Here is a 56,082-nt window from a genome sequence, read left to right as displayed (position 1 = left end):
GAGCTGGTCGCTGCGCTGGCGTTCGGACAGGCGGTTCACGAGATCCTCGGCCTGGGTGAGGAGGGCTTCGGCGATCGCCTTGGAATCCTCCGGGCGGAAGCTGCGCACGCGCAACGTGAGCACGCCGGTCGAGCCGTCGAGCGAGGCCGAGACCATGGAGTTGAAGTACTTGGTCAAGCGCTCCGGCTCGGTGTCGTGCAGGCGCGCGACGTAGTCGGCCTCGGGTCGCTGCCACATGGAGATGACGTCGAGCCGGTCCTGCAGCGCCATCACGGCATCGTGCGAGATCAGGTATTCACGGAGCGTGCTGGCGTCCCCTGCGCTGCTGCCGGCGCCCACCGCGCCGAACAGGGAGGCGACGGCGCTGCTGCCCAGCGCGTGCTGCGTCTCGCCCCGCACGCGCACGACGATGCGCGTCTCGGAGACGTATTGCGGCGTCGCGAGGAGGTAGAAATACGCGGCGACGAGCGCCGTGGGCACCAGCACCCACAGCGTGAAGGGGTGGACGATCCATCGCCACAGCTTGCTCCGTGGCCGCGTCGGCGGGCTCGGCGCCGCCTCGGTCCAGGTCTCGACCGTCCCGAGGGGGGACGGCTCAAAGGCTGTTGTATGTGGCGAGAGCTTCATCGATGTCTTCGTAGAATGTGAGGGTGCCCTGGTCCATCACCGCAGCACGGGTGCAGAGCTGGCGGACCTGGGAGGGCGAATGGGTCACGAGGATCAGCCCGGCATTGGCCAGGCGCGCGGCGAAGGCGCGGCCGAACTTGTTGTCGCCGACCGACAGCGCCTCGTCGATGAGGAAGCACTCGAACTCGATCGCGAGCGAGATGGCGAGGCCGAGGCGCGAGCGCATGCCGCTGGAATAGGTGCCGACCGGCATGCGCAGGTATTCGCCGAGCTCGGCGAAGGATTCGACGTAGTCGACGACGTCCTGCGACGGCTTGCCGTAGATGCGCGCGATGAAGCGGCAATTGTCCTGGCCGGACAGGGCATTCAGGAACCCGGCCGCCAACCCGATCGGCCAGGACACCGACATGGTCCGCCGGATGCGGCCGCGGGTCGGCATCTCGACGCCCGACAGGATGCGCACCAGCGTCGACTTGCCCGACCCGTTGCGCCCCAGGATGCCGACGCGCTCGCCGCGCCCGAAGCTCGCATTGACGCCCCGCAGGACATGCTTGCGCCCGATATTCATCGGGTAGGATTTGTGGACGTCGATCAGTTCGAGCGCCATGGCCGGTCCTACTCCAGACCAACGCGCTGGCGCACGATCCTCAGCCCGGCGAGGCCGATGAGGTGCGTCACGAGGATCCACTTGATCACGTAGAGGATGTCGTACTGGGTCCAGTACTTCTCGCCGAACTGGCCGTCGCGCAGCAATTCGAAGATGTGCACGGTCGGCACCCACACGGCGAGGTCCTGCAGCCACGGCGGCAGCCAGTACAGCATGAAGAACAGGCCGCTGATCGGCAGGAAGAGGTAGGTCAGCAGGTGGATGAAGCGCTCGATGCCGTGCCATTCGGCCGTGGCGGCGCCGACCATCAGCGCCAGACCCTGGGCCAGCAGGAACATCAACGCCGCCGCGGCCAGCATCTTGATGGGCGAGTCCGGAATCTCGCCCCCCATGGCGATGCCCGCGAAGGTCATGATGAACAGGACGCCCGTGCAGGCGGCGGTCTCGATCAGGTGGCGCGCGAAGAACAGGTCCGGCAGCGCGACCTGGCGATGGAACAGCAGCGCGGCGTTGGAGGGGATGGTGCCGTGCGCCCGCATGATCATCTGGCGCAGCTTCATGAACAGGACGTAGCCGATGGCATACATCTCGAAGCTGCCGCGGACGCCGCGCTCGCCCTTGTGGAGCTGGTGGATGATGCCGACGCCGATGGCCAGCAGCAGCGGCTCGAAGAACAGCGTCAGGTAGCCGAAGCGATGGCGCCCGAAGCGCGTGTGCATCTCGCGGATCACCAGCGCGCCGATGACCCGCAGCTGCGTCCTTGCGCAGTCGGCCAGCGTCGGGCGGGCCGCGGTGTCGCTCACGGCCGGGCCGACGCGTCCTGGATCAGCGGGCGCGCCTCGCGCCAGCCATTGCCGGCGCGGCAGATCAGGCGGGTCTGCGTCGACCCGTCGGTGCGGACCAGGATCTCGCGGCAGTCGCGGCCGCTCGCCGCGGCATAGGCGCGCACCATCCGCACCCGCGCGGTCTGCCCGGTCGACGGCAGCACCACCGTCTCCTCGGAGCCCGGCGCGCCGGAAGCGGCGAAGGCGACGACGGGGTCGGAGATCGGCGCGATCGCCGCGTCGCCCGTCGGTGCCTGGACCACCGAACCATCCTGAGCGCAGCCCACGACCATCAGCGCCATGCCGGCCATGAACGCAACGCTACCGGACCGCTTCAGCGGAAGACGCATTCGTGCACAATCCTTGGCACCGAGACCCTGGGAACCTAGCCTTTCCGAGCGAATTACGCAAAAATTAAGACGCCCGGATCGGCTGAGAGGACGTTTTGTGGGCCTGCCTCTCGCGTCACAGGATAGATCGGCCCTGGATAACGCAAGATTACAACCTGGGCGTGTAGACGTGCCGGCGGGCTCGGCCGCTCCGGCGGGGCGACTCCATGCCCCGAAGGCGCTGCTGCGCCGCTGGCCCCACCTGCCGGCCTTCTTCGGGGAGGCCCCGATACTGCCGCCGCCCGCCATCCCGGCGGCCGACGACGTGCTGATGATCCCCGTCGGTGCCGCGCCGCCGGCCGGCTGGGGCGGTCGCGTCCTGCGCCTCGATCCGGGTCCCTTCGCGCCGCCCGCGCTCGGCGGGCGGGAGATGCCGGCCATCCTGTTCGCGGCCGAGGCGGCCGACCCGGTCGCGAGCATCCTCGCCCAGCCCGCACCGCCCCTCGCGCCGGATGTGCTTCGGCGCTGGCAGGCCGCGCTGCGTGCCGCGCGGCTCGGCGGCCCGCCCGGCCTGCCGGATCCGGGCGCGGCAGCGCTCGGCTGCGCGCCGGGTGAGGCGGTGCTGGTCGTCGATCCCTGCGATCCCGCGCTCGCCGGCGCCGTGGCGGCGCTCGTGACCGAGGCCGGCGAGCGGGCCGTCACCGTCCGCGACCCTTTCGCCCCAACCCGGGCGCGGCCGATCCTGCCAGAAACGCGGCCTGGACGCCTCTCGCCCTGGACGCTGATCGACGCGGCGGCCCGCATCCATGCCCTGCCGGGCGCGATGGCGCGGCTCGCCGCGCTCGCGGGCATCCCCGTCGCTGGACCAGTGATGGATGGCGACGCGATGCTGGGTGCGCTCGTCGCCGCCGCGCGCTGCGTCGACCCCATCCGCCGCGTGCCGGTCCCGTTCGAGGAGGCGCTCGCGTTGCTCGGCGCCTGGCGACGGCAGGAGGCGGAAAACCGCCGCATCGCCGTCTGCGTCGGCATGTCCTTCTGGAAGCGGCGCCGGATCGCCTCGGCGCTCGCGTCCTCGCTGGGGCCGCCCGCCTTCGCGCGCGGCGCGGCGGAAGCCGTCGCCACCGCCGCCCGGCGCGACGGCGCCATTGCCGTATGGGCCAGCCGCGCGCCGCGCGGGCTCGTCGACCAGGCCGCGCGGGCCGGGGTGCCGCTGCTCTGGGTCGAGGACGGCTTCATCCGCTCTGCTGGGCTCGGGGCGGGCTTCCTGCCGGGGGCCTCGCTCACTTGTGATCGGCGGCGGCCCTATTACGACCCGAGGGCGCCGAGCGACCTCGAGGTTCTGCTCGCCACGGCGGAGGTGCCCCCCGAGCTGCGCGCCCGCGCCGAAGCGCTGCGCGCCGCGCTGATCGCCGGTGGCATCACCAAGTACAATCTCTCGGGTGCTGCGCCCGTGCTGCCCGCGACGCCGGGCCGCCGGCGCATCCTGGTGCCGGGGCAGGTGGAGGACGACCTGTCGATCCGTCTCGGCGCCTCGGCGGAGGTGCGCGGCAACCTCGACCTGCTGCGCGCCGTGCGGGCCGCCGCGCCGGACGCCTTCATCGCCTTCAAGCCGCACCCCGACGTCGAGGCCGGCTACCGCCGCGGCGCGGTGCCCGAGGCCGAGGCCCGCGCACTCGCGGACGTCGTGCTCGCCCGCGCGCCGATCGCGCCGCTGCTCGACCAGGTGGAGGAGGTGCACACCATCACCTCGCTCACCGGCTTCGAGGCGCTGCTGCGCGGCCGCGCCGTGACCTGCTGGGGGCAACCCTTCTACGCCGGCTGGGGCCTGACCGAGGACCGAGCGCCGATCCCCCGCCGGCGGCGACGCCTGTCGGTCGACGAACTCCTGGCCATCGCGCTGATCCTCTACCCGCGCTACCTGGACCCGGTGACCGAACTGCCCTGCACCCCCGAACAGCTGATCGAGCGCCTGCGCGAGCCGCGCGCCTGGTCGGGCGGGCTCGCGGCCTGGCTGCGCCGCTGGCAGGGGCGGGCGATGGCGCGGCTGCTGCCGGGGCGGGGCTGATGGCGCGGTCCTTCCTGGTGCTGCAGGGGCTGGCGACGCACTTTTTCGCCAGGCTCGGCGATGCGCTGCGCGCGCGCGGCCATGCGGTGCAACGGGTGAATCTCAACCCGGGCGACCGGCTGTTCTGGAAGCGGCCCAACGCGACCGACTACACCGGCACCGAGGCCGATTGGCCCGCGGCGCTCGAGGCGCTGATCGCCGTGCATGGCGTGACCGACCTCGTGATGTTCGGCGACGGGCGGCCCTTCCATGTCGCCGCCATAGCGGCCGCGCGGCGGCTTGGCCTGCGGGCCTGGATCTACGAGGAAGCCTATCTGCGGCCGGGCTACCTGACGCTCGAGGAAGGCGGGGTGAATGCGCGGTCCCGCCTGCCGCGCGACCCGGCGCGCATCCGCGCGCTGGCCGAGGGCCTGCCGCCCGCGCTGCCGGAGACGCTGTCGGGCGGGTCCTTCCTGCGCCGCGCGACGGACGATGTCCGCTACAACCTCGCGAACCTCCTCCATCGCCGGGACTTCCCGCATTGGCGGACGCACCGGCAATGGAACCCCTTCGACGAATATGCCGGCTGGCTGAAGCGGGGCGCGCTGCGGCCGCTGCGGCGAAACGCCGCGTGGAAGCGGCTGAAGCAGGTCGAGGCCTCGCCCGGCCCGGTCTTTGTGCTGCCCCTGCAACTCGAGGGCGACTACCAGCTGCGCCACCATTCGCCCTTCGCGAGCCTCGCCGACGCCATCGCGCTCGTCGTCGATTCCTTCGCGGCCCATGCGCCGCCCGATGCGCTGCTCGCGGTGAAGGGCCATCCGCTCGACAACGGGCTGACGCATTGGGGGCGCTTCGCGGAACTGCGGGCGGCGGAACGCGGCGTGGCGCAGCGCATCGCATGGCTGCCGGAACTGCATTTCACGCCGGTGCTCGCGCCGGCGGCCGGGGTCGTGACGGTCAACAGCACGGCGGGCATGCAGGCGCTGCGCGAGGGCAAGCCGGTCGTCGTGCTGGGCCGCGCGCTCTATGACCTGCCCGGGCTGACCTTCCAGGACGGGCTCGACCGTTTCTGGACCGAGCGCACGCCGCCCGACATGGCGCTGGTCGATGCGCTGCGGCGCGTGCTCGCCGCGCATTGCCTGGTGCGCGGCGGCTTCTTCAGCGATGCGGGCATGAACGAGGCGGTGGCGAATTCCGTCCCGCGCCTCGAGGGCGATCCGCCCTTCGCGGCGGAAAAGGCATGAGCGCGCCGCGCTGCGTGCTGATCTCAGGCGCCTCGCGCGGGCTGGGCGCTGCGCTGGCCGAACGCTTCGCCGCGCCCGGCGTGACGCTGCGCCTCGTCGCGCGCGGCGCCGAAGGGCTGGCGGCGACGGCCGCGCGCTGCGTCGCGCGCGGCGCCATCGTCGAGACCGCGGCGATCGACGTGCGCGACGGCGCCGCACTCGGCGCGCAAGTGCTGGCTTGGGATGCGGCGTCGCCCATCGACTGCGTGGTCGCGAATGCCGGCATCTCGCGCGGCGTAGCACCTGACGGCGCCTGGGAAGGGGCGGAAGGCGCGACCGCCCAGGTTGCAGTGAACCTGATCGGCGCGCTGCACCTGATCGAACCGCTGCTGCCTGCCCTCCGCGCGCGGGGCGCGGGGCGCATCGTGCTCGTCGCCTCCGTCGCGGCCTATCGCGGGCTGCCGGATGCGCCGGGGTACGCGGCGTCCAAGGCCGGGCTGCGCGCCTACGGGGAGGGGCTGCGCGCCGCACTCGCCCCGCGCGCTATCGGCGTGACGGTGGTGCTGCCGGGCTTCTTCGACAGCGCGATGGGCGCGCGGTGGAAGGGGCCGCGGCCGCTGGCCATGAGCCTCGACCGCGCGGCGGACATCGTGCATCGGGCCATCCTGCGCGGCGCGCGGCGCTGCGCCTTTCCGCTGCCGCTCGCCGCGCTGCTGCGCCTGGTCGATGCGCTGCCGGCGGGGCTGTCGGACTGGGCGGTGCGGCGGATGCGCTTCCGCATCGCGCCCGAGGCGTGAGCACCGCCGCGCATATCCTGATCGGCGCGGCGCTGCCGCTGCCCTTTTGGATCTGGCTGCGCCGTGGCCTGCGCCCCTCGCCCTGGATGATGCTGGATGCGGCGCCGCTGATCGCGCTGTTCTGCGCGCTGCTGTCGGTGACGTCGCGGCCGGTGCTGGCGGGCGGGCTCACCGCGGGCGTGTGCATCTTCCTCGCCATCGCGGACCAGGCGAAGCGGGCGACGCTGCGCGAGCCGCTTGCCTTCACCGATGGCGGGCTGCTCTGGCAGGTCGTGGCACATCCGCGCTTCTACCTGCCCTTCGTGCCGCCGGCGCTGCTGCTGGGCGGGATCGGGCTGGGGGTCGCAGCCTTCGTCGCGGTGGTGGCGATGGAACCGCCGGTCGCGCTCGGTGCTGCGGCGCGGGCGGGGCTGCTCGCGCTGACGGCGGCGCTGGTGGTGCTGGTGCTGCGGCCACTCGGGCTGCTGCGCGGCGCTACGCCGTCGCGCCGGCCGGCGGAGGATGCGACGCGCTTCGGACCGCTCGCCACCTTCGCGATCCATGCGCGGATCGCGGCGGTGGAACGGCCGGTGCGGCGGGCGGCGCATCCGGCGGCAGCAGCGAGCGCGCCGGCGGTCGCGCCGCATCTCGTGCTGCTGCAACTGGAATCCTTCTGCGATCCGCGCCGCTTTGGCGTGCCGCGCGCGCTGCCGAATTGGGATGCGTTGGGTGCGGAGGCTGTATCGCGTGGGCTGCTCGCGGTGCCGGGCTTCGGCGCCAACACCATGCGCACGGAGTTCGTCGTGTTGACGGGGCTGGACGATGCGGCGCTGGGGCTGGATCGGCTGAACCCGTATTTCCGCTTTGCGCGGGCGCCGGTGGGATCGCTCGCCTGGCTGCTGCGTGGGGCGGGCTATGCGACGACCTGCCTGCATCCCTTCGATGCGCGCTTCTTCGGACGCGACAAGGTACTGCCGGCGCTCGGCTTCCAGCGCTTCGAGGCAGAGCCCGCCTTCGCCGGCGCGCCGCGCGCGCATGGGCTGGTGACGGATGCGGCGCTTGGCGTGCGGATCGTGTCCGACCTGGCGGCGGCGGAAGGGCCGGCCTTCCTCTATGCGATCAGCGTCGCCGCGCATGGGCCCTGGACCGGACCCGACCCGGCGGCGGCCTGGGCGGACAGGATGGTCGCGACGGATGCGATGCTGGGCGCCATCGCGACGGCGGCGCGCAAGTCGTTACGCCCAGTCGTGGTCGCGGCCTTCGGCGACCACCGGCCGGCGCTTGCTGCCGCGCAGGGCGGCACGGACACGGACTACCTGGTCTGGCGCAGCGATCGCGCGGGGGAGGGCGCGCGCCGCGACCGCGACGCCGCCGGCCTGCATCGCGCAGTGCGCGATGCCGCGCTGCTGGGCTAGACGGCCACGCCCCCGAGCGCCCGCCCGGCGCGCCAATCCGCGAAGCCCGCCAGGCGCACGCCCTTGCGCCGCGCTGCCCTGATCGCCGCGCCGTCGGGGAAGGACCGGTAGGGCATTGGCGGGGTGTCGCGGCCGCGGTCGCGGCCCGTGGCTATGTCCTCCAGCGCCTGCAGCAGCATCTCCGCCCCAGCCTGGTGCAGCAGCCGTGCCGCGGCGGACACCGTCGCCCCCGCGGGCACCGGCACGCGGCGCTGGGCGATGACCGCGCCGGCATCGATGCGCGGCACCAGGCGATGCACGCTGACGCCAAAATCCCCGCCGCCTTCGGCTGCCGCCCAGAAGCAGGGCATCGGGCCGCGATGCAGCGGCAGCAGCGAAGGATGCAGGTTCACCCCGCCGCGCGGCGCCAGCGCCAGGACCTCGGGTGCGAGGATCTGGTCGAAATGGCAGATGGCGATGACGTCGGGCCGCGCGGCCTCGATCGCCGCCTGCGCGAAGGCGCCGTTGATGTCTGCGATCGGCGTCGGCGTGACGCCGCGGGCCCGCGCGGCGGCGGCGAGCGGGCCGGTGCCGCGCGGTCGCATCAGGCGCGGCGCGACGAATTCGGCAAGCAGCCAGGGAATGATCCGCGGCCCGCAGCGTCCGATGATTCGCCGGGCACGCGCGCGGGACAGCGGGCTCGAGACGCCGAGGAAGACGACCTCGTGCCGCGTCTCGCGCAGGACGCGCGCCGCCGCCTCGGCGCTGGCCGTGCTTTCGAGCGTCAGGAGGGCGACGCGGAGCGGCATGGCGCGCGGGTCAGGTGGCGAGTTCCGCCGGCCGCGCGCCGCCGATCGCCGCGGCGACCGCGGCGACGGTGGCGCGGATCTGCGCGTCGTCGTGCTCGGATGAGAGGAAGAAGCGCAGCCGCGCCGAGGAATCCGGCACGGCCGGGAACAGGATGGGCTGCACGTTGATCCCGCCTTCGAGCAGCGCCTGGGACAGCCGCGCGGCGCCGACCGAGGATCCGACGATGACCGGCACGATGGCAAGGCCCGCCGAGGTGCCGGTGTCGAGCCCGGCCGCCTTCGCCAGGCGCAGGAACAGCGCCGCATTGGCCTGCAGCCGCGCGACGCGCTCGGGCTCGGCGTGCAGGATGCGCAGCGATTCCAGCGATGCCGCGGCGAGCGCCGGCGCCATGCCGACCGAATAGACGAAGCCCGGCGCGGAGTGCTTCAGCCAGGCGATCAGGTCCGCATTGCCGGCGATGTAGCCGCCGCAGCCCGACAGCGTCTTGGACAGCGTGCCCATCCAGATGTCGACATCCTGCGCGGCGACGCCCCACTGCTCGTGGATGCCCTGGCCGGTCGCGCCCACCACGCCGAGGCCATGCGCCTCATCCACCATGAGCCATGCGTCGTGCTTGCGCGCGAGGTCCACGAAGCGCGGCAGGTCGGGGATGTCGCCGTCCATCGAGTAATGACCCTCGATGACGATCAGCGCGCGGCGCGCGCCACGCCGGGCGGCGGCGAGTTCCCGTTCCGCCGCGCGCCAGTCGTTGTGGGCGAAGGCGATGCGCCGCGCGCCCGACAGCCGCGCACCCTCGGCGCAGGAATTGTGGATCGCGGCGTCATGCACGATCAGGTCGCGCGGCCCCATCAGGTGGCCGAGCACCGTCACGTTCGTCGCATGGCCCGACACGAAGGCGATCGCCGCCTCGACCCCGTAATGCGCCGCGATGGCGGCTTCCAGTTCCCCATGCACGGGCCTTTCGCCCGAGACCATGCGCGAGGCCGAGGCCGAGACGCCGTGCCGGTCCATCGCCGCCTTGGCCGCCGCGATCACGCGCGGATCCCCGTTCAGGCCGAGGTAGTTGTAGGAGCCGTAGTTCACGACCTCTCGGTTGCCGATGCGCGTCGTCGCGCCGGCGATGCCTTCGTGCGGGCGGAAGAAGGGGTTCTCGAGGCCGAGGGCGCCGGCGGCCTCGCGGATCATCTCCATGTCGCGCTGGCCGGGCAGTTCGCGAAAGGCGCGCGCCGCACCCGGGGCGGGGCCCTTCTCCTCCCGGCGCTTGGACAGGCGCTGCAGCAGCGCAAGCCGCGCCGTGGCCGAAAGGCCGAAGCCCTGGCTCATGGCGCCGCGTCGGCCGCGGCGGGCTCGTAGGCATCCATCAGCGACTGCACCGCGTGCTCCGTCCGGTCCTCAAGCACCACACCGGCGATGCGGTTGGCAAGCACGGCGATGGTCAGGTCCTCGGTGACCGCGGCGAGCGGCACCTGCACGCCGAGCCGCCGTTCCAGCGCCATGCGCAATTCGAGCCCGCCGAGCGAATCGAGGCCGAGCCCCGCGACGGGCGCATCGGCGCCGATCGCCTCGGAGGGGAGGCGGAGGATGCGGGCGATCTCCTCCTGCGCCAGGGCCACCAGGCGCGCGCGGGCCTGCTCGGGCGGCAGGGCGCGGAGTTCCTCGCGCAGGTCGGCGCCACCCGTGGCCGCCTCGCGCGCCGCGCGGATCGCGGCATAGGCGGGTTCGGCCAGCACCGGCAGGGCGGAACCGAGGGCGCCCCAGCCGATGCGCGCGACATGGGCGACCGGGATGCGGGCGGCGAGGATCGCGGGCAGCGCGGCGAGCGCCTCCTGCGCCGGCAGGGGTGCGACGCCGGTGCGGCGTTCCAGGGTCTCGGCCGTCGCCGCGTCGCGGGCCAGCACGCCGGCATCCGCGATCGGCCCCCAGCCGACGGCAAGCGCGGGCAGGCCGGCGTCCTGTCGCTGCCGCGCGATGGCCTCGAGCGCCGCATTCGCCGCGACATAGTTCGCCTGGCCCGGACTGCCGAAGGCGGTGGTGGCCGAGGAGAAGAGCAGGAACAGATGCAGCGGGTCCTCGCGCGTCAGGGCGTCGAGGTGCTGCGCGGCCGTCACCTTGGGCGCGAGGACGCGGGCGAAGCGTGCGGCATCCATGCTGGCGGCTGCGCCGTCGGCGAAGGCGGCGGCGGCGTGGACGATGCCGCGGATCGGAGGGCCCTCGCGCCTGAGGCGCGCGAGCAGCGCGGCGAGTGCGGCGCGGTCGGTCGCGTCGCAGGCCTCTATGCGGGTGCGGGCGCCGAGGGCGGCGAGCGTGCGGAGCGCGGCCTCAGCCCCCGGCGTCTCCCCGCCGCGGCGTGAGACCAGCGCGAGATGCGCCGCCCCGTTGGCCGCGAGCCATTTCGCGCATTCCAGCCCGAAGCCCTGGGTGCCGCCGATGACGAGGTAGGTGCCGCCTGGATCGGGCGCCCAGGGCGCGGGCGCAGCGCCGGTCCCGGCGGGCGGGCGGATCACGAGCTTCCCGATATGCGCCGAGGCCTGCAGCGTGCGGAAGGCGGCCTCGGCCGCGTCGGCGTCGAATACCGCATGGGGCAGGGGCAGCAGCGCGCCCTCGGCGAGGCGCGCCGCGATGTCGGCAAGCAATGCCTGGGCGAGGTCCGGCTTCGCGCGTGGCAACGCATCGGCGTCGACGGCGAAGTAGGAGACGTTGCGCCGCAGCGGGCGCAGTGCGGCGCGGCGGTTCTCCACGAAGTCGCGCTTGCCGAGTTCGATGAAGCGCCCGAAGGGCGCGAGCAGCCCAAGGCTGCGCTCCATCGCCTCCCCGGCGAGCGAGTTCAGCACCACGTCGACGCCATCCGGCCAGGCCGCGCGCAGCGCATCGGCGAAGCCGGCGTCGCGGCTGTCGAGTACGAGCTCGGCGCCCGCCATGCGCAGGAAGGCGCGCTTTTCCTCGTTGCCGGCGGTCGCCGCGACGCGCGCCCCGGCCGCGCGCGCGACCTGCAGCGCCGCGAGCCCGACGCCGCCCGCCCCGCCATGGATCAGCACGCGCTCGCCGGGGCGGATGCGCGCCAGCGTCTCGAGCGCGTAGCAGGCGGTGATGAACGCGACGGGGACGGTCGCCGCGGCCTCGGGGGGCAGGCCCTCGGGCAGCGGGGCGAGGGCCTCGGCGCGGGTCAGCGCATGGGTGGAGAAGGCCGAGGGCGCGAAGCCGAACACCGCATCGCCGGGGCGGAGCGCGACGCCGGGCCCGGCGGCCTCGACGACGCCGGCGCATTCCATGCCGAGCGTCGGGCCGGCGAAGCCGTCCATCAGCACGTCCTCGGGCAGCAGCCCCTGCGCCCACATCAGGTCGCGGAAATTCAGCCCCGCCGCGGCGACGCGCAGGCGGACCTCGCCCGGGCCGGGCGCGGGCAAGGCGGGTTCCGGCGCCCAGGCCAGGCTGCCGATCTGGCCCGGCTGGCCGATCGCGAGGCGCCGCGCCCCGGTGCGCGCGGGCGCAGGCAGGCCGGGGGTCAGGCGCGGCAGCAGGCGCGCATCGGGGGCGACCACGACTTCGGGCGCGTCGCCCGCGAGTTCGGCGGCGAGCCGCCGCGCGGCAGGTTCCGGCGGCAGCGCGGGATCGAGCGTGATCCGCCGCGGCGCGAGGTCCGGCAACTCGTTCGCCAGCACGCGGCCGAGGCCGGACAGCGCCGCGCCGTCGACGCCTGCACCGACGAGGACGATGCCGCTCGCCGCACCGTTGGCGGCTTCCGCGAGGCGCGTCGCGGCGGCGAGCGTCGTGGGCAACGGGTCATCCCCGGCCAGCGCCACCACTTGCGCGCCCTGGATCGCGCGCGGCGCCGGCGTGGCGTCGAGCGGGGACTGCGTCACGGCATGGCCCTCGGCGCGCAGCGCGGCGTCGAGTGCGGCCGCGAGCCGCGCCGCGCCTGCGGCTGCGAAGATCGCGACGCGGCGCGGCTTGCCCGGAGCGGCAATGACGACCGAGGGCGCGCGGGCGGCGAGCAGCAACGCCGGCCAGGGCGCGGCGGCGAGCGGCAGGGCCTCCGGGTCCTCGAAGCCGGCGTCGGACAGCGCCTGGCGCCAGCTGGCCGCGTCGGGCAGCGCGCCCTCGCCGCCGGTCCACCAGGCGGGGTCCTGGCCGCAGGCGAAATCCCACAAGCGCCCCGGCGCGGGTTCGGCGAGCAGCAGCAGCGCGCCGGGCGCGGCGGCGGCGCGGAGTGCCGCGGCAAGATCCGTCCCCGCCCGGCCGCGCACCGCCGCGGCGAGGCCGATCACAACGTCGGACGGCTCCAGGGGCCCGCTGCCGGTCCAGGCGAAGTCGATGCCCTCGGCGGCGGGCGGCGTCGCGCCGGCCCGCGCCTCCCCGGCCGCGCGATAGGCGACGCGCAGGCCGCGTCCGGCGAGCGCCGCGACGGCCGCGCGCGTCAGCGGCCCGCCGGCGCCGAATTCCGTCACGCGCAGCACCCGTCCCGCCGGCCAGCGATCCGCGACGGCGGCGAGCGCGGCCGCGACGACCGCGGCGAGCCGTGGGAAGGCACCGGAGTCGAGGGGCGGCGGCGGCGCCGCGACCGGCTCCCCGGTCAGCGCGACCGGCAGCGTCTCCGCCGCGCGGGCCAGCCAGGCCATGTCGAGCGCGAGGCCCGGATTCTCCGCGAGCACCGAGCGCCAGATCTCGCTCGCCGCCGGCAGCGCCTGGTCCTCGGCCAGACGCCAGCCGGCGGGGGTTTCCTCCGCGAGGCCGGTCTCGCCCAGCGACTGCCACAGCGCGCGGCGATAGGACGTGGCGAGCGGCGGCGCGACGGGCAGCGCCGCGACGGTCGCCGCGGCGGCGAAGCCTTCGAGCAGCAACGCCGCCTCGGCCGCATCGGCGGCGGCATCGGCGGCGCGGGCGGCATCGAGCGCGGCCTCGGCCGCCACGGGCGCCGCCGCGGGCGGCAGCGGCGGGGCGGGCAGCGGGTCGAGGCGGAAGACGAGGTCCTCCGGCGCCGTGCGGCCCGGCAGGCGCACCACCTGCAGCCAGACGTCGGTGCAGACCGCAACCACGGCCCCGGTCGCATCGCGCAGCGTCAGGTCGGCGGCGAGCACGCGTTCCCCCCGCCGCGTCAGAACCAGCTCCGCCATGGCGGGCAGCGCGGCGCCGCGCAGCACCGCCAGCCGCCCGATCCGCACCGGCACCAGGGAGGCCGCGTCGGCGGCACCCGCGAGCAGCGCGACGAGGCCCTGCAGCGCGCCGTCGAGCAGCACGGGATGCAACAGGAAGCCCGCCGCGCCGGGCGCGGCCTCGGGCAGGCGGAGGCTGACGCGGGCGTGGCGGCCGGCGGCGTCGGTCCTGACGCGCTCGACCGGGCGGAAGGCCGGGCCGTAGTCGAGGCCCGCGCGCGCGGCGAGGGCGATCACCTCGGCGCCGCGCATCTCGCGTGCCTCGGCCGGCGGGGCGTCCGGCGCGGCTGGGAGTCGGGGCAGGGCGGCGATGCGCGCGCGGGCGGCGAGCGCCCAGGGTTCCTCGGCGAGGCGGCGGCGGCTTTCGAGCAGGAAGCCGCCCTCGGCGTCGGCGGTGCTGCGGACCTCCCGGACGCGGCCGGGTTCGAAGGCCAGCGGGCGCTGGATGGCGAGGTCCGTGACCTCGAGCGCGGGAGCGTCCGGATGCAGCGCGGCGGCGGCGGCGAGCGCCATCTCGGCCATGGCGGCGGCGGGCAGCACCGCCTCGTTCATCAGGCGGTGGTCGGCAAGCCAGGGGTCGGTCTCGGTGTCGAGGAACGCCGTCCAGCGCCCCGCATCCCCGCCCGCGCGCAGGCCCAGCAGCGGGTGGTCCCGCTCGGGGTCGGTGAGGCGCGCGCTTTCCGTGGTGCGCGGGAACCAGGCCGGGCGGCGGGCGAAGGGCGTGCGCGGCAGGTCGCGCCGGGCGGGGCCGGCGAAGGCGCGGCCGTCGCGCGGGTCGGCGCCGCGCGCGATCGCGCGGTCGGCGATGGCGGGGAAGGGATCGCCCGCCGGATCGCGGCGCGTGAGCGTGGGGAGGATCGCGGCCTCCGCGCTGTCCTCGCGCAGGCTTTCGCGCAGGTAGGATTGCAGGACGGGATGCGGCCCGATCTCGAGGAAGAGCCGCGCGCCGGCCTCGGCCGCGGCCCGCGTCGCGTCGCGGAAGCGCACCGGTTCGCGCAGGTTGCGCCACCAGTAGGCGGCGCGGGCGTCGTCAGCGTCCAGCACCTCGCCGGTGACGGAGGAGACCATCGGGATCGCGCCGCGCCGTGGCGCGAGCGTCGCGAGGTCAGCGAGCAGCCCGTTCCGCACCGGATCCATCGCCGCGGCGTGGAAGGCGTAGTCGAGATCGAGCGGGATGGCCGAGACGCGCGCCGCCTCCGCGGCCGCGCAGAGACGTGCGACGGCCTCCGCCGGGCCGGCGACAGTGATCGAGGACGGGCCGTTCACCGCCGCGATCTCGACGCCCGGCCCGGCGACGTCGAGCAGCGGCGCCGCAGCCTCCGGCCCGCAGCCGATCGCGGCCATCCGGCCGGTGCCGCGCGTCGCGTGCTGGTGGCGGCTGCGCGCGACGATCAGCCCCGCGGCTTCCTCGAGCGGCAGCAGGCCCGCGCACCAGGCGGCGGCGACCTCGCCGACCGAATGGCCGAGCACCAGGCCCGGGCGGATGCCCTGCGCCCCGAGCGCGCCCACCACGCCAACCTGCACGGCGAACAGCAGCGGCTGGGCGATGTCGGTGCCGGCCAGTGCTTCGGCCATCACGCCGCGCCGCAGCAGCACCAGCGGCGACCAGCCGAGCCGTGGCGCCAGCGCCGCGTCGGCCTCCTTCACCGCGCGGCGGAAGGCGGGGGAGGCGGCGAGCGCCCCCTTCGCCATGGCCGCGTATTGCGCGCCATTGCCCGAGAAGGCGAAGGCGACGGCGCCGCGGACGGCCTGGCCGCGTTCGCCACGATCGGAAGCGATGGCGGCGGCCAGGGCATCGCCGTCGGCGCCGCGCAACACCAGGCGGTGGGGGCCGAGGTCCCGGTGTCGCGCGACGCCGCGGGCGAGCGCGGCGGCGTCGGCCGCGTCGCACCCTTCGAGCCGGTCGCGCCATTGCGTGGCCAGCAGGCCGAGCGCGGCCTCGGACCGCGCGGAGAGCACCAGCGGCGGCGCGCCGCCGGGCTTGCCGGCGGGCGTCGCGGCGACGGCCGGCGCGCGGCCCAGCAGCACGGTCGCGTTGGTGCCGCCGAAGCCGAAGGAATTGACGCCGACCACCGCATCCGGCGCGGCCGGCAGGGCTGCGTGCCGCGTCGCGACGGTGAGGTTCAGCCCGGCGAAATCGATCTCGGGGTTGGGCTCGGCGAAGTGGAGCGAGGGCACCAGCGCGCCCTTCTCCAGCATCAGCATCGCCTTCAGCAGCCCGGCCATGCCGGAGGCGGATTCGAGATGGCCGATATTCGTCTTCACCGAGCCGATCGGCAGCGGCGCGGCGCGGCGCTGCGCGATGGTGGTGCCGATCACCCAGGTCTCGGCCGGGTCGCCGACGCGGGTGCCGGTGCCATGCGCCTCGAAGGCGAGGAAACGGTCGGGGGCGATGCCGGCGCGCGCGACGACGCGGTCCATCAGCGCGGCCTGCGCGGCACGGTTCGGCAGCGACAGGCCGATCGTCCGCCCCGCGGCGTTCACGCCACTGCCGAGCAGCACGGCCCGCACCGCATCGCCCGCCGCGATCGCATCCGGCAGGCGCTTGAGCACGACGACGCCCGCGCCTTCCGCCCGGACGTATCCATCGGCGGCCGCGTCGAAGGCGCGGCAGCGCCCGGTCGGCGAGAGCATCCCCGCGCGCGAGAAGCCGATGAAGGAATAGGGCGAGAGCAGCATGTTCACGCCGCCCACCACCGCCGCTTCCAGTTCCGGGTCGTCCTCCAGCGCGCGGATCGCGAGGTGCAGCGCGACCAGGGAGGAGGAGCAGGCCGTGTCGATGGTCTGCGCGGGCCCGCGCAGGTCGAAGACGTTGCCGATGCGGTTGGCGAGGATCGACAGCGCGTTCCCCGTCATCAGGAAGCGGTCCGCCGCGGAGGGATCGCCCAGGCGCAGTTCCGCGAAGTCGGTGGAGGAGCCGCCGACGAAGACCGCCACGTTGCGGCCGCCAAGGCGCTCGGCCGGGATGCCCGCATCCTCGAGCGCCTCGGCGGCGACTTCGAGCAGCACGCGCTGCTGCGGGTCCATCTCCGCGGCTTCGCGCATCGAGACGCCGAAGGCCGCGGCGTCGAAGCCGGTCGCATCCCCGATCGTGCCGGCCGCGAAGGTGTAGGAACGACCGGGTTCCGAAGCGCGCGGATGGAACCAGCGCGCCTGGTCGAAGCGGTCCGGCGGGACGGTCGTGACGGCGTCGCGCCCCTCGGCGAGCAGCGACCAGAAGGCGTCGAGGTCCGGCGCGCCGGGCAGGCGGCAGGCTGCTCCGAGGATGGCGATGCCCTGGGAGGGCTGGCGCGGGCGCGCCCGGCGCGCTGCCCGCATCAGCCGGCGGCCATCCGGGCCGGGCGGGCCCTCATTCGGCGGGGACGGGGCTTGCGGGCAGGGGGGCCGTCAGGACGGGCCGGTCGATCCGGCGCGCCGGGCTCGCGATGGTGACGGCGCTGCGCGCGGCGGCCTGGGCCAGCAGCCCGTCCACGGCTGCGAAATGGTCGTCCCAGGAGGGTGCGACCCAATGGCGCATGCGGGCGAGCTGCGCGGCGCGGGCGCGGCTGTCGGGTGCGGCATAGTCGAGGATGGTGCGCCGCCAGCCAGCGCCGTCCAGCGGGTCGAGGTATTCCGGCACGGCGCCGCCGACCTCGCGCAGCGCGGGCAGGTCGGAGCAGATCGCCGGCGCGCCGGCGGCCAGCGCCTCGGCGAGCGGAAGGCCGTAGCCCTCGGCGAAGGATGGGAAGAGCAGGGCGCGGCTGCCGGCAAGCAGCGAGGCGACCTGCGAATCGGGGACCGATCCGGCTTCCTCGACCACGCCGCGCAGGATGGTGCAGCGCTCGAGCAGGTCGAGGACGTTCTCGTTCTCCCAGCCGCGGCGGCCGACCAGCACGAGGCGCGGCGCCGCCGGGCCCCACTTGGTCGCGAAGTCGCGCCACAGATGGAGCAGGAGAAGGTGGTTCTTGCGCGGCTCGATGGTGCCGATGACGACGAAGTAGGGGCGCGCCGCGGGATCGGGGGCGGCGCCCGGCTGCAGGCTGTCGATGCCGAGGGGTGCGACCAGCACCGGCGGCGAGACCGTCTGGCCGACCAGGTGCGGCGAGAGCACCGCGGCCGTCGCGGCCGAGTTCACGATGATCGCGTCCGCGAGCGAGGCCACGGTGTCGAGCCGCTGCAGGTGCTGCATGGCGACGCCCGGGCGCGCGTATTCCGGATGCGTCGCCGGGATCAGGTCGTGGACCAGCGGGACGAAGGCGGCGCCAGCGCGGCGGAGTTCCGCGATGGGCTCGGCCTGTTCCATCAGCCGGTGGGAGACGAGCAGGAAGACGGTGCGGCGTTCGCGGGCCAGCACCTCGGTCAGGCGGGAACGGCCACGGCCGAGGGCAAGGCGCGCGAAGGCGATCAGCGCGGTGCGGCGCGCGGCGCGGCGGGCGGCCGACGCGCCGGGGCCGCCTGACCAGGCGAGCTGCAGCTGCGCGGCGAGATCGGCGACCATGCTGCGCGGCACGGCGGCGTATCCGCCGCGCGGGCCGCGGGCGACGAAGGTGACGTCACTGTCGGGGGCGGCGAGCCAGCGGCGGGCATAGGCGGCTTCGACGCGATCGATTCCGGAAGGCGCCCGACGGCGCGAGCAACCGAAGAACCGGGAAACGTCGAGCAGTACGTGCACGCTCGGCCCTCCTGACCGCACTCCGAAGATCGGCCCCCCCGACCCCCTGGCTTCCCGGCAGCAGTACCATCGCGATGGTTGATAAAAGGCGAACTCGCCCCACCTCGGTGGTCCAGGCGTCTCAAATTTTCGAAACGCCCGAAAAATTAATGCAGCATTAACGGTCGGGAGTCAATTCTGTCCGTGCGGTACCGTCATGACGCAGCGGCCGATCCCTGGCACGCTGCGGGCCTCCCCTCCGTCCGCCTATGAAGGCCTTCACATGACGATCTGGCGACAACCCCCGGATTCCGCTGCCATGGAGCGTCGATTCGCGGGAAGCCTTCCCGGCCATTTCGGCATCAAAATTCTCGAAATCGGGCCCGATTTCCTCCGCGCCGAGATGCCGGTCGACGATCGCCACATCCAGCCCTTCGGAATCCTCCATGGCGGCGCCTCGGTCGTCCTGGCCGAGACGCTGGGCAGCATGGCCAGCAACATGACCCTGCCCGAGGGGCGGATGGCCGTCGGACTCGAGGTCAATGCCAACCACATCTCCTCGGTGCCGAAGGGGGAGACCGTGACGGCGGTCTGCCGGCCCTTCCACCTCGGGCGGACCACCCAGGTCTGGCAGACCGAGATCCACCGGGCGGACGGGCGACTCGCCTGCGTGTCGCGCCTGACCACCGCGGTCGTCGACCGCCGCGGCTGACAGCGCGCCGGTTGCCGGGCCCCGGGGGCGCCGATAGCGTTCGGCCCGATGTCTCGCGCCGCCACGACGACGGCCGGTCGCGATCCTGCACGTCTCGAAAGGAAGCAGCGTGAGCAGCAAACCCAAGGTCGCGATCATCGGCACCGGCGGGACGATCTCCTCCATGGGCAAGGGGCCGCTCGACCTCATCGATTACGGCAGCCTGGGCCAGGTGCTGGACGTGAAGGGGGTGATCGCGCGGGTGCCGGAACTCGCCCTTGTGGCGGATGTCATTCCCGTGCCGTTCAAGGCGATCCCCTCCACCGCGCTCGGCTGGCCGGAGTGGAAGGAACTGCTGCTGATCTGCGACCGGCTCTCGGCCGAGCATCCCGACCTTGCTGGCATCGTCGTCACGCATGGCACGGCGTCGCTCGAGGAGACGGCTTACTTCCTGTCGCTCACGTTGAAGATCCCGCAGCCGGTGGTGCTCGTCGGCGCGCAGCGGCCGGCCTCCGCGCTGGCCGGCGACGGGCCGATGAACCTTCTGAACGGCTGCCGCGTCGCCGCCGATCCACGCGCGCGCGGCCTCGGCGCGCTGGTGCTGCTGAATGACGAGATCCAGGCGGCGCGCGAGGTGACGAAGACCTCCACCCTGCGCATGCAGACCTTCCGCACGCCCGATTTCGGCGTGCTCGGCCAGGCGGATGCGGACGCCATCGTCTGGTATCGCAAGCCGCTGCGGCGCCTGGCGCCCGATACCGAGTTCGACGTGCGCGGCATGGAGGCGCTGCCGCGCGTCGATGTCGCCTATGTCTACGCCGGCGCCGATGGCGCGGCGATCGAGGCCTTCGTCGCCGCGGGCGCAAAGGGCATCGTCACGGCGGGCTTTGCGCCGGGCTATGTGACGCCGGCCATGTCGGCGGCGATGGCCGCGGCGGTGAAGAAGGGCGTGGCGGTGGTGCTGTCCTCGCGCGCCGGGTCGGGGCGCGTGGGGCGGACGACGAAGAACGCCGCGCTGGGCTTCGTGACGGCGGACAACCTCAACCCGCAGAAGGCGCGGATCCTGCTGGCGCTGGCGCTGGCGCACGGGGTCACGGACCTCGAGCGCGTCTTTGCGGAATACTGACGGGGGAAGGCCGGGGGAGAAGGGAACTTCTCGCCCGGACCCCCTCAACCTTCTTTTTCACCTGGTGCCGCCCGTGGACGTCAGTTCCCAAGAGCCAAAGAAGGGAGGGGGGGCGGGGGAGGTTCTCCTCCCCCGCGCTTCCTGATGCCCGACCGTGCCTGGGTCCGCCTGCCCTCCGGCCGGCGGCTGGACCTTCTGTCTCCGACGCCCTTCGACTGGACCGACGCCGACCTGGCGACGGGCCTGGCGCGCACCTTCCGTTGGGGCGGGCACTCGGCCTGGCCGGAGCCGCTGTCGGTTGCGCAGCATTCGCTGACGGTGCTCGCGCTGCGCCGGACGCGCACGCGCCATCGCCTGACGCCGGTGCAGGAGTTGCGCGAGCTGCTGCACGACGCCGATGAGGGGCTGATCAACTTCGATTGCATCTCGCCGCTGAAGCCCTTCCTGGGGGAGGCCTTCGCAGACCTGCAGGCGCGGCTGTCCGCGGCGATCGCCACGCGCTACCGCCTGCCGTCCTGGACGGCGGAGGAAAAGCGCGCCCACAAGGTGGTCGACGTCGCGGCCGCGGCAGCCGAGGCGGTGCACGTCGTCGGCTGGACCGCGACCGAGGTGCGCGAGACGCTCGGCATCAAGGCCGAGGTCATCGCCAAGGACCCGCTCGCGGTGCGGTACGGCGACCCGCCCTGGCGCCCCTGGGCGCCCGACGTCGCGGCCGCGCGCTTCCTCGAGGAACTGACCATCCTCCAGGCGCGCGTCTAGCCGGTCAGGCGTGCGCGAAGAGCGGCGCGCCCGGCCGTTCCCAGCGGGCGCGCAGCACGGAACCGCTCTCGCTCTCGGTGATGAAGAGGTCGCAGTTCTCCGGCCCCCCGAAGCAGACATTGGTGGTGCCGAGGCCGCGCGGGGAGCGGATGCGCAGCAGCGGCTCGCCGAGGCGCGAGAAGATCCAGACCGTGCCCATGCCGGCATGGGCAACGGCGATGTTGCCGTCCACGTCCATCGCCATCCCGTCCGGGCCCGCGAGGCCGCCCGACATGGCGATGAAGCGGCCGACGCGGATCACGCCGCCATCCTCCGTGATCGGCACCCGCCAGATGGCGTTGTCGCGCGTCGCGGCGACGTAGAGCGTGTGTGCGTCGGCCGTCAGCACCAGGCCGTTCGGGCTCGGCACGTTGGAGACGAGGGCATCGGGCTGGGACGCGCCGGCACGCAGGCGATAGACGCGCCCGGCGGGGTCGTGCAGGCCGGTCTGGCCCTGGTCGGTGAAATACAGGTCGCCGTTCATCGCGAAGGTGCAGTCGTTGACGCCGCGGAATCCCTCGCGCCGTGCGCGCGGCACCAGGGGCGAGACGTCGCCGGTGCTGGGATCGAGGCGCAGCAGGCCGCGCTTCGCATCGGTGATGGCGACCCAGCCGTCGCGATGGAAGGCGAGTCCGTTGGGCTCGCCGTCATAGTCGGCGACGACGGTCCACTCGCCGGCGGGGCTCACGCGGAAGATGCGGCCGAAGACGATGTCCGTCAGCCAGAGGTTCCCCGCGCGGTCGAAGGACGGGCCCTCGAGGAAGGAATGCGGCGTCGCGCCACCGCGGCCGTAGAGCCATTCGCTCGTGCGGCCGCGGATGCGCAGGGCCTCGGGGACCTCGGTGTGGATCTCGGCGGTGATGGAGGGTGGTGCGGCGTACATGCTCTCAGCCCAGGGTGATATTGGCGTCGCGGATCAGGCGCGCTGCGCGCTCGCGCTGCGCGATGACGAAGGCGGCGAAGTCGTCGGGGCTGGTGCCGAGGGGCACGATCCCGATCTGGTCCATGCGCGTGCGGACGTCCGGCTGCGCCAGGGCGAAGATGGCCGCCGCATGCAGGCGTTCCACCGCGATGCGCGGCGATCCGGCGACGGTCCACAGGCCGTTCCATTCGTCCCAGTCGAAGCCGGTGTAGCCCTGGTCCGAGATGGTCGGCATGTCGGGCAGGGCCGTGATGCGGCGCAGCCCCGCGGCGCCGAGCGCGCGCAGGCGCCCGCCCTGCACATGCGCGGTCGCCGCCGCGGCCGAGGCGAAGGCCATGGCGACATTGCCCGCGATGAGGTCCGTCATCGCCGGGCCGCCGCCACGATAGGGAATGTGCACCACCTCGATGCCCGCCATGCGGGCGAATTCCACCATGGCGAGGTGCGCGCCCGTGCCGTTGCCCGAGGAGGCGTAGGAGAGCGTGCCGGGCCGCGCCTTTGCCCCGGCGACGAGATCGGCGAGCGTCCGGTAGGGCGAGGCCGCCGGCACCACCAACATCTGCGGCTGCCAGGTGAGCTGCGTGATCGGCGCGAAGGCCGTCGCGTAGTCGAAGGGCAGGTTGGGCATCAGCGTCGGGTTGACGACATGGCCCATGCTGTCGAGCAGCAGCGTGTGCCCGTCCTTGGGCGAGCGCGCGACCTCGGCCGCGCCGATCGATCCGCCGGCGCCGCCGCGATTCTCGACGACGATGTTCTGGCCGAGCTGCGACATCAGGTGCGGCAGCAGCAGCCGCGCCACCGTGTCGGTGCCGCCGCCGGGCGGATAGGGCGGGATGAGGCGCAGCGACTGCGTCGGGAAGGCCTGCGCACGGGCGGTCAGCGGCAATGCCGGCAACAGGGCGGCGCCCAGCAGGGCGCGGCGGTGCGGGGCCATGGTCGTCTCCTCCGGTCTTGGTGCGGAGGCTAGGCCGCTGCGGCGCGCGCGTCACCCTGGCGGCGCTTCACGGCTGCGGCCGTCGATGCAATGGTTCGCGCATGACGGGCGATGCGGGGTCGATCGGGGCATGAGTGGTTTCACGGCGCTGCGGCTGGGGTCCGCCTGGCGGCGCATCGCGGGGCTAATGGACGAGGCGGCGCAGAACTTCGTCCGGACGTCGTTTTCCTCCGTCGTGCGGGACAATTGGGACCTCGCCATCGGGCTGATGGACAGCGAGGGAAGGCAGTTCGCGCAATCCTCCCGCTCCGTGCCATCCTTCGTCGGCACCATGCCGGTGACGCTGGGGCACATGCTCGCGCGCATCCCGCGCGAGCGGCTGCGGCCGGGCGACGTGCTGATCAGCAACGACGGCTATCTCGGCACCGGGCACCTGAACGACATCACGACGATCCGTCCCGTCTTCCGCGATGGGCGGATCGCGGCCTGGATCGGCGGCACCTTCCATTCCACCGACATCGGCGGCGCGCCTTCGGTCGAGGCGCGGGATTCCTGGGAGGAAGGCCTCACCATCCCGATCGCGCGCATCCTGAAGGGCGGCGAGGAGAACGAGGACGTCATCGCCTTCCTCGAGGCGAACCTCCGGCAGCCCGACGAAACGCTGGGCGACATCCGCGCGCTGTTCGCCGTCTATGAGCAGGCGGAGACGCGCCTGTTCCGCATCCTGGCCGAGGAAGGGATCGAGGACCTCGATGCGCTCGCCGGCGAGATCTTCGCGAGGTCGGAGCGGTCGATGCGCCAGGCGATCGCCGCGGTGCCGGATGGCGAGGTGACGGACGAGGTGACCTCGGACGGCTTCGAGCATCCGGTGACGATCCGGCTGCGCCTCGGGGTGAAGGGCGATGCGTTGAGCCTCGACTTCACCGGCACCGATCCGCAGATCGCGCGGCCGGTCAATTCGCCGCTGAACTTCTCCCGCGCCTATTCCCACTACGCGGTGAAATGCGCCTTCGATCCGGAAACGCCGAACAACGACGGCTGCTTCCGACCGATCCGCGTCATCGCGCCCGAGGGCAGCATCGTGAACCCGCGCCGCCCCGCACCGGTCTGGGGGCGACACCTGACGGGACATTACCTGCCGATCCTGGTGCTGGCCGCACTCGGGCGGCTGATCCCGGACCGCGTCATCGCCGAATGCGGCAGCCCCCTGTGGAACTGCTACTTCACCGGCGAGCACGCCGATGGCCGCCGCTACGTGCGGATGTTCTTCATGAATGGCGGGCACGGCGCGATGCCGATGCGCGACGGGCCGGCCTGCCTGTCCTTCCCCTCCAACGTCGCGACCCAGCCGGTCGAGCAGTTCGAGAACGCCGTGCCGATGCTGCTGACCGAGAAGCGCCTGATCGCGGATTCCGGCGGCGCGGGGCGGATGCGCGGCGGGCTCTCGCAGCGCCTGACCTTCGAGGCGACGGGGCCGAAGCCCGTCACCGTCACCTACCGCCACGAGCGCGTGCAGCACCCGCCGCGCGGCATCCTGGGAGGGCTGTCGGGCACCGGCGGGCGCGACCTGGTGAACGGCGCGAAGGCGCCGGCCAAGGCGCGCATCGTGCTCGCACCCGGCGATCGCATCACCTTCGAGACGCCGGGCGGCGGGGGGATGGGACCGCCGACGGAGCGCGACCCGGCGGCGCTCAGGCGCGACATCGCCGAGGGCTACGTCACCGAGGCCGGCGCGAAGGCGTATCGCGCATGACCGGCGCGCCCTACCGGATCGGCGTCGACATCGGCGGCACCTTCACCGACTTCGTGCTGCTCGACACGCGCGACGGGTCCTTGCGCAACGGCAAGCTGCTGACGACGCCGCATGCGCCGGAGGAAGCCGTCCTCGCCGGCATCCGTCAGATGCTGGACGCGCACGGCATCGCGCCCGATGAGGTGCAGCACGTCATCCATGGCACCACGCTCGTCGCCAACGCGCTGATCGAACGGCGCGGCGTGCCGACCGGGCTGATCACGACCGACGGTTTCCGCGACGTGGTCGAGATCGGCACGGAACTGCGCCACGACACCTATGACCTCTTCATGCGCGTGCCGCAGCCGCTGGTGCCGCGCAGCCGGCGCATCGAGGTCGCGGAGCGCATCCTGCCCGATGGTGGCGTTCGGGTGCCGCTCGACGACGCCGCCGCGCGCGCCGCGGCGCGGGACCTTGGCGCATCGGGCGTGCAGGCCGTCGCCGTCTGCTTTCTGCATGCCTTCCGCAACCCCGCGCATGAACGCCGCATGGCGGAGATCCTCGCCGAGGAAGCGCCGGGCGTGACGCTGTGCCTGTCCTCGGACGTGGTGCCGGAGATCGGCGAGTACGAGCGTGCCTCCACCACCATCTGCAACGCCTATGTGCTGCCGGTCTTCCAGCGCTACCTCACGCATCTGGCCGAGGGGCTGCGTGGCATCGGCCTGACCGGCCCGCTCTACCTTATGCTGTCCGATGGCGGCACGGTGGGGGAAGAGACCGCGGCGCGGCATCCGATCCGCCTGGTGCAGTCCGGGCCGGCCGGCGGGGTGCGCGCGACGGCGCTGCTCGGCGGGGCGTCGGGGGCGGCGGATGTGCTCTGCTTCGACATGGGCGGCACCACCGCCAAGGCCTGCCTGATCGAGGGCGGCGAGCCGCTCCGCAGCCTCGACTTCGAGGTCGCGCGCGTCGATCGCTTCCGCAAGGGCAGCGGCCTGCCGCTCAAGGTGCCGGTGATCGAGATGATCGAGATCGGCGCCGGCGGCGGCTCCATCGCGCAGGTCGACCGGCTCGGGCTGATCCAGGTGGGGCCGGAGAGCGCGTCGTCCGATCCCGGCCCGGCCTGCTACGGCCTCGGCGGCACGCGGCCGACGGTGACGGATGCTGATCTCGTGCTCGGCTATCTCGGCGCGGGGTCGTTCCTGGGCGGGGACATGCGGCTCGACGTCGCGGCGGCGGAACGCGCCATCCGCGAGCATCTCGCCGATCCGCTCGGCCTGTCGGTGGTGGAAGCGGCCTGGGCGCTGCATGAGACGGTCAACGGCAACATGGCCCAGGCGGCGGCGATCCACGCGCTCGAGAAGGCGCGGCGGATCGAGGGCTACGCCATGGTCCCGATCGGCGGTGCTGGGCCGGTCCATGCGGCGCAGGTGTGCCGGAAGCTCGGCATCGCGCGGATGATCGCGCCGGCCGGGGCCGGCGTGGCTTCGGCCTTCGGCTTCCTCGCCTCGCCGATCTCCTTCGCCTTCGTACGGGGCTGGGTGGCGCCGCTGGCGACGCTCGACTTCGCGGAACTCGCGGCCCTGGTCGCGGGCATGGAAGCCGAGGGGCGTCGCATGGTCGCCGAGGCCGGCGTCGCGCCGGTGGCGATGCGCACCACCGTCATCGGCGCGCTGCGCTATGCCGGCCAGGGCTTCCAGGTGGAGGCCGAGATTCCCGCCGCCGCCATCGCGCAAGCCGATCGCGATGGCATCCGCCACGCCTTCGAGGCCGCCTATCTGCAGCAATACGGCCGCACCGAACCCGCGCTGCCGGTCGAGGGCGTGTCCTGGCGCGTCATCGTCGCCGGGCCGACGCCCGCGCTCGACCTCGCGCGCGGGGCAGGCGGCGGGGGCGTGGCCGAGACGGGCACGCGCCCGGCCTGGTTCCCTGGCCAGGGCTTCGTGGAAACGTCGGTGATCGACCGCACGCGGCTCGGCCCGGGCGACCGCGTGGCGGGTCCGGCGCTGGTGGAGGAACGCGAGAGCACCCTCGTCCTGCCGCCGGGCAGCGAGGCGGTGTGCGACGCGTCGCTGAACCTGGTGGTGACGGTCGTCGGCTAGAGCAGATCCCGATCAGGTGGAAGCGCCTGATCGGGTGAAGATGCTCGCACAAACACTGGGCCGGAGACGTTGCCGTGAGCGCAGGCGACCGGAAGCGGCTCTAGCGCAGGCCCGGCAGCAGCGCCGCGCGGCAGGCGCTGCCCGATCGCAGCGACGGCGATTCCGCCAGCCGCGCCATCACGGCGCCGACGCCGCCGCCCGGCTGCACCAGGACCATCGCGCTGCCCGCGCCACCGCCGTCGCGCGGCGAGACGACATGCAGCAGCCAGCAGGAGAAGGGCGGCGAGAGGAACTCGCCCACGACACCTGCGAGGACGACGACCGCGCCGATCTTGAGCAGGGTCCCGAACATCAGCGCGGCGGCGGCACGAAGGCGCCCTGGCCGGGCGTCTCGGCCCAGGCGCGGAAGGCGGGGGAGGGGGTGACGCGGCCGGCCTGCATCAGGCGCAACCAGGTCTCGGTCGCGCGGACGAAGGGGTTCACGCCGCGCACCCAGATGGCGAGGCTCATCGCCTCGGCGATCTCGGGTTCCGGCACGCCGGCGGCATAGGCGGCCTCGATCTCGGCGGCGAGGCCCCAGGCCTCGTCGCCCGCGGTATGCGCGCCGATCAGCGCGAGCCGCGCGAGGCGTTCGTCCAAGGCACCGGCGACGAGGCGCATCGCGCCGTCCTTGTATTCGCGCGCGAGGTCGGTCCCTGGCAGGTGCTGCTGCCAGGACGCCGCGAGCGCCGCATAGCGCCGCGCCCCCGCCGCCCAGGCGGCGAGGCGGAACACGGCGGCAGCCTCGGCCTCAGTGCCGCCGGTCTTCATGAACAGGTGCAGGTGGTGCGTGCCGACCGGTTCCTGGCAGGCGACGAGGATCGCGAGCCAGACCACCTCCTTCGCATGCGGGGCCAGGTGGTGGTCGTCGAGCGTCAGCGCCCGGTACATCGCCTCATAGGTCGCGTGCAGCTCGGGCAGGGCGGCGGCCATGGCGCCGTGGTGCGGCAGGACATAGCCGCCGCGTGCGGCGCGGATCGCCTCGAGCCGCGCGCGGACCTCCTCGGGCGAGGTCATGCGACGACGGGGTCGAGCGTCTCGACCATCCAGCGCGCGATGGCGGTGGCCTGGGCGTCCATGTGCGGCTGCGCCATGACCTGGATGCCCATCGGCATGCCGCCGACCGAGGTGAGCGGCACCGTCACGGCCGGGGCGCCGATGCCGGAGCTCGGCGTGTTGAACACCGCATCGCCCGTCGGGCGCGGCACCAGCGGCTGGCCCGGCACCTCGCCGGCCCAAAGCGGGGCGGGGCCGGGCGAGGCGGGGGCGATCAGCGCGTCCACCACCGGGGCGAGGGCGGCGTGCCGCGCGCGGATCTCCTCGCGCTGGAGCAGGCGCAGGCGGTAGTCCTCGGGCGTCATCTTGCTGGCCATGGTCAGCACGGCCTTGCTGCGCGCGCTGATCCCGTCCGGGTCCTGCGCGACCAGGTTGCGGAACAGCCAGTGGTTCTCCCAGCCGGTGATGGCGCTGGTCATCGCCTGCACGCCGGTCAGCGAGGCTTCGAACGTCTCGAGCAGCGGGTGGTCGCCGCGACGCAGCACCGTGACGCCCTGCGCGCGCAGGCGGTCCACCACCTGCTCGAAGGCCACCTTGCTCGCGGCGTCGAGGCCGGCCCAGCCTTCCGTCTCCATCACGCCGATCACGGCGGGGCGGCGCGCCTCGGGTGGCGTGGACGGGCCGAACAGGCCGGGGCGGCCGGGGTCGCCGCCGGCGCGCTTCGCGATCTCGATCGCGACCTGCCACATGTCCTCGATCGAGCCGGCATGCACGCCGGAGGTGCTCATCGAGGTCGCCTGGCGTTCGCCGCGGTTGATGCCGCCCTGGGTCGGCTTCAGCGCGAAGTTCCCGCAATAGGAGGCCGGGCGGATGATCGACCCGCCGACCTGCGTGCCGATCGCCGCGGGCACCATGCGCGCCGCGACGGCGGCCGCGGACCCCGAGGAGGATCCGCCAGGCGTGCGCCCCTGTTCGAAGGGGTTGGTGGTCGGCCCGGGATGCGCGCCGCCGAGTTCCGTCGTCACGGTCTTGCCGAGGATGATCGCCCCAGCTTCGCGCACCGCCCAGACAGCGGCGTTGTCGCGCTTCGGGAAATTCCCGCGATAGGCGCGGCAGCCCATCTGGGTCGGCATGTCCCGCGTCTCGAGCAGGTCCTTGATGCCGATCGGCATGCCGTCGATGGGCGAGAGCGGGCGGCCCGCCTTCCATCGCGCGGCCGAAGCGTCCGCCGCATCCCGCGCGCCGGCCTGGTTCAGCACCACCCAGGCGCGGACCACCGGTTCATGCGCCGCGATCGTTTCGAGGCAGCGTTCGAGGAAGGCGCGCGGGGTGTCCGCACCCTCGGCGAAGGCCCTTGCGGCCTGGTGGAAGGCGAGGGCGCGGAAGTCGCGCGGGGAATATGCGGCCATGGATGATCCTGCTCCCGTCCGGGGCATTCAGGGCCCAGGCCGCAGGCATGTCCAGGGCGGTCCCCATGACAGGATGGACAGAACCCTCTGGCGCGCCGCACTCTGCCGTTGCAGTTTGAGGCTAACGTCAGGGCAGAGCGCCGCCAGGCGCCGACTGGGAGAAGTGGGCATGACCGAGGACGATCTTCGCGGCCTTATCGCGCGCGTGAAGGATGGCCGGCTGTCGCGGCGCGGCTTCGTGAAGCGCATGGCGGCGGTGGGCCTCACCGCCCCGATGGCGACGCAGATCCTGGCGATCGCCGGCGCCGCGCCCGCCGCGGCGCAGTCGGTGCCGGAGTACAAGCCCACCCGGCGCGGGGGCGGGGGACAGCTCAAGATCCTCTACTGGCAGGCGGCGACGCTGCTGAACCCGCATTTCGCAGCCGGCACGACCAACCAGGATGCGAGCCGCGTCTTCTACGAACCGCTCGCCGGCTGGGCGACCGACGGCACGCTGGTGCCGATCCTCGCCGCCGAGATCCCCTCCGTCGAGAATGGCGGGCTCGCCTCCGACGGCCGCTCCGTCACCTGGAAGCTCAAGCGCGGCGTGAAGTGGCACGACGGGCAGGATTTCTCGGCCGACGACGTCGTCTTCAACTGGGAATACTCGAAGAACCCGGCCGTCGCGACGGTGACCTCGGGATCCTATCGCGACGTCAATGTCGTGAAGGTCGACGACTACACCGTGCGCGTCGAATTCCCGCAGCCGACGCCGTTCTGGGCGGACGCCTTCGTGGGCGGCACCGGGCAGATCGTGCCCAAGCACCAGTTCAAGGACTACGCCGGCGCCAATTCCCGCGACGCGCCGGCCAACCTGCGGCCGGTGGGCACCAGCGCCTACAAGTTCGTCTCCTTCGCGCCGGGCGACAACCTGCGCGCCGAGCTGAACCCGAACTACCACATGAACAACCGCCCCTACTTCGACACGCTCGAGGTCAAGGGCGGCGGCGACGCGGTCTCGGCCGCGCGCGCCGTGCTGCAGACGGGCGACTACGACTACGCCTGGAACATGCAGGTCGAGGACGAGATCCTGAAGCGGTTGGAAGCGGCCGGCCGCGGCAAGATCAACATCGTCGACGGCGGCAGCATCGAGTTCGTCCAGCTCAACGCGACCGACCCGAACCAGGAGGTCGACGGCGAGCGCGCCTCGATCCGCACGCAGCATCCGGCCTTCCGCGATCCCGCGGTGCGCCAGGCGATGGCGCTGCTGATCGACCGCAATGCGCTCGAGCAGTTCATCTACGGGCGTGGCGGGCCGGCGACGGCGAACTTCCTGAACAACCCCCCGCGCTTCCGCTCGCCGAACATGCGCTGGGAGTTCAGCATCCAGAAGGCGAACGAGCTGCTGGACGCTGCGGGCTGGGCGCGCGGGCGCGACGGCATCCGCGCCAAGGACGGCGTGCGGCTGAAGTTCGTCTACCAGACCTCGGTCAACGCGCCGCGCCAGCGCACCCAGGCGATCTACAAGCAGGCGGCGCAGCGCGCGGGCATCGACCTCGAGCTGAAGTCGGTCACCGCGTCGGTGTTCTTCTCGTCGGATGTCGCCAACCCCGACACCTACACGAAGTTCTACGCCGACATGCAGATGTACACGACGACGATGCCGCAGGCCGACCCTGAGCGGTTCATGAACCAGTACGTCTCGTGGGAGATCTCCTCCAAGGCGAACAACTGGCAGGGCCGCAACATCGTCCGCTGGCGGAGCGAGGAATACGACCGCATCTTCCGCGAGGCGCAGGGCGAGCTCGACCCGGTCAAGCGCGCGGCGATGTTCATCCGGCTGAACGACCTGGTGGTCGGCAGCAACCACATCATCCCGCTGGTGAAGCGCCCGACGGTGAGCGCGAGCCTGAACAACCTCCGCCCGGTGCTGAGCGCATGGGACCTCACCATGTGGTATCTCAACGACTGGACGCGCGAAGCCTGATCGCCGCGCGTGCTCCAGTACGTCACCCGGCGCCTGCTGATCGCGATCCCGAGCCTGCTCGGGATCAGCGTGGTGCTGTTCACGGTCCTCGCGCTCGCGCCCGGGGATCCGTTCGAGGAACTCGCGACCAACCCCGCGGTGCCGCCCGATGTGCGGGCGGCGCTGCGGGCGAGCCTTGGGCTCGATGACCCGGTCTACCTGCGCTACCTGCATTGGCTGAGCGCGATGCTGCGTGGCGACTGGGGCTTTTCCTTCGTCAGCCGCATCCCGGTCGACCAGCTGATCCTGCAGCGGCTGCCGACGACGGTCGCCGTGATCGGCGCCTCTCAGGTGCTGGCGTTGGCCATTGCGCTGCCGGTCGGCGTCTTCGCGGCGACGCGGCCCTATTCGATCTTCGACCAGATCGCGAACACGCTGGCCTTCGTCGGCTTCTCCCTGCCGACGTTCTTCACCGGCCTGCTGCTGATCATGTTCTTCTCGATCTATCTCGACTGGCTGCCCTTCGTGTTCCGCACGAACATCGAGGCGACGGGCTGGAAGTGGTGGTGGGAGATGATCCGCCAGTCGATCATGCCCGTCCTGGTGCTGGGCCTGTTCCAGGGCGCGGCCTGGACGCGCTTCGTGCGCTCGGCCGTGCTTGACGTGGTGCGGCTCGACCACGTGACGACGGCGCGCTCGAAGGGCCTGTCGGAAGCGCGGATCACGCTGAAGCACATCGTGCGCAACGCGATGATCCCGGTGGTGACGCTGGTCGCGCTGCAGATGCCGGCCGTCTTCGGCGGCGCCATCGTGACCGAGCAGATCTTCCGCGTGCCGGGCATCGGGTCGCTGCTGATCAGCGCCATCCTCGCCAACGACACGCCGGTGATCATGGCGGTCACCTTCGTCTTCGCGGGCCTCGTCATCCTCTTCAACCTGCTGGCGGACGTGCTCTATGGCTGGCTCGACCCTCGCATCAGCTTCCGCTAGCCCCGCCGCCGAACGCCGGCACATCGGGCCCTGGCAGGAAGCCTGGCGGCGCTTCCGCAAGCACCGGCTTGCGGTGATCAGCGGCGTGGTGCTTCTGGCGCTGATCCTCGCCGTCGTCATCGGCCCGCTGGTCTGGGCTGTGCCGATCGACGAGATCGACTTCACCGCACGGCTGCAGGGACCGTCCTGGGAGCATCCGCTCGGCACCGACGACCTCGGGCAGGACCTGCTGGCGCGCATCCTCTATGGCGGGCGGATCTCGCTCGCGGTCGGCTTCGCGGCGATGGCGGTCGCGATCTTCGTCGGCGTGCTGGTCGGCGCGGTCGCCGGCATGGCGGGCGGGAAGGTGGACGTCGCCCTGATGTGGCTGACGGACCTGTTCCTCTCCCTGCCGCAGCTGCCGCTGCTGCTGCTGATCATCTACCTGTTCCGCGATACGCTGACGGGGCTGGTGGGGCTGGAACTGGGCGTCTTCATCCTCATCGTCGCGGTGATCGGCGGCTTCCGCTGGATGCCGGTGGCGCGCCTGGTGCGCGCGCAGTTCCTCTCCCTGCGCGAGAAGGAATTCGTCGAGGCGGCGCGCGCCCTCGGTGCCTCCCGCGGACGGCTGGTGCTGCGGCACATCCTGCCCAATGCGCTGGGGCCGGTGATCGTGGCCGCGTCGATCGACGTCGCGGCGGCGATCCTCGCGGAATCGACGCTGTCCTTCCTTGGCCTCGGCTTCCCGCCGGACGTGCCGACCTGGGGGCGGCTGCTGTTCGACGCCAAGGACAACCTCGACTTCGCGCCGCACTGGGCGCTGTTCCCCGGCATGGCAATCTTCCTGACGGTGCTGTCGATCAACTACATCGGCGACGGCCTGCGCGACGCGCTGGATCCGCGCCGGATCATCTCGGCATGAGCGCGACCGCGGCGGAACCGCTGCTCTCGATCCGCGACCTCAAGGTCCATTTCGCGACCGATGACGGCATGATCCGCGCCGTCGACGGCGTGAGCATCGATGTCGGCCGCAAGGAGACGGTCTGCGTCGTCGGCGAATCCGGCTGCGGCAAGACCGTCACGGCGATGACGGTGCTGAAGCTGATCGCCATGCCGCCGGGCAGGATCGCCGGCGGGCAGATCCTTTGGCAGGGCAGGGACCTCGTGCCGCTCAAGGGCGATGCGATGCGGCCGATCCGCGCCAAGGAGATCGCGATCGTCTTCCAGGAGCCGATGACCTCGCTCAACCCCGTCTACACGGTGGGCGAGCAGATCGCGGAGGTGGTGCGCCAGCAGGAAGGCCTCGGCAAGCGCGCGGCGATGGACCGTGCGAAGGAGATGCTGAGCCTGGTGCACATCCCGAACGCCACGCGGCGCGCGAACGACTATCCGCACCAGTTCTCGGGCGGCATGCGCCAGCGCGTGATGATCGCCATGGCGCTGTCCTGCAACCCGCAGCTGCTGATCGCGGACGAGCCGACGACCGCGCTCGACGTCACCATCCAGGCGCAGATCCTCGACCTGCTGGCCGAGATGAAGGAACGGCTCGGCATGGCGGTGATGCTCATCACCCATGCCATGGGCGTGGTGGCCGAGGTCGCCCAGCGCGTCGTTGTCATGTACGCCGGCAAGGTGGTCGAGGAGGCGCCGGTGCGGGAGCTCTTCGGCAATCCGCGCCATCCCTACACCCAGGGGCTGATCCGCTCGATTCCGCGCCTGGATCTCGCCGCGACGCAGCGGCAGCGGCTCGAGGCCATTCCTGGCACCGTGCCGAACCTGCTGCATCCGCCGGTCGGCTGCCGCTTCGCCGCGCGCTGCCGCTTCGCCACCGACGCCTGCACCGCGGCCGAGCCGCCGCTGCGCGAGGTCGCACCCGGCCACAAGGTGGCCTGCATCCTGTGAGCGCCGCGAAGGAACCGCCGATGCAGACGCCGCTGCTCTCCGTCCGCAACCTGGTCAAGCAGTTCCCGGTGCGCGGCGGCCTGCTGCGCCGCGTCGTCGACCACGTCCACGCCGTCGACGGCGTCGGCTTCGACCTGGCCCCGGGGGAGACACTCGGCCTGGTGGGCGAATCCGGCTGCGGCAAGTCCACCACGGGCCGCTGCATCCTGCGGCTGATCGAACCGACCTCGGGCGAGGTGGTCTTCGAAGGGCGCGACGTGCGCGCGCTGAACGGCCGGGACCTCGCGGCGATCCGCCGCGACATGCAGATCATCTTCCAGGATCCCTTCGCCTCGCTGAATCCGCGCATGACGGTCTCGGCCATCATCGGGGAGGCGCTGGAGATCCACGGCCTCGCGAAGAACCGGCGCGAGCGGGACGAGAAGGTCGCGGAACTGCTGACCACCGTCGGCCTGCGCCCCGAGCACATGACGCGCTTTCCGCACGAATTCTCGGGCGGACAGCGCCAGCGCATCGGCATCGCGCGCGCGCTCGCGGTCTCGCCCAAGCTCATCATCTGCGACGAGCCGGTCTCCGCCCTCGACGTCTCGATCCAGGCGCAGGTCATCAACCTGCTCGAGGACCTGCAGGAGAAGTTCGGCCTCTCCTTCCTGTTCATCGCGCACGACCTGTCGGTCGTGGAGCACATCAGCGACCGCGTCGCGGTGATGTATCTCGGGCGCATCGTCGAGATCGCTCCGTCGCGCGACCTCTACACCGACCCGCTGCATCCCTACACGGAAGCGCTGCTCTCCGCCGTGCCGATCCCCGACCCCACGATCAAGCGCGAACGCATCCGCCTCCAGGGCGACATTCCGAGCCCGCTGAACCCGCCCTCCGGCTGCCGCTTCCACACGCGCTGCCCGATCGCGGAAAAGGGACTGTGCGACACCACCTCACCCGAATTCCGCGAAGCGAAGCCCGGGCATTGGGTGGCGTGTCACAAGCGGGGGTGAGGGCGTAGCGAGAGGGGCCTCGCCCCTCTCGCGCTCACCCCACCAGAGGCCGAAGGGCCTCTGGACACCAATACTTTAATGGCCGGTTTGCGGAAGGGCACCGAAGGCGATCCGCGCATTGCGGCCGCTCGGTGCCCTTCCGCCAACCGGCCATCTAACGGGTTCCAAGGGCCTTTCGGCCTTTGGCGGGGTGGTCCGGAGGGGCAGGGCCCCTCCGGCGACAACCTCAGCCCCGCTTGTCGATCGCCACGAAGTCGCGCGCCGCCGCGCCGGTGTATATCTGGCGCGGGCGGCCGATGCGCTGGGACGGGTCCTCGATCAGTTCCTTCCACTGGCTCACCCAGCCGACGGTGCGCGCCACCGCGAACAGCACGGTGAACATCGAGGTCGGGATGCCCATCGCCTTGAGGATGATGCCCGAATAGAAGTCCACGTTCGGGTACAGTTTGCGCGACACGAAGTACTCGTCGGTCAGCGCGATCCGCTCCATCTCGATCGCCATGTCGAGCAGCGGCTCGTCCTTGATGCCGAGCTCGGCGAGGACCTCGTGGCAGGTCTCCTTCATGATCTTCGCGCGCGGGTCGAAGTTCTTGTAGACCCGGTGGCCGAAGCCCATGAGCTTGGTGTGGGAGTTCTTGTCCTTCACCTCGCTGATGAAGGCCGGGATGTTCTCGGGCTTGCCGATTTCGGCGAGCATCTTCAGCACCGCCTCGTTCGCGCCGCCATGCGCCGGGCCCCACAGGGCGGCGATGCCGGCGGCGATGCAGGCGAAGGGATTCGCACCCGTCGAGCCCGCCAGGCGCACCGTGGAGGTCGAGGCGTTCTGCTCGTGATCCGCGTGCAGGATCAGGATGCGATCCATCGCGCGCGAGAGGATCGGGTTATTGACGTATTCCTCGGCCGGCACGCCGTTCAGCATGTAGAGGAAGTTCTCCGCGTAGCCGAGGTCGTTGCGCGGATACATGAAGGGCTGGCCGATCGAGTACTTGTAGGCCCAGGCCGCGATGGTCGGCACCTTGGCGATCAGGCGGAAGGCCGCGATGCGGCGCTGCTCCGGATCGTTGATGTCGAGGTTGTCGTGGTAGAAGGCGGCCATCGCGCCGACCACGCCGCACATCACCGCCATCGGGTGCGCGTCGCGGCGGAAGCCGTCGAAGAAGCGGCGCAGCTGCTCGTGCAGCATGGTGTGGCGCGTAACGCCCTTGTCGAAGTCGGCGTACTGCGCCTTGTTCGGCAGCTCGCCGTTCAGCAGCAGGTAGGCGACCTCGAGGAAGGAGGACTTCTCGGCCAGCTGCTCGATCGGGTAGCCGCGGTAGAGCAGCACGCCGGCATCGCCGTCGATGTAAGTGATCGTGCTCTCGCAGGACGCGGTCGCGCCGTAGCCGGGATCGTAGGTGAAGATGCCGAGCTCGTTGTAGAGCTTGCGGATGTCGGCGACCTGCGGGCCGAGCGTCCCGCCGAGCAGCGGCAATGTCGTGCTCTTGTTGGAGCCCTCCATCGTGACGGTGATGGAGCCGGTGGCCTTGCTGCTCATGCGGGAAGTTCCTCGGGACGTTCGGGCGGGGTGCTGAGGGGCGGCCCCGCCTGTTTGATGCACCGCAAGATAACGGCCGTCACCCTGGCTTGGCAAACGCGGGGAGATGGCTGGAAGGATCGATGCGATCCGCGCCTTGCTTGCATGACATCCGGGTCATGCGTTTCGCCTGCGGCGGGACGGGATGCCGTGGCAGATCCTGACAGGGAGGGATCATGGATGGGGTGAAGATGCGCGCACCAGCAATCGACCGGAGACGTTGCCGCGCGCGCGGTCGACGGGAACGGCCCTGTGCCGTCTCCGTTCGCCATGGCTCACGGCATCACCTCGAGCCTTCTGTCTTCGCGAGCATCTTCACCGGATCAGGTGAGGCCACCTGATCGGGATCTGGTCTAGTCGCGCAGCCGCCAGGTGGACGGCGCGCCGGCGCCGTTCGCCCACAGCCCCTGCGCGGCATCGCGGGCGAGGCTTTCGTCGCTGCGCAGCGCGCCGTTGCTCGCGATGGCGAAGCCGCCGCGCACGAGCGAGCGGTTGAGATCCGCCCCCGCGGCGTCGCATTGGCCGAGGCCACGGCCGAAGCCGTCCTGGCCCACGATGCGGCAGGTCACGGGGCGGCCGGAGACGAGGCGCATCAGCGCGGCGGCGGAAGCGGCGCCGCAGTCGAAGACCTCGCCGGCGCGGCCGCGGCAATCCTCGCCGCGCGTCGGCGCGGCGACGCCGGCAAGGCGCACGATCTTGTCGCCGAGCCCGATCGTCTCGCCGTCCACGATGCGGATCGCATGCGCCTCGGCGCGCCATTCCCGGCTGGTCGGTGCGGAGCCGAAGAGATTGGACGGCACGGCGACCGCCGCGATCACCGGAAGGGCAATCGCGGCGGAAAGCAGGAGCGCCGCGCCGCGCACGCGCGGACGGTTCCTGCGGCCTTTGAAGATGCGCCGTCGTTCAAGCACGGCCCGATGGCTATCGCGATGAAACGCCATCTGCAACCCGCCGTTGCAGAGTGTTCCGACAAATTTTGATCGTGATCCGCAAGGCGATGAGAGGAAGCGTCGCTAGTTGCCTGTCCAGAAACGATCCTTGCCGCTCAGCCGTTCCCAGGCGGCGAAGGCATCGCCGCGGTGACCGGCGACGCGCGCCTCGCACCATCCCTCGATGACGCCGACCGCCCAGAGGCGCCCCGCCTGGCCAGGCACGACGAGGCTGTGCGCCAGGCCGCGCGCGACCGCGGCATCGTTGGCGATGCCGAGCCCTTCCTGCAGCGCCGCGACGCGGCGGAGGAAGCGCCGTCCCGCCTTGGCGCCGAAGAGCGGCGCGAAGACCTCCGCCGCGTAGCGCAGCCGCTTGCCGTCCAGGCGCAGCTCGTGCAGCGCCTCGGCCGAGAGCTCCTCGAAATCCTCCCCGGCGCGGCGCAGCCGGCTCCAGCGGCGCTCGAGGATGCTGCGGCCGAACGCCTCGACCGGGGCGTCGAGCGCGGCGAGCGCCTCGACGGTCGCGCCGTCGCGCCAGGGGCGGGCGAGGAAGGTGCCGGTCGCGTCGATCAGCAGCATCCGCCAGGCGGGCGCGCCGAGCATGGCGAGCACCGCCTCATAGGCCGCGTGGCGGCGGCCCTCGGCGCCGCGGAGCAGGGAGGCGATGCGCTTCTCGTCGGGGAAGGCCTCGCTCACCTGGCGCCCGATCCCGCCGAGGAAGACGTCCCAGTCCCGCGCCGGGCCGAGGACCGAGAGCACTTCGCGGAAGCGGGTGTCGAGGGCGCGCAGCGGCGCGCCGTCGGTCGCGGCGCGGAACACCCGCAGGACCGAGCGCAGGCGCCGCAGCGCGACGCGCGTCTGGTGCACGCCCTCGGGCCCGCCGCCGTGGCGGATGCGCGCCGATTGCTGGCGGATCACCTCGAGAAGATGCCCGGTGGCGCGCAGGAAGGCGTCCTCGACGCTGCCGGCCTCGGAGGTATCGGGCGGGCCGAGGCGGTGTGGGCGCGGCTCCGTCCCGGTGGCGAGCGCGCGGCCTTCCTCGGCGAGGCAGGCGAGCGGCGGCAGCAGCGGGACGGCCGCCGCGATGCCCTGCGCGGCGGCGAGCAGGGCGGGATGCGCGCCGGTCAGGGACAGCCGCGCGACGGGTTTCTCGGCGGCCACGCTGCGCAGGCGCCCTGTGAGCAGCACGCCCCCGACGGCGCCGTCCGGCAGCGCGAGGCGGAAGGCGAGGCGCCGCCCCGTGAAGGCGGCGACCGCGACGAGCGGACCCTCGCCGGCCTCGCCGGGAATCTCCTCGGCGCCGAGCCGTCGCACCGCCTCGGGCGGCATGCCCGGATGCCAGGGCGCGGTGGCCCCGGGCAGGGTGCGGACAAGCTGGCGCGGGCCGCGCTTCGGGGCGGCGACCGCCAGCCCGGCGGCGGCGAGCGCCCCGTCGGCGGTGTCGAGCCAGACGATCTCGGCCGCGGCGGGACGGGCACGGTCGGTCCGGCAGGCTTGCAGGAAGGGCAGGCGGGCCAGGCGCTCGGCGGCCTCGACGGGCAGGGTGAAGTCGAGGGTGAGCGCCCCGGGCGATCGGTCGTCCGGGTCGGAGGACGGCGGCTCGGCGGCGGGCTCGGCCTCGCCCTCCGGCTGGCGCATCGCCCGACCGGCGGAGGTGGCGGAGATCACAGCGCCATCTCCGGCAGGTCGGCCGGAACCAGGAACCGGACCAGCCGGCCGCCACCCTCGCCAAGGTCGTGCCAGGGCGTGGCGATGGAGAACTCGGCCAGCGAGCAGGTCGGGAAACCTTCGGCCATGCGCCTGGCGGAGGCCGTGCCGGTCGCCATGCCCGCCGCGCCGACCAGCGCGAGCGCCAAGTCCTGCAGGCCGGGGTTGTGGCCGATGAGCATGATGCTGCGCGCCGTCTCGGGCGCCTGGCGGAGGATGTCGAGCAGCCTTGGCCAGGGGGCCAGGTAGATGTCGTCCATCGGCTCGACGAGCGGGCTGTCGGGGAAGGGCGAGATCGCCTCGAGCGTCTGCAGCGTGCGCCGCGCCGAGGAGACCAGCACCACGTCCGGCGACAGGCCGAGGTCGCGCATGGCGCCGGCCATGGCCTGCGCGGCGCGGCGCCCGCGGGCGTTCAGCGGGCGGGCATGGTCGGGAAGGGACGGGTCGTCCCAGGAGGATTTCGCGTGCCGGAGAAGAAGGAGCTGACGCATGTCGCCGCGCATCCTGCCACGGCGCGCGCGTCCTGTCGCGGGCGCTGCGGGGCCCCTCCCGCTTCGGCGCGCCGGCCCCATCTCGCGCGGGCGAGACAACGGTCGAGGGTTGCATGTCGGGAACGGTCATCGTGGTGGGCGCGACGGGGGCGGTGGGCGCGGCGTTGTCGCGGCGGCGCGCGGCGCAGGGGGACCGGGTGGTGCTGGTCGCCCGTGACGCGGGGCGGCTCGCGGCGCTGGCGGCGGAGCTTCCGGGCAGCCTTGCCGTGACGGCGGATGCGACCGACCCGGCGGCGCTGCGCGCAGCGGTCGCGGCGGCGGGGCCATCCGTTTCGGGCCTGGCCTATTGCGCGGGATCGATCGCGCTGAAGCCGCTGAAGCGGACGCAGGAGGGCGATTTCCTCGACGCCTTCCGGCTGAACGCGCTGGGGGCGGCGCTGGCTGTGCAGGCGGCGCAGGATGCGCTCGTCGCGGCGCAGGGATCGGTGGTGCTGTTCTCGACGGTTGCCGCGCGGGCCGGCTTCCCCAACCATGCCGCCATCGCCGCCGCCAAGGGGGCGGTCGAGGGGCTGACGGTGGCGCTCGCCGCCGAGCTGGCGCCGGCGGTGCGGGTGAACTGCATCGCGCCCTCGCTGACGCGCAGCGCCATGGCGGCGCCGCTGATCGGGAACGTGCAGATGGCCGAGGCGATCGCGAAGCAGCACCCCATCCCGCGCCTGGGCGAGGGCGAGGATTCGGCGGCCCTCGCCGATTTCCTGCTCTCCCCCGCCGCGGGCTGGATCACCGGGCAGGTCTTCGCCGTGGATGGCGGCCGGTCGACCGTGCGGAGCCGCGGCTGATGCAGCGGCGCGACGCGATCGCCTTGCCCGCGGCGCTGCTCGCCTGGCCGGCGCGCGCGGCTGAGGGCGACATCGCCTTCCGCATCCTGCGCAAGGGCGAGGCCGTGGGCACGCACACGGTGCGCTTCGCGACGCGCGGGGCGGAACGCGTCGCGACCTCGGACCTGGTGATCGCGCCGCGAGTCTTCGGCATCGTCGTCTACCGCTACGAGCATCGCTACGAGGAGGTGACCGAAGGCGGCCGCTTCCGTCGCGTGACCTCCCGCCTGAACCGAAATGGCCGCATCGTCGAGGTGCGCGGGGAGCGGGTGGCCGGCGCCGTGCTGCTCGACGGCACCGAGGGGCCGCAGCGCCTGCCCGAGGACGCCGCGCCGCTGTCCTGGTGGGAGATGCGGCGGCTGGGCGGGCGCGTGCCGCTGTTCGGCACCACCACCGGCCGCGCGCTGGACCTGGCCTGGGAGACACGGCGCGGGGCCGCCGGCGGTCCCGAATTCCAGTGCAGCGGGGAGGTGACGGCATCCGTCGCCTTCGATGCCGCCGGGCGCTGGGTGGGGTTCTCCGCGCGCGGGGATGACGGCACCGACATCCTCTACGCCCCGGCATGAGCGGCGGCACGCTGCGCGTGGTGCTGGGCGACCAGTGCGCTCGCGACGTCGCGTCGCTGGATGGCCTCGATCCGGCGCGCGACGTGGTGTTGATGATGGAGGTGCAGGCCGAATGTACCTATGTCCCGCACCATCCGCAGAAGATCGTCCTCGTGCTGTCGGCCATGCGGCACTTCGCGCGCGCGCTCGCGGCGCGTGGCGTGCGGGTGGACCTGGTGCGGCTCGACGATCCGGCGAACACGCACTCCTTCCGCGGGGAGGTCCTGCGCGCCGTCGCGCGCCACCGGCCCGCGCGCATCGTCGCGACGCATCCCGGCGAATGGCGCGTGCTGCAGGACATGCTGGGCTGGGAGGATGCCGCGGGCGTTCCGGTCGAGATCCGCGAGGATGCGCGCTTCCTCTGCACCCTGCCGCGCTTCCGCGCCTGGGCGGCAGGGCGGAAATCCTACCGGATGGAATTCTTCTACCGGGAGATGCGGCGCGAGACCGGCCTGCTGATGGACGGCGACGAGCCCGCCGGCGGGAAGTGGAACTTCGATGCCGAGAACCGCGCCGCCCTGCCCAAGGGCCTGACGCCGCCCGAAGCGCCGCGCTTCGCGCCGGACGCCATCACGCGGGAGGTGATGGACCTGGTGGCCGCGCGCTTCAGCGCGCATTTCGGCGCCGTCGAGGGCTTCGCCTGGCCAGTGACGGCGAAGGATGCGCGCGCCGCGCTGGCCGCCTTCATCCGCGACCGGCTGCCCCTGTTCGGCGACTACCAGGACGCGATGGCCGCGGGGCAGCCGACGCTGTTCCATTCGCTCGTCTCGACCAGCCTCAACATCGGGCTGCTCGATCCGATGGAGGCCTGCCGCGCGGCGGAACAGGCCTGGCGCGACGGGCACGCGCCGCTCAATGCCGCCGAGGGCTTCATCCGCCAGATCCTCGGCTGGCGGGAATATGTCCGCGGCATCTACTGGCACTTGATGCCGGGCTATGCGCGGGAGAACGCGCTCGGTGCCGACCGCCGGCTTCCCGGCTTCTACTGGGGCGCGCCGACGACGATGCGCTGCATCGAACAGGCCGTGGCGCAGACGCGCGACCTGGCCTACGCGCACCACATCCAGCGCCTGATGGTGACCGGCAATTTCGCGCTGCTCGCCGGCATCGATCCGGCCGAGATCAACGCCTGGTATCTCGCGGTCTACGCCGACGCCTTCGAATGGGTGGAACTGCCCAATACGCACGGCATGGCGATCCATGCCGATGGCGGGGTGATGGCGTCGAAGCCCTATGCGGCCTCGGGCGCCTACATCAACCGGATGTCGGATTATTGCGGCGGCTGCGCGCACGACCCGAAGCAGTCGACCGGCCCGCGCGCCTGTCCGTTCAACGCGCTCTACTGGGACTTCATCGCCCGCCATGCGGACCGCTTCGCCACGAACCCGCGGATGGCCATGCCGCTGCGGACGCTGGCGAAGATGGACCCGCGCAAGGTCGCGGCGATGCGGGCCGAGGCGGCGCGGTTCCTCGCCACCCTCGACGCCTGACCGCGCGCGTTCCATCCTCCGCCCGGCTCAGCACGACGGAGGACGCCATGGCGCAGGACACCGAGATCGAATGGATGAGGCTCACCTTCGCGGAGCTCAACGCCCGCGCGGCGGCGGATGCGCTCGTCATCGTCCCGGTCGCCTCGCTCGAGCAGCATGGGCCGCACCTTGCGACCGGCGTCGACATCATCTGCGCCAGCGGCGTCGCGCAGCGCGTCGCCCGCCGCATGGTCGCGGCCGGCAGGCCCGCCGTGGTGATGCCCTGCGTCTGGACCGGCCTCGCCGAGCATCACGTGCCCTTCGGCGGCACCGTCACGCTCGACTACGACACCTTCGCCGCCGTGCTGAAGGGCGTGGTGCGGTCCGCCGCGCGCGCGGGCTTCAAGCGCGTGATGCTGCTCAACGGCCATGGCGGCAATGCCGAGGCCGTCGCCGTCGCCGGCGGCGAATGCCAGACCGAGTTCGGCCTGAAGGTCGCCGCCGGCACCTACTGGCACCTGGCGGGCGACGCCTTCGCGCCGATCCTCGAGCGCCAGTCCAACGTGCTGCACGCCTGCGAGGCCGAGACATCCATGGTCATGGCCCTGCTGCCCGAGGCGGTGCGCACCGACCGCTTGGTCGACGCGCACGGGCCGCACTCGACGCGCCCCGAGGGCCAGCCCGCGGCGATGATCCGCCGGCGATCGTTCAAGGAGATCACGCCATCGGGCGTGATCGGCGACGCACGCGCGGCGACGGCGGCGAAAGGCCAGGCGCTGCTCGACGCGGCGGCCGAACGCATTGCCGACGAACTCGGCAACGCGCGGCTCTGGGGGTGACGGGCGGACCCGGAGAGGGGCCTTGCCCCTCTCCGGACCTCACCCCACCAAAGGCCGAAGGGCCTTTGGAAACCGAAAGATTCATCGGGGATTTCGGGGAGGGCAGGGCCCTCCCCGTCACACCGTCACCTGGCCACGCGCCGCCGCTGTTCCGGATGCAGCGTCTTGCCCAGGATATGCGTGTTCGACCCGATGACATGCGCCGTCGATCCGACGATCAGCGGGTCCGGTTCGTGCACCACGCTTTCGTCCTTGCCGTCGTAGGGCAGGTTGAACAGGAAGTGACGCATCGCCTCGATCCGCGCGCGGCGCTTGTCGTCGGACTTCACGATCGTCCAGGGCGCGTCGGCGGTGTCCGTGTAGAAGAACATCGCCTCCTTCGCCTCGGTGTAGTCGTCCCACTTGTCGAGGCTCGCCTTGTCGATCGGCGAGAGCTTCCACTGCTTCAGCGGATCGGTCTCTCGCGCCTTGAAGCGGCGCAGTTGCTCGTCGCGCGTCACGCTGAACCAGTACTTGAACAGGCGCAGGCCGGAGCGGACCAGCATCCGCTCGAGGTCCGGCGCCTGGCGCATGAATTCGAGGTAGTCCGAGGCGGAGCAGAAGCCCATCACGCGCTCGACGCCGGCGCGGTTGTACCAGGACCGGTCGAAGAACACGATCTCGCCGCCCGAGGGCAGGTGCTTCACGTAGCGCTGGAAATACCATTGCGACCGTTCCTGGTCGGATGGCTTCTCGAGCGCCACGATGCGCGCGCCGCGCGGGTTCAGGTGTTCCATGAAGCGCTTGATGGTGCCGCCCTTGCCGGCGGCGTCGCGGCCTTCGAACAGCACGGTGATGCGTTCGTTCGCGGTCTTGATCCAGTTCTGCGCCTTCAGCAGCTCGACCTGCAGCGGCATGATGCGCGCGACGTATTCCTTCTCGGTCAGCCGCGTGGCGTAGGGATAGGCGCCGGTCTCGAAAGCGCGGCGGATCGCCTCGGCGTCACGCGCCGGGCGGTGCGATCGCTTTTGCGGCGTCGCGAGCGCGGCGGCGGCGTCGGTGATGGAGCGCGCGCCCTCGGCCGCGCCGTTCGGGGGGGTGTCCTGGTCCATGCAACCTCCGCAGCGGCGCCCGGGATCGGGCGGCTGCGTCATCAATCCGTCATCGCGACGGCGTGTCCTTGCGGTGCATCAACGAAGACCTCCTCCAGGCGAAAATCCCGCCAGGCGAGCGCGCCGCCCTTGCCGGCGCCGGTGTCGAGGAAGATGGCGCGCCCGCCACGGGCGCCATTGATCACCAGCGGCCGCCCGTCGCGGGACCGGTTGTCGTGCCCGACCAGCACGGTCAGGCCCGACGGGATCCGGTCGATCCAGCCGGTCAGGCGGATGGGGAAGCCGTCGGCGCCGCGCGCGCCGGTCACCTGCCCGAAGATGGCGCGGCCGACCAGGCCTTCCGCCTTGCGCGTCCCGGCATCGGGCGGGGAGGCGTGCAGCAGCATCGCATCGTGGAAGGCGGCATGGACGCAGAAGAGCCGCCCGAGCGACAGCCAGGCCGGCGCCTCGCCGATGTGGTGCAGGGCGCGCTCGCGCAGCGCCTCGGCGTCCGGGGCGGCGGCGATCTGGTCCAGCGTGCGGCCGAGCCCGGCCGCCTCCACGCGCACCTTCTCGCCCGACAACGCCCGGCGCAGCTTGTGGTCGTGGTTGCCGAGGAGGAAGAGGCCCCGCCCGGCCTCGACCAGGTCGAACATCAGCCGCAGCACGGCCGGCCCGTCGGTGCCGTGGTCCGTGAGGTCGCCGAGTTGGATGAGGAAGAGCCCCGTCGCCTCCGCGCCGGCCACGGCGGCCGAGAAGCCGCGCACGTCGCCATGGACGTCGCCGACGATCCGCACGCCGTTGAATCCCGCCGCGCGCAGGCTCTCCGGCGACACGATCATGCCGCGTCCGCGCCCTTGACCTCCGCGAAGGCGGCGAGCGCCCGGGCGCGGCCTTCGGCGAGGTCGACGATCGGTGCCGGATAGTCCTTGCCGAGCACGATGCCGGCGCCGCGCAGGACGATCTCGGGGGCTTCGTGCACGCGGTGGATCCAGCGGTCCGGCAGCTTCGCCAGTTCGGGGCACCAGCGGCGGACATAGGCACCGTCAGGGTCGAACTTCTCGCCCTGCAGCACCGGGTTGAAGATGCGGAAATAGGGCGCGGCATCGGCCCCGCAGCCCGCGACCCACTGCCAGGAGGCGCTGTTCGCCGCGAGGTCGGCGTCGACCAGCGTGTCCCAGAACCAGGCCTCGCCGTCCTGCCAGGGCTGCAGCAGGTGCTTCACCAGCAGGGAGGCGGCGATCATGCGGACGCGGTTGTGCATCCAGCCGGTCTGCCAGAGTTGCCGCATGCCGGCATCGACGATCGGGAAGCCGGTGCGGCCGCGCTGCCAGGCGCGCAGCAGCGCAGCGTCGCGCCGCCAGGGGAAGCCGGCGAATTCGGATCGCAGCGGCGTCTCGGGCATCTCGGGCCGGTGCCACAGCAGGTGGTGGGAGAATTCCCGCCAGAGCACTTCCTTGAGGAAGGTCTCGAGCCCCCGGCCGCCCTTCGCGCGCGCCGCATGCCAGACCTGGCGGGGCGAGATCTCGCCGAGATGCAGGTGCGGAGAGAGGCCGGACGTTCCCCAGGTCACGCCGGGATCGTTGCGCCGCGCCGCGTAGCCGTCGAGGCCCTCCGCGAGAAACGCAGCCATGCGCGCGGCGGCGCCGGCCTCCCCGGGCTGCCAATGGTCGTGGAAGCCCGCGGCCCAGTCCGGCACCGGCGGCTGCGGCAGCAGTCCCAGCGCGTCGAGGGCGAGGCCCTGCGGCGCCTCCGCGACGGGCTGCAGGCGGGACGGCGCGGGGATCGGCGGCGGCAGGCCTTCGAGCAGCGCGAAGACGGCCCGCGAGAAGGGCGTGTAGACGCCATAGGGCCCGCCGCTGCCGGTCCGCACCAGATGCGGTTCGTGCAGGAGCGCGGTCCGGTGCAGCACCAGCCGGCGGCCGGTCGCTTCCAGCGCGGCATGGGTCTCGGCGTCGCAGCGCCGCCCGGCGGGCTCGGTGCGGCGGCCGGCATGGACCTCGGCGGCGCCGGTCGCCTCGGCCAGGGCGGGCAGGATCGCGCGCGGGTCGCCGCGCAGGATCAGCAGCGGCGCCCCGGCCGCGGCAAGGGCGGCCGACAGCGCGGCCAGGCTGTGGTGCAGCCACCAGCGCGCGGCCCCGCCGGGCGCCCAGGGCCCGTCCTCGAGGATGTAGACCGGCAGCACCGGCCGCTCGCCGATGGCGGCGAGGGCAGGGTTGTCCGCCAGGCGGAGGTCCTGGCGGAACCAGAGAATCGCAGCATCACGCATGTCGCAGATCTGGGGTGTCACAGCCCTGCGTCAGGGGGCAATCGCGAGGTTGCAATATTCGTAATTGCGCATATTCTAATGAAAGACCCTTCGAGGTCGTCCCGGCACAAGGACCCTCTCCATGCCACGCCTCACCGACAAGGCCTGGTCTCCGTATCTGGCAGGCGCATTGATCGGCCTGCTGCAGATCCCGGCCTTCCTCTTCCTCGGCACCGCGCTCGGCGCCTCCTCCTCCTTCGTCACGGCCGGTGCTTCGCTCGCCGAGTTCCTCGACCCCGGCATCCGCGGCATCCGCTATGCGGCGGCGCATCTGGATGGGGCGAAGAACTGGTGGCAGGTCGCGCTCGTCATCGGCGTCGCCATCGGCGCCTTCGCCTCCTCGCGCCTGTCGGGGGCGGTGCGGCGCGGCGTCGCGCCGGTCTGGCAGCGCGCCACCGGCCTCGGCCGGGGTGGGCGCTTCGCCATGGCCTTCGCGGCCGGCTTCCTGATGCTGCTCGGCGCGCGCATCGCCGATGGCTGCACCTCGGGCCACGGGCTGTCGGGCATGGCCCAGCTCTCGCTCGGCTCCTTCGCCGCGGTCGCCGCCATGTTCGCCGGCGGCATCCTGACCGCGACCCTTCTCTTCCGCCCCGTGCGCTGACCGGAGGGACAGCATCATGTCCGTCTTCGCCGCCATCCTCCTCGGCCTCGCCATGGGCGCGGCCTTCGGCTTCCTGCTCGAGAAGGCGCGGGTCTTCGAACCTGCGGTGATCCTCGGCCAGTTCCAGTTCCGCTCCTTCCTGATGCTGCGGGTCTTCCTCGCGGGCGTCGCGGCGGGGCTGGTGGTGCTCGCGGTCATGACCGGCTTCGGCTGGGCGAAACTGTCGCCCAAGGCACTGCTGCCGATGGCCGACATCGCCGGCGGGCTCGTGCTCGGCGTCGGCATCGCGCTGGCCGGCGCCTGCCCGGGCACCGTGCTCGCGCAGATCGGCGCGGGCTACAAGGATGCCTGGTTCACGCTGGCCGGCGGGATCCTGGGCGCGCTCGCCTTCACCTATGCCGAGCCGACGCTGCGGCCGGTGCTCGACATGGCCGGGCAGGGGAAGCTGACGCTCGACGTCGTCACCGGCACGCCCTTCTGGATGCTTGCGCTCGGCTTCGCGGCGGTGCTGGTCGCCGCTCTCGTCGGGCTCGAGCGCTGGCGCCCCTGGCGCGAGGAGATCGGCGCCGAGGCCGACGGCCTGCTGCCGCCGCATCCTGCCGCGCCGCCGGCCGCCGCCGTCCCGGCCGAGTAGCTCAGGCCGGTTCCACCGCCGCGCGGAGGCGCGCCATCAGCGCCTCCCGCATCGCGCTGTCCGGCGCCTTCTCGATCGCATCCTCGATCGCGAGCAGCAGGGCGGCGCGCTTGTTGTGCCAGTCGGGCCGGCCGGCCTCGGCCGGATCCGGGCGGCGCCTCGCCACGTCGCGCGAGCGCGCCGCGGCCGCCTTGGGCAGCAGGTAGGTGTCGTCAAGCGCGGGCTGCAGCACCTGGCCCGGCGCGGCAACGCCTTCCGAGGCGAGGCGCGTGGCGAGCGCGTCCATCGCCGGCGGCTCGCCATGCACCAGGAAGACGGTGCCGGCGACCGGCCCGCGCGCCTTCAGCCAGGCGACGAGCTCAGGCGCGTCGGCATGGCCGGAATAGTCGCGGATCTCGCGGATCTTGGCGCGGACGCGGATGGTCTCGCCCTGGATGCGCACCTCCTCCTTTCCGTCCAGCAGCAGCCGCCCGAGCGTGCCCTCGGCCTGGAAGCCGGTCAGCAGCACCGTTGCCTCCGGCGCCCAGAGCCGCCGCTTGAGGTGGTGGCGGATGCGCCCCGCATCGCACATGCCCGATCCGGCGATGACGATGTGGAAGCCCTCCATCTCGGCGATCCGGCGGGACTGCTCGCCGGTCTCGGTGAACTGCAGCAGCGGGGACCGCAGCGCGCGGCGCACCGACCGGCCGTTCTCGAGCGAGGCCGCGTGTTCGAGGAACACCTCGGTCGCCCGGATGGCGAGCGGGCTGTCCACCACGATCGGCGCCATCGGGATGCGCCCAGATTGCATCAGGGCCACGAGATCCCAGCAGATCTCCTGCGTGCGTTCGACCGCGAAGGCGGGGATCAGCAGCGCGCCGTCCGGGTGCATCGCCTCCCGCACCAGGCCTTCGAGGCGCGCGCGACGCTCGGCATGGTCGACGCAGGGCTTGTCCTCGTCGCCATAGGTGCTCTCCATGAAGACATGGTCGAGCGCCTCCGGTCCCTGCGGGTCGTGCTGGAAGACCGAGCAATCGGGCCCGAGGTCGCCCGAGACCAGGACTCGGACCGTCTCCTCCTCCTGGAATTCCAGTTCGATCGAGGCCGAGCCGAGCATGTGTCCGGCATTCCACCAGCGGGCACGGATGCCGGGCAGCTCCTCGAATTCCAGCCAGCGGTCCATCGGCACGGTGCGGAAGGACCGCATGGCGGCGACGGCGTCGTTCGCGGTGTAGATCGGCTCGACCTCCGCGCGGCCGCGGCGGCGGTTGCGGAAGTTGAGGTTGCGCACCTCCATCTCCTGCACATGCCCCGAATCCGGAAGCATGACGGCGCAGAGGTCGACCGTCGGGCCGCTGGTGTGGATGGGGCCGCGGAAGCCCTCCTTCACCAGTTTCGGCAGCAGGCCGGAATGATCGATATGCGCGTGCGTGAGAAGCACGGCGGCGATGTCGCGCGGGCGGTAGGGGAAGGGCTCCCAGTTCAGCGCCTTCAGCGTCTTGGGGCCCTGGAACATGCCGCAGTCGACGAGGAAGCGCGTGCGCGGCGTCTCGAACAGCAGGGACAGGCCGGTGACGGTGCGCGCGGCGCCGCAGGCGCGGACGGTGACGGGCATGGCGGCTATTCCGCCGTCACGCCGCCATCGACCGGCAGCGCGATGCCCGTGATGCCGGAGGATGCGGCCGCAAGCAGGAACACCGCGGGGCCGGCGATGTCCTCGGGTTCCATGATGCGGCCGAGCGGGATGCGCTTGCGCGTCGCGGCGACGAAGGCCTCGTCGGCCATCAGGTCCGCGGCGAGCGGGGTGTTCACCAGCCCCGGGCAGACCGCGTTCACCCGGATGCCGAGCGGCCCGAGTTCCAGGGCCATCGCGCGCGTCAGCCCCATCACCGCATGCTTGGTCGCGGCGTAGAGGCTGCGGTTGCGCGCGCCGACCAGGCCGGCGACGGAGGCGATGTTGACGATCGCACCCTTGGTGCCCGCCTTGGCCATGCCGCGCGCGACTTCCTGCGCGACGATGGTCGCGCCCTTCACGTTGAGGCCGAGGACGCGGTCCATCTCGCTCTCGCTCGCCTCGAGGAAGGGCTCGCGCGTCACGCTGCCGGCGTTGTTCACGAGCCCGTCGAGCGGGCCGGCCATTGCGATGGCCTTACGAATTTCGGATGCGTCGCCCGCGTCGAAGGGCAGCACCATGGCGCGCCCGCCGCCCGCGGCGATCGTCGCCGCGACCTCCTCGAGCCCCGGGCGGCGCCGCGCGGCGATGACGACCTCCGCGCCGCTCGCCGCCGCCGCGAGCGCGATGGCGCGCCCGATGCCGAGCGAGGCGCCGGTCACCAGGATCCGTCGGCCGTCGAGGCGAAAATCGGGGGCAGTGAAGGTCATGGCGTCTCCCTCGCAGGCGAGGGGCCCGCGCTGTTGTCGGTGTGCAGTCTCCGCGCTGTGGGCGAAGACGCAACGGGCCGCGTTTCACGCGCCCCGGCCATGCGGAACCTCTCCCTCTATTCATTCGATTGTTCTTGATCTATCGCAAGCCACCAACGAGACTTCGATTGCCCGGACCGGGCGCGGGGAGTTACGGCCCATAAGGGCCGGAGCGGCAGGTTAAGGACGCAACATGCATCCACTCGACGCGACACGCGCGCTGATGGACGGCCTGGGCAGCGAGTCGGGCATCTGCATGAAATGCGGGTCGCGATCCGTCGGCCTCTGTGCACCGCTCGACGCCGCGGCGCTCGACGACATGTCGGGCGAAAGCGAACGCCTCACCCTCGAACCGCGCGACACGATCTTCCACCAGGGCGATCCCTCCCGCTTCGTCTACACGCTCACGGGCGGGATGGCGCGGCTCACGCGCGTCCTGCCCGACGGCCGCCAGGCCGTGATCGGCTTCCGTTTCGCCGGCGACATCCTCGGCTTCACGCCGCAGACGGAACACGCCTTCGGCGCCGAGATGCTGACGCGTGGTACGGTGTGCCGGCTGGAACGGCGCCGCCTCGAGCAGTTGTTCCGCCGTTACCCCGCGATGGAACGCCGCTTCCTCGACCTCTGCCTGCGCGAACTGGCGCAGAGCCAGGACCACATCCTCGCCCTCGGCCGCTTCAGCGCCGAGGAGCGCGTCGCGGCCTTCCTCGTCTCCCTCGCGGAAGCGCAGGAGCGCCGCGGGCATGTCGGCCCGGTGTTCGAACTGCCGGCGACGCGCGCCGACATGGGCGAGTTCCTCGGCCTGACGCTCGAGACCGTGAGCCGGGCGATATCCGCCTTCCGCAAGCGCGGCTGGATCATCCTGCACGGGCATTCCGGCATCGAACTGGTCGACCGGGCGTCGCTGGTCCATCTCGGCAGCGGCGAGGGGGCCGACGCGGCCTAGGCCGTCGCTACCGTGGCGCGCCAGTCGCGCCGCGCATTTCAACTCCGGCATGATAATGGCGCGGGGGCACATGCGTTCGGCGACGCATGAAAACGGGCCGTTGCGGCCTTACCTTCGCGCCCATGACAGCCCTGCCGAGTCCCCAGCAGCTCCGCTACCTCGTCGCCCTCGCCGAGCACGGCCATTTCGGTCGCGCGGCCACCGCCTGCGCCGTGACCCAATCGACGCTGTCGGCTGGCATCCTCGCGCTGGAGCGCCAGCTCGACGCCGCGCTGCTCGAGCGCACGGGCGGCAAGCGGCCGGTCTTCACCCCGCTCGGCCGCGACCTGATCGGGCGGGCGCGCTCGGCGCTCTCGGCGCTCACGGCTTTCGTCGAGGCGGTGGAGGCCGCGCGCGACCCGCTGACCGGGCCGCTGCGCCTCGGCACCATCCCGACCATCGGGCCCTTCCTGCTGCCGCGCCTGATGCCGCGCCTGCGCCAAGCCTTCCCGCGACTGCGCCTGTTCCTGCGCGAGGACCTGACCGACCGCCTGGTCGAGGGGCTGGAGGCCGGGCGGCTCGACCTGCTGCTGCTGGCGCTGCCCTGCGACTGCGGGGATGTCGAGACGATGACCATCGCCGAGGATCCCTTCTCCGTCGCGCTGCCGAACGGCCACGCGCTGGCGGCGCGGGAGGAGGTCACGCCCGGCGCGCTGGCCGGGGAGCGCGTCATGCTGCTCGAGGACGGGCATTGCCTGCGGGATCACGCGCTGTCGGCCTGCGGCCTGCCGGGGGCTGCGACCTCGCAGGAATTCGCCGCCACCTCCCTGCACACCCTGGTGCAGATGGTGGGCGGGGGGCTCGGCATCACGCTGCTGCCGCGCCTCGCCGTCGCAGGCGGGGTCACGGCGGGAGCGGAGGTCGCGGTGCGGCCGCTCGCCGGCGCCTTCGGGCGGCGCATCGGCCTGGCCTGGCGGGCGCGCAGTCCGCGGGCAGAGGAGTTCCGCGCCCTCGCGCCATCCATTGCGGCGGCGCTGTCCGACCGCTAGCAAGTCCGCAGAGGGCGAGGGAGCCTCCGGCATGGCGCGTTTCGACCTGGGCGACGTTCTCGGTTCGGTGCTCGGCGGCGCGGCGCCGTCGCGCGGCACGACGCGGGGCCGGAGCACCGCGCGGGGCAAGCAGGATCTGGGGCGCGCGCTCGCGATGCTGGCCGGCGTGGCGATCGAGGCGATGACGCGGTCCCAGCAGCAGCCCGCACCAGCGCCCGCGCCGGCGCCGCGCGGCAAGGGCGATCGCTGGGGCCAGCAGGCGCCGTCCGGCAAGCCGCAGCCCCTGCCGGGCGGGCCGAAATCCGCGCCGCCGGCGCGTGGCAGCGTCCCGCGCAGCGGGCCCTGGGGCGGGACGACGTCCGCGCCCGCGAAGCCCGCGCCCACCGATGCCTGGTCCCCGGTGCCCGGCGTGCCTGCGCCTCCGCCGATCGCCGCCGAGGACCGCGAGGGCCTTCTGATGCTGCGCGCGATGATCGCCGCGGCGAAGGCCGACGGGCATGTCGATGCCGAGGAACGCGCGCGCATCGCCGACCAGCTCGACGCCGCCGGCCTCGGTAGCGCGGCGCGCGATGCCGTGCTGGCCGAGTTCGACCGCACCGTGACGCCGGAGGCGCTGGCGCGCGAGGCCGCCGATCCGATGCTCGCGGCGCAGGTCTATGCCGCGGCGGTGGCCGGGGCAGGCAACATCGAGGGCGCCGAACGCGCCTGGCTCGACGGTTTCGCCAAGGCGCTGCGGCTCGACCGCGCCGCCACCGAGGCGATCGAGCGCCGTATCAGGGGAGGATGACACCATGCACGGCCTGAACGAGGCGGAAGCCCGGCTGCGCGACCGGGCGCGCGAACTGGCCCGCGAGGCCGCCGCCCAGGCGGCGGAGACAGACCGGTCGGAGCAGTACCCCTGGCCGATGGTCCGCCGCATGACTGAGGCCGGCTTCCTCGGGCTGACGGTGCCCAAGGAATGGGGTGGGCCGGGCCTGTCCTATTTCGACGCGGTCCTCGTCATCGAGGAATTCTCGAAGGCCTGTTCGGTGTGCGGCCGCATCGCGGTCGAGGCGAACATGGGCGCGATCGGCGCCATCATGGCCTACGGCACGCCCACGCAGAAGAAGATCGCCGCGGAGTGCGTGCTGTCCGGCGACAAGCCGGCCATCCTGATCACCGAGCCCGAGGCCGGGTCCGCCGCCACCGACATGCGCACCCGCGCGGTCAAGCGCGGCGATTCCTGGGTGATCGACGGGGACAAGACCTGGATCACGGGCGGCGGCATCTCCCGCCTGCACCTGGTCTTCGCCCGCGTCATCGAGGACGGGGAGGAGAAGGGCATCGGCGGCTTCATCGTCGTCCGCGACGGCGATGCGATGCCGCCGGGGATGGAGGCGAGGCGCATCCCGTCCATGGGCCTGCGCGGCATGCCCGAGGCGGACGTGACCATGCGCGGCCTGGTGGTGCCGGATTCGATGGTGCTGCGCCCGCCCGGCGGTTGGGCGCGCGGCTTCGGGCGGCTGATGGACGCCTATAACGGCCAGCGGGTCGGCGCGGCGACGGTCGCGCTCGGCCTCGCGGCCGGGGCCTATGACCATGCGCTGGAACGCGCCCAGGCGCGGCGGCAGTTCGGCCGGCCGATCGCGGAGTTCCAGGGGCTCGCCTGGATGCTCGCCGACATGTCGATCGAGGTGGAGGCGTCGCGCGCGCTGGTGTGGCGCGCGGCGCGCTCGGCCGGGCCGAACGGCTTCCCGGACCGGCTCGCCGCGGCGCAGGCGAAGGTGATGGCGGCCGACATGGCGATCCGCGTCACCAACAACGCGCTGCAGGTCTGGGGCGCCGCCGGGTATTCGCGGAACAACCCGATGGAGCGCTATGTCCGCGATGCGCGGATGTTCGCCATCGCCGGCGGGACGGCGCAGGTGCTGCGCACGCAGGTCGCGGAACAGATCCTCGGGCGGAAGCTGCCGCAGACGCGCGACGGCTTCAAGCGCATCGCCGAGGAAGAGGGCGCGGCGCGGCGGTCGGCCGCGGATTGAGGCGGGGAGGGCGCTGCCCTCCCCGGACACCACCCGCCAGAGACCGAAAGGCCTCTGGACACCGGGCCTCGGCGCGCACCCGGCCCGTCGGCGATTGCCCTGAATCTTGAGGTTTCCAAAGGCCCTTAGGCCTTTGGTGGGGAGAGGCCCGGAGAGGGGCGACGCCCCTCTCCCTTCTGTCGCGCCCATATTCAACAATTTGGTTGACTATTCCGCTGCGCGCCCTGATATTCAACCACATGGTTGAATCAAATCCCGCCCCGCTGGACGCCGTCTTTCACGCCCTGGGCGACGCCACCCGCCGCCGGATGCTGCGCGACCTGGCCGGCGGCGAGCGCAGCGTTGGGCAATTGGCCGAACCCTTCGCCATGTCGCTCGCTGCCGCATCGAAGCACGTCAAGGCGCTGGAGAATGCCGGGCTGATCCGGCGCGAGGTGCGCGGGCGCACGCATCTCTGCCGTCTCGAGCCCGGGCCGCTGGCGAGCGCGCATGAGTGGCTCGGCTTCTACGAGCACTTCTGGACCAGCCGCCTCGACGAACTGGAACGCCTGCTGCGCGAGGCGGATTCGAAGACCCCCCCACCCCGAGGAGACGACCGATGAACGACCTCGCCCCCCATGGTGTCCTGACCGAGCCGATGACGCTGGAGATCCAGCGCCTGCTGCCGGGTCCGATCGAGCGCGTCTGGGACTACCTTACGCGCAGCGAGTTGCGCCGGCAGTGGCTTGCCGCCGGCGCGATGGAACTTCGCGTCGGCGCCGCCTTCGAGCTCGTCTGGCGCAACGATGAGCTGAACGACCCGCCGAGCCGCCGGCCGGACGGCTTCGACGCGGAGCACCGCCTCGAATGCCGGATCACCGAACTGGACCCGCCGCGGCGGCTCGCCTTCACCTGGGGGAGCAGCGACGGGGTGACCTTCGACCTGGCGCCGGCCGGGCAGAAGGTGCGGCTGACGGTGACGCATCGCCGCCTGCCGGATCGCGGCATGTTGCTGAAGGTCTCGGCCGGCTGGCATGCGCATCTGGATGTGCTGGCCGCGCGGCTTTCGGGCACGGTGCCGCCGCCCTTCTGGGATGGCTGGAGCCGGCTGATGCAGGAATACGAGCAGCGGATTCCCGCCTGACGCCGCATCGGGCGCGGGGTCACGGAACCCGCGCCCGACCGCCGTTTTCAGGCGAAAGTGGCGCCTTGGGCCGGTTGCGGCGCCCGGCGAGGTTGACTTGCCGAAACCGCCCCCCTAGAAGCGCGGCCTCACGAGGTAAGCCATGAAGATCCGCAATTCCCTGAAGACCGCGAAGACCCGCGACAAGAACTGCGTCCTGGTGCGTCGCCGCGGCCGCGTCTACGTCATCAACAAGAAGAACCCGCGCCTGAAGGCCCGCCAGGGCTGAGGCCCCGGGCCTTTCGAGGCTGCGAAGGGGGGCTTGGCCCCCCTTTCTATTTGCGCGGGGCTGCGCCCCCGCCGCCGGCGGGCGTCAGGATCTCGGTCCCGATGCCGCCGCCCTGGCCCTGCGTCCAGGTGCCGCGCAGGCTGCCGTCCGGCTGCACGGCATAGGCCGCCGCGCCGATCTGGTTCCCCAGCACATAGCCGACCACCAGCAGCGGACCTTCC

General features: G+C 72.6%; 50 protein-coding genes (2 of these 50 cut by a window edge). 27 read left to right on the top strand and 23 right to left on the bottom strand.

The genetic code is table 11. From position 1 onward, the window contains the following. The 4 genes in view from GWK15_RS05180 to GWK15_RS05165 are tightly spaced (at most 8 nt apart) and all read right to left on the bottom strand, a layout consistent with a single transcriptional unit that may run on beyond the window. Positions 1-627, bottom strand: partial view of a capsule biosynthesis protein gene (locus tag GWK15_RS05180; RefSeq protein WP_168039717.1) — the 5' portion only. Its footprint begins 570 nt before the window's first position; 627 of the gene's 1,197 nt are visible here — the first part of the coding sequence; its start codon is at positions 625-627; the stop codon falls past the left edge of the window. After that, positions 596-1,234: an ABC transporter ATP-binding protein gene (locus tag GWK15_RS05175; RefSeq protein ID WP_168039715.1), complete on the bottom strand. Its 639-nt coding sequence runs from the start codon at positions 1,232-1,234 to the stop codon at positions 596-598. Before GWK15_RS05175 ends, GWK15_RS05180 begins: the two co-directional genes overlap by 32 nt. Positions 1,235-1,242: 8 nt before the next feature. Next, positions 1,243-2,037, bottom strand: coding sequence for an ABC transporter permease (locus GWK15_RS05170; protein ID WP_168039713.1), 795 nt, complete (start codon positions 2,035-2,037; stop codon positions 1,243-1,245). Continuing rightward, entirely contained in the window at positions 2,034-2,408 is a 375-nt protein-coding gene (locus GWK15_RS05165) for a DVU3141 family protein (protein ID WP_168039711.1), read from the bottom strand. The genes GWK15_RS05170 and GWK15_RS05165 overlap by 4 nt, the downstream gene beginning before the upstream one ends. Before the next feature lie 169 nt (positions 2,409-2,577). Between GWK15_RS05165 and GWK15_RS26525 the strand changes: the two genes are divergently transcribed. From GWK15_RS26525 to GWK15_RS05145, 4 genes are read left to right on the top strand one after another with little or no spacing between them, the layout of a single operon-like run. After that, positions 2,578-4,452, top strand: coding sequence for a capsular polysaccharide export protein, LipB/KpsS family (locus tag GWK15_RS26525; RefSeq protein ID WP_168039709.1), 1,875 nt, complete (start codon positions 2,578-2,580; stop codon positions 4,450-4,452). After that, positions 4,452-5,675: a capsule biosynthesis protein gene (locus tag GWK15_RS05155; RefSeq protein WP_168039707.1), complete on the top strand. Its 1,224-nt coding sequence runs from the start codon at positions 4,452-4,454 to the stop codon at positions 5,673-5,675. Before GWK15_RS26525 ends, GWK15_RS05155 begins: the two co-directional genes overlap by 1 nt. Continuing rightward, positions 5,672-6,451 (top strand): SDR family NAD(P)-dependent oxidoreductase, encoded by a 780-nt coding sequence (locus tag GWK15_RS05150; protein WP_168039705.1) that lies wholly within the window; start codon positions 5,672-5,674, stop codon positions 6,449-6,451. The genes GWK15_RS05155 and GWK15_RS05150 overlap by 4 nt, the downstream gene beginning before the upstream one ends. After that, positions 6,448-7,845, top strand: coding sequence for a sulfatase-like hydrolase/transferase (locus tag GWK15_RS05145; protein WP_168039703.1), 1,398 nt, complete (start codon positions 6,448-6,450; stop codon positions 7,843-7,845). The genes GWK15_RS05150 and GWK15_RS05145 overlap by 4 nt, the downstream gene beginning before the upstream one ends. On the opposite strand, the gene GWK15_RS05140 is transcribed toward GWK15_RS05145, so the two are convergent. From GWK15_RS05140 to GWK15_RS05125, 4 genes are read right to left on the bottom strand one after another with little or no spacing between them, the layout of a single operon-like run. Next, positions 7,842-8,633 (bottom strand): formyltransferase family protein, encoded by a 792-nt coding sequence (locus GWK15_RS05140; protein ID WP_168039701.1) that lies wholly within the window; start codon positions 8,631-8,633, stop codon positions 7,842-7,844. The genes GWK15_RS05145 and GWK15_RS05140 overlap by 4 nt on opposite strands. Positions 8,634-8,643: 10 nt before the next feature. After that, complete coding sequence (locus tag GWK15_RS05135) at positions 8,644-9,957, bottom strand: aminotransferase class I/II-fold pyridoxal phosphate-dependent enzyme (protein ID WP_168039699.1); 1,314 nt, start codon at positions 9,955-9,957, stop codon at positions 8,644-8,646. Beyond that, complete coding sequence (locus tag GWK15_RS05130) at positions 9,954-17,102, bottom strand: type I polyketide synthase (protein WP_168039697.1); 7,149 nt, start codon at positions 17,100-17,102, stop codon at positions 9,954-9,956. Before GWK15_RS05130 ends, GWK15_RS05135 begins: the two co-directional genes overlap by 4 nt. A 31-nt stretch (positions 17,103-17,133) precedes the next feature. Then, the gene (locus GWK15_RS05125; RefSeq protein WP_168039695.1) at positions 17,134-18,435 is read right to left on the bottom strand and encodes a glycosyltransferase; all 1,302 of its coding nucleotides are present in this window, start codon (positions 18,433-18,435) and stop codon (positions 17,134-17,136) included. A 298-nt stretch (positions 18,436-18,733) separates the two neighbouring features. On the opposite strand from GWK15_RS05125, the gene GWK15_RS05120 reads away from it, so the two are divergent. The 3 genes from GWK15_RS05120 (at position 18,734) to GWK15_RS05110 (ending at position 20,990) form a co-directional block, all read left to right on the top strand. Next, entirely contained in the window at positions 18,734-19,126 is a 393-nt protein-coding gene (locus tag GWK15_RS05120) for a hotdog fold thioesterase (RefSeq protein ID WP_209441993.1), read from the top strand. A 109-nt stretch (positions 19,127-19,235) separates the two neighbouring features. Further along, positions 19,236-20,231 carry an asparaginase gene (locus GWK15_RS05115; protein ID WP_338144464.1) on the top strand — a complete coding sequence of 332 codons (996 nt, stop codon included), beginning with the start codon at positions 19,236-19,238 and terminating at the stop codon, positions 20,229-20,231. Positions 20,232-20,375: 144 nt separating this feature from the next. Continuing rightward, positions 20,376-20,990: a phosphohydrolase gene (locus GWK15_RS05110; protein WP_168039691.1), complete on the top strand. Its 615-nt coding sequence runs from the start codon at positions 20,376-20,378 to the stop codon at positions 20,988-20,990. 4 nt (positions 20,991-20,994) lie between these two features. On the opposite strand, the gene GWK15_RS05105 is transcribed toward GWK15_RS05110, so the two are convergent. Both GWK15_RS05105 and GWK15_RS05100 read right to left on the bottom strand, forming a co-directional pair. Beyond that, on the bottom strand, positions 20,995-21,912 hold the full coding sequence (locus GWK15_RS05105) for an SMP-30/gluconolactonase/LRE family protein (RefSeq protein WP_168039689.1): 918 nt from the start codon (positions 21,910-21,912) through the stop codon (positions 20,995-20,997). A 4-nt stretch (positions 21,913-21,916) separates the two neighbouring features. Next, on the bottom strand, positions 21,917-22,885 hold the full coding sequence (locus tag GWK15_RS05100) for a Bug family tripartite tricarboxylate transporter substrate binding protein (protein WP_168039687.1): 969 nt from the start codon (positions 22,883-22,885) through the stop codon (positions 21,917-21,919). Positions 22,886-23,015: 130 nt separating this feature from the next. Between GWK15_RS05100 and GWK15_RS05095 the strand changes: the two genes are divergently transcribed. Continuing rightward, positions 23,016-24,638 carry a hydantoinase B/oxoprolinase family protein gene (locus GWK15_RS05095; RefSeq protein WP_168039685.1) on the top strand — a complete coding sequence of 541 codons (1,623 nt, stop codon included), beginning with the start codon at positions 23,016-23,018 and terminating at the stop codon, positions 24,636-24,638. Further along, complete coding sequence (locus GWK15_RS05090; protein WP_168039683.1) at positions 24,635-26,716, top strand: hydantoinase/oxoprolinase family protein; 2,082 nt, start codon at positions 24,635-24,637, stop codon at positions 26,714-26,716. The genes GWK15_RS05095 and GWK15_RS05090 overlap by 4 nt, the downstream gene beginning before the upstream one ends. Positions 26,717-26,816: 100 nt before the next feature. Here GWK15_RS05090 and GWK15_RS05085 read toward each other — a convergent pair whose 3' ends face one another. From GWK15_RS05085 to GWK15_RS05075, 3 genes are read right to left on the bottom strand one after another with little or no spacing between them, the layout of a single operon-like run. Then, positions 26,817-27,068, bottom strand: a complete 252-nt coding sequence (locus GWK15_RS05085) for a hypothetical protein (protein WP_168039681.1) — start codon at positions 27,066-27,068, stop codon at positions 26,817-26,819. After that, positions 27,068-27,772: a carboxymuconolactone decarboxylase family protein gene (locus GWK15_RS05080; RefSeq protein ID WP_168039679.1), complete on the bottom strand. Its 705-nt coding sequence runs from the start codon at positions 27,770-27,772 to the stop codon at positions 27,068-27,070. The genes GWK15_RS05085 and GWK15_RS05080 overlap by 1 nt, the downstream gene beginning before the upstream one ends. After that, complete coding sequence (locus GWK15_RS05075; RefSeq protein WP_168039677.1) at positions 27,769-29,160, bottom strand: amidase; 1,392 nt, start codon at positions 29,158-29,160, stop codon at positions 27,769-27,771. Before GWK15_RS05075 ends, GWK15_RS05080 begins: the two co-directional genes overlap by 4 nt. 169 nt (positions 29,161-29,329) lie before the next feature. Here GWK15_RS05075 and GWK15_RS05070 point away from each other — a divergent pair, with 169 nt between their 5' ends. Genes GWK15_RS05070 through GWK15_RS05050 form a run of 5 tightly spaced genes read left to right on the top strand, consistent with a single transcriptional unit; the run spans position 29,330 to position 34,971 of the window. Next, complete coding sequence (locus GWK15_RS05070; RefSeq protein WP_168039675.1) at positions 29,330-31,126, top strand: peptide ABC transporter substrate-binding protein; 1,797 nt, start codon at positions 29,330-29,332, stop codon at positions 31,124-31,126. Between the two features lie 9 nt (positions 31,127-31,135). Next, positions 31,136-32,095 (top strand): ABC transporter permease subunit, encoded by a 960-nt coding sequence (locus GWK15_RS05065; RefSeq protein ID WP_168039673.1) that lies wholly within the window; start codon positions 31,136-31,138, stop codon positions 32,093-32,095. After that, positions 32,061-32,996 carry an ABC transporter permease gene (locus GWK15_RS05060; RefSeq protein ID WP_168039671.1) on the top strand — a complete coding sequence of 312 codons (936 nt, stop codon included), beginning with the start codon at positions 32,061-32,063 and terminating at the stop codon, positions 32,994-32,996. The genes GWK15_RS05065 and GWK15_RS05060 overlap by 35 nt, the downstream gene beginning before the upstream one ends. After that, a complete protein-coding gene (locus GWK15_RS05055; protein WP_168039669.1) occupies positions 32,993-33,976 on the top strand; it encodes an ABC transporter ATP-binding protein in 984 nt (327 codons plus the stop codon). The genes GWK15_RS05060 and GWK15_RS05055 overlap by 4 nt, the downstream gene beginning before the upstream one ends. Before the next feature lie 20 nt (positions 33,977-33,996). Then, positions 33,997-34,971: an ABC transporter ATP-binding protein gene (locus GWK15_RS05050; protein WP_168039667.1), complete on the top strand. Its 975-nt coding sequence runs from the start codon at positions 33,997-33,999 to the stop codon at positions 34,969-34,971. A 226-nt stretch (positions 34,972-35,197) separates the two neighbouring features. Here the strand turns inward: GWK15_RS05050 and GWK15_RS05045 are convergent, their stop codons facing one another. The 4 genes from GWK15_RS05045 to GWK15_RS05030 form a co-directional block, all read right to left on the bottom strand. Continuing rightward, entirely contained in the window at positions 35,198-36,505 is a 1,308-nt protein-coding gene (locus GWK15_RS05045) for a citrate synthase (RefSeq protein ID WP_168039665.1), read from the bottom strand. A 392-nt stretch (positions 36,506-36,897) separates the two neighbouring features. Continuing rightward, positions 36,898-37,407 (bottom strand): thermonuclease family protein, encoded by a 510-nt coding sequence (locus GWK15_RS05040; RefSeq protein WP_168039655.1) that lies wholly within the window; start codon positions 37,405-37,407, stop codon positions 36,898-36,900. A 150-nt stretch (positions 37,408-37,557) separates the two neighbouring features. Next, complete coding sequence (locus tag GWK15_RS05035; protein ID WP_168039653.1) at positions 37,558-39,141, bottom strand: CHAD domain-containing protein; 1,584 nt, start codon at positions 39,139-39,141, stop codon at positions 37,558-37,560. Continuing rightward, positions 39,138-39,671: a SixA phosphatase family protein gene (locus GWK15_RS05030; RefSeq protein ID WP_168039651.1), complete on the bottom strand. Its 534-nt coding sequence runs from the start codon at positions 39,669-39,671 to the stop codon at positions 39,138-39,140. Before GWK15_RS05030 ends, GWK15_RS05035 begins: the two co-directional genes overlap by 4 nt. A 113-nt stretch (positions 39,672-39,784) precedes the next feature. On the opposite strand from GWK15_RS05030, the gene GWK15_RS05025 reads away from it, so the two are divergent. From GWK15_RS05025 to GWK15_RS05010, 4 genes are read left to right on the top strand one after another with little or no spacing between them, the layout of a single operon-like run. Further along, the gene (locus tag GWK15_RS05025) at positions 39,785-40,510 is read left to right on the top strand and encodes an SDR family NAD(P)-dependent oxidoreductase (protein WP_168039649.1); all 726 of its coding nucleotides are present in this window, start codon (positions 39,785-39,787) and stop codon (positions 40,508-40,510) included. Then, a complete protein-coding gene (locus GWK15_RS05020) occupies positions 40,510-41,115 on the top strand; it encodes a DUF6134 family protein (protein WP_168039647.1) in 606 nt (201 codons plus the stop codon). The genes GWK15_RS05025 and GWK15_RS05020 overlap by 1 nt, the downstream gene beginning before the upstream one ends. After that, positions 41,112-42,644 carry a cryptochrome/photolyase family protein gene (locus GWK15_RS05015; protein WP_168039645.1) on the top strand — a complete coding sequence of 511 codons (1,533 nt, stop codon included), beginning with the start codon at positions 41,112-41,114 and terminating at the stop codon, positions 42,642-42,644. Before GWK15_RS05020 ends, GWK15_RS05015 begins: the two co-directional genes overlap by 4 nt. Before the next feature lie 47 nt (positions 42,645-42,691). After that, positions 42,692-43,462: a creatininase family protein gene (locus GWK15_RS05010; protein ID WP_168039643.1), complete on the top strand. Its 771-nt coding sequence runs from the start codon at positions 42,692-42,694 to the stop codon at positions 43,460-43,462. A 125-nt stretch (positions 43,463-43,587) separates the two neighbouring features. Here GWK15_RS05010 and ppk2 read toward each other — a convergent pair whose 3' ends face one another. Genes ppk2 through GWK15_RS04995 form a run of 3 tightly spaced genes read right to left on the bottom strand, consistent with a single transcriptional unit; the run spans position 43,588 to position 46,801 of the window. Beyond that, complete coding sequence (ppk2, locus tag GWK15_RS05005; RefSeq protein ID WP_168039641.1) at positions 43,588-44,553, bottom strand: polyphosphate kinase 2; 966 nt, start codon at positions 44,551-44,553, stop codon at positions 43,588-43,590. Between the two features lie 41 nt (positions 44,554-44,594). After that, a complete protein-coding gene (locus GWK15_RS05000) occupies positions 44,595-45,374 on the bottom strand; it encodes a metallophosphoesterase (RefSeq protein ID WP_168039639.1) in 780 nt (259 codons plus the stop codon). Beyond that, positions 45,371-46,801 (bottom strand): cryptochrome/photolyase family protein, encoded by a 1,431-nt coding sequence (locus tag GWK15_RS04995; RefSeq protein WP_168039637.1) that lies wholly within the window; start codon positions 46,799-46,801, stop codon positions 45,371-45,373. The genes GWK15_RS05000 and GWK15_RS04995 overlap by 4 nt, the downstream gene beginning before the upstream one ends. 121 nt (positions 46,802-46,922) lie before the next feature. Here GWK15_RS04995 and GWK15_RS04990 point away from each other — a divergent pair, with 121 nt between their 5' ends. Both GWK15_RS04990 and GWK15_RS04985 read left to right on the top strand, forming a co-directional pair. After that, positions 46,923-47,441 (top strand): YeeE/YedE thiosulfate transporter family protein, encoded by a 519-nt coding sequence (locus GWK15_RS04990; protein ID WP_168039635.1) that lies wholly within the window; start codon positions 46,923-46,925, stop codon positions 47,439-47,441. Positions 47,442-47,457: 16 nt separating this feature from the next. Next, the gene (locus GWK15_RS04985) at positions 47,458-48,075 is read left to right on the top strand and encodes a YeeE/YedE thiosulfate transporter family protein (RefSeq protein WP_168039633.1); all 618 of its coding nucleotides are present in this window, start codon (positions 47,458-47,460) and stop codon (positions 48,073-48,075) included. Between the two features lies 1 nt (position 48,076). Here the strand turns inward: GWK15_RS04985 and GWK15_RS04980 are convergent, their stop codons facing one another. Next, on the bottom strand, positions 48,077-49,669 hold the full coding sequence (locus GWK15_RS04980) for an MBL fold metallo-hydrolase (protein ID WP_168039631.1): 1,593 nt from the start codon (positions 49,667-49,669) through the stop codon (positions 48,077-48,079). Positions 49,670-49,674: 5 nt separating this feature from the next. Beyond that, positions 49,675-50,436, bottom strand: a complete 762-nt coding sequence (locus GWK15_RS04975; RefSeq protein ID WP_168039629.1) for an SDR family NAD(P)-dependent oxidoreductase — start codon at positions 50,434-50,436, stop codon at positions 49,675-49,677. Positions 50,437-50,668: 232 nt separating this feature from the next. On the opposite strand from GWK15_RS04975, the gene GWK15_RS04970 reads away from it, so the two are divergent. The 7 genes from GWK15_RS04970 (at position 50,669) to ykgO (ending at position 55,861) form a co-directional block, all read left to right on the top strand. After that, positions 50,669-51,421 (top strand): Crp/Fnr family transcriptional regulator, encoded by a 753-nt coding sequence (locus GWK15_RS04970; protein ID WP_168039627.1) that lies wholly within the window; start codon positions 50,669-50,671, stop codon positions 51,419-51,421. Between the two features lie 122 nt (positions 51,422-51,543). Beyond that, positions 51,544-52,449: a hydrogen peroxide-inducible genes activator gene (locus GWK15_RS04965; protein WP_168039625.1), complete on the top strand. Its 906-nt coding sequence runs from the start codon at positions 51,544-51,546 to the stop codon at positions 52,447-52,449. Positions 52,450-52,480: 31 nt separating this feature from the next. Then, positions 52,481-53,236 carry a DUF533 domain-containing protein gene (locus GWK15_RS04960; RefSeq protein ID WP_168039623.1) on the top strand — a complete coding sequence of 252 codons (756 nt, stop codon included), beginning with the start codon at positions 52,481-52,483 and terminating at the stop codon, positions 53,234-53,236. Between the two features lie 4 nt (positions 53,237-53,240). Beyond that, complete coding sequence (acdA, locus tag GWK15_RS04955) at positions 53,241-54,470, top strand: 3-sulfinopropanoyl-CoA desulfinase (RefSeq protein WP_168039621.1); 1,230 nt, start codon at positions 53,241-53,243, stop codon at positions 54,468-54,470. 239 nt (positions 54,471-54,709) lie between these two features. Continuing rightward, complete coding sequence (locus GWK15_RS04950) at positions 54,710-55,072, top strand: ArsR/SmtB family transcription factor (protein ID WP_168039619.1); 363 nt, start codon at positions 54,710-54,712, stop codon at positions 55,070-55,072. Then, the gene (locus GWK15_RS04945) at positions 55,069-55,593 is read left to right on the top strand and encodes an SRPBCC family protein (RefSeq protein ID WP_168039617.1); all 525 of its coding nucleotides are present in this window, start codon (positions 55,069-55,071) and stop codon (positions 55,591-55,593) included. The genes GWK15_RS04950 and GWK15_RS04945 overlap by 4 nt, the downstream gene beginning before the upstream one ends. Positions 55,594-55,735: 142 nt before the next feature. Then, entirely contained in the window at positions 55,736-55,861 is a 126-nt protein-coding gene (gene ykgO, locus GWK15_RS04940; protein WP_137125466.1) for a type B 50S ribosomal protein L36, read from the top strand. Positions 55,862-55,907: 46 nt separating this feature from the next. Here the strand turns inward: ykgO and GWK15_RS04935 are convergent, their stop codons facing one another. Further along, on the bottom strand, positions 55,908-56,082 hold the 3' portion of the coding sequence (locus GWK15_RS04935; protein ID WP_168039615.1) for a hypothetical protein. 212 nt of this gene lie beyond the right edge of the window; the window shows 175 of its 387 coding nt (coding positions 213-387); its start codon lies off the right edge, out of view; its stop codon occupies positions 55,908-55,910.

The organism is Neoroseomonas oryzicola, assembly GCF_012163135.1.
In the GTDB taxonomy this organism is placed as follows: Bacteria; Pseudomonadota; Alphaproteobacteria; order Acetobacterales; family Acetobacteraceae; genus Neoroseomonas; species Neoroseomonas oryzicola.
The sequence above is the reverse complement of the archived record's forward strand: the minus strand, read 5'-3'. Positions and strand labels throughout refer to the sequence as shown.

Coding starts and splice junctions, on each gene's coding strand:
- GWK15_RS05175 (WP_168039715.1), bottom strand. CDS start 1,234: ATGGCGCTCGAACTGATCGACGTCCACAAATCCTACCCGATGAATATC.
- GWK15_RS05165 (WP_168039711.1), bottom strand. CDS start 2,408: ATGCGTCTTCCGCTGAAGCGGTCCGGTAGCGTTGCGTTCATGGCCGGC.
- GWK15_RS05155 (WP_168039707.1), top strand. CDS start 4,452: ATGGCGCGGTCCTTCCTGGTGCTGCAGGGGCTGGCGACGCACTTTTTC.
- GWK15_RS05150 (WP_168039705.1), top strand. CDS start 5,672: ATGAGCGCGCCGCGCTGCGTGCTGATCTCAGGCGCCTCGCGCGGGCTG.
- GWK15_RS05140 (WP_168039701.1), bottom strand. CDS start 8,633: ATGCCGCTCCGCGTCGCCCTCCTGACGCTCGAAAGCACGGCCAGCGCC.
- GWK15_RS05135 (WP_168039699.1), bottom strand. CDS start 9,957: ATGAGCCAGGGCTTCGGCCTTTCGGCCACGGCGCGGCTTGCGCTGCTG.
- GWK15_RS05130 (WP_168039697.1), bottom strand. CDS start 17,102: ATGCGGGCAGCGCGCCGGGCGCGCCCGCGCCAGCCCTCCCAGGGCATC.
- GWK15_RS05120 (WP_209441993.1), top strand. CDS start 18,734: ATGGAGCGTCGATTCGCGGGAAGCCTTCCCGGCCATTTCGGCATCAAA.
- GWK15_RS05110 (WP_168039691.1), top strand. CDS start 20,376: ATGCCCGACCGTGCCTGGGTCCGCCTGCCCTCCGGCCGGCGGCTGGAC.
- GWK15_RS05105 (WP_168039689.1), bottom strand. CDS start 21,912: ATGTACGCCGCACCACCCTCCATCACCGCCGAGATCCACACCGAGGTC.
- GWK15_RS05100 (WP_168039687.1), bottom strand. CDS start 22,885: ATGGCCCCGCACCGCCGCGCCCTGCTGGGCGCCGCCCTGTTGCCGGCA.
- GWK15_RS05095 (WP_168039685.1), top strand. CDS start 23,016: ATGAGTGGTTTCACGGCGCTGCGGCTGGGGTCCGCCTGGCGGCGCATC.
- GWK15_RS05090 (WP_168039683.1), top strand. CDS start 24,635: ATGACCGGCGCGCCCTACCGGATCGGCGTCGACATCGGCGGCACCTTC.
- GWK15_RS05085 (WP_168039681.1), bottom strand. CDS start 27,068: ATGTTCGGGACCCTGCTCAAGATCGGCGCGGTCGTCGTCCTCGCAGGT.
- GWK15_RS05080 (WP_168039679.1), bottom strand. CDS start 27,772: ATGACCTCGCCCGAGGAGGTCCGCGCGCGGCTCGAGGCGATCCGCGCC.
- GWK15_RS05075 (WP_168039677.1), bottom strand. CDS start 29,160: ATGGCCGCATATTCCCCGCGCGACTTCCGCGCCCTCGCCTTCCACCAG.
- GWK15_RS05070 (WP_168039675.1), top strand. CDS start 29,330: ATGACCGAGGACGATCTTCGCGGCCTTATCGCGCGCGTGAAGGATGGC.
- GWK15_RS05060 (WP_168039671.1), top strand. CDS start 32,061: ATGGCTGGCTCGACCCTCGCATCAGCTTCCGCTAGCCCCGCCGCCGAA.
- GWK15_RS05055 (WP_168039669.1), top strand. CDS start 32,993: ATGAGCGCGACCGCGGCGGAACCGCTGCTCTCGATCCGCGACCTCAAG.
- GWK15_RS05050 (WP_168039667.1), top strand. CDS start 33,997: ATGCAGACGCCGCTGCTCTCCGTCCGCAACCTGGTCAAGCAGTTCCCG.
- GWK15_RS05045 (WP_168039665.1), bottom strand. CDS start 36,505: ATGAGCAGCAAGGCCACCGGCTCCATCACCGTCACGATGGAGGGCTCC.
- GWK15_RS05030 (WP_168039651.1), bottom strand. CDS start 39,671: ATGCGTCAGCTCCTTCTTCTCCGGCACGCGAAATCCTCCTGGGACGAC.
- GWK15_RS05025 (WP_168039649.1), top strand. CDS start 39,785: ATGTCGGGAACGGTCATCGTGGTGGGCGCGACGGGGGCGGTGGGCGCG.
- GWK15_RS05020 (WP_168039647.1), top strand. CDS start 40,510: ATGCAGCGGCGCGACGCGATCGCCTTGCCCGCGGCGCTGCTCGCCTGG.
- GWK15_RS05015 (WP_168039645.1), top strand. CDS start 41,112: ATGAGCGGCGGCACGCTGCGCGTGGTGCTGGGCGACCAGTGCGCTCGC.
- GWK15_RS05010 (WP_168039643.1), top strand. CDS start 42,692: ATGGCGCAGGACACCGAGATCGAATGGATGAGGCTCACCTTCGCGGAG.
- ppk2 (WP_168039641.1), bottom strand. CDS start 44,553: ATGGACCAGGACACCCCCCCGAACGGCGCGGCCGAGGGCGCGCGCTCC.
- GWK15_RS05000 (WP_168039639.1), bottom strand. CDS start 45,374: ATGATCGTGTCGCCGGAGAGCCTGCGCGCGGCGGGATTCAACGGCGTG.
- GWK15_RS04995 (WP_168039637.1), bottom strand. CDS start 46,801: ATGCGTGATGCTGCGATTCTCTGGTTCCGCCAGGACCTCCGCCTGGCG.
- GWK15_RS04990 (WP_168039635.1), top strand. CDS start 46,923: ATGCCACGCCTCACCGACAAGGCCTGGTCTCCGTATCTGGCAGGCGCA.
- GWK15_RS04985 (WP_168039633.1), top strand. CDS start 47,458: ATGTCCGTCTTCGCCGCCATCCTCCTCGGCCTCGCCATGGGCGCGGCC.
- GWK15_RS04980 (WP_168039631.1), bottom strand. CDS start 49,669: ATGCCCGTCACCGTCCGCGCCTGCGGCGCCGCGCGCACCGTCACCGGC.
- GWK15_RS04975 (WP_168039629.1), bottom strand. CDS start 50,436: ATGACCTTCACTGCCCCCGATTTTCGCCTCGACGGCCGACGGATCCTG.
- GWK15_RS04970 (WP_168039627.1), top strand. CDS start 50,669: ATGCATCCACTCGACGCGACACGCGCGCTGATGGACGGCCTGGGCAGC.
- GWK15_RS04965 (WP_168039625.1), top strand. CDS start 51,544: ATGACAGCCCTGCCGAGTCCCCAGCAGCTCCGCTACCTCGTCGCCCTC.
- GWK15_RS04960 (WP_168039623.1), top strand. CDS start 52,481: ATGGCGCGTTTCGACCTGGGCGACGTTCTCGGTTCGGTGCTCGGCGGC.
- acdA (WP_168039621.1), top strand. CDS start 53,241: ATGCACGGCCTGAACGAGGCGGAAGCCCGGCTGCGCGACCGGGCGCGC.
- GWK15_RS04950 (WP_168039619.1), top strand. CDS start 54,710: ATGGTTGAATCAAATCCCGCCCCGCTGGACGCCGTCTTTCACGCCCTG.
- GWK15_RS04945 (WP_168039617.1), top strand. CDS start 55,069: ATGAACGACCTCGCCCCCCATGGTGTCCTGACCGAGCCGATGACGCTG.
- ykgO (WP_137125466.1), top strand. CDS start 55,736: ATGAAGATCCGCAATTCCCTGAAGACCGCGAAGACCCGCGACAAGAAC.